The organism is Streptococcus raffinosi, from assembly GCF_030284685.1.
GTDB lineage: Bacteria > Bacillota > Bacilli > Lactobacillales > Streptococcaceae > Streptococcus > Streptococcus raffinosi.
This window is the reverse complement of record NZ_JASUZV010000013.1, coordinates 1-57504: the sequence shown is the minus strand read 5'-3', so window position 1 is coordinate 57504 and position 57504 is coordinate 1. Positions and strand designations below refer to the sequence as shown.

Below are 57504 nucleotides of genomic sequence, written 5' to 3'. Positions count from 1 at the left end.
AGCTCAGTTCTTCCCAGCGTCTCCGAAGGAAAAGACTTCCTTTCAAATTGCTGAACGATTGACTGAATGGCTTACAGAATTGGTTTGCATCATAACACAATAAAAAGATTCAACCAACCAAAGAACTACTTCAATACTTACTTACGCTTTTACTTATTTCTTTCATATGTGCCGATAAAAAATAAAACTTTACCTTTTCTCAAACTGATTTAGTTTTAAAAATGAGGCTTTGAGATGCTGTAAACTATTTACATGAGATTCTGACATAATTTTCTAAGCCTACGGATTAACCCAAAAATACAAATAATTATTCTACAAAAATAGAACTATGTCACTGGGTTATAAACTAGGTTCGAATAAGATAGAATCTTAGAGATCTGTATTCAACAGATCAAACAAACATGTCTAATAGTGCGCACTAAGTAGACGGATTGAAACTATAAACACATAGACAAGCATTATGTTTTTGTTTATGTAAAAGTTTCACCGTTTTCTTTGGTGTGCACTTTTTTCATGCCTTCATCGGTCAAACTTTCCATGTTTCTTTCCGTCTCAGACGAGAAAGAAGGAATAAATGACTTATTCAAAAGAAATAAAAAAACTTTACAGCCAACTTTTGGGCAAATCTCTCAAGACAAAAATGAACGAATTAGGAATCTATAATAATCAAATTGCTTACTACAACTCAGATAACAAACTTGTTTTTATTGCAGAGTCGTCTGTCGGTCAAATCATCAAAGGTAGAAGAAATCTAACCTTTGAAAGCTCACTAGCTTTTCAATCAACACTTAATTACAAGACACCTAGAGAGTTATTTTTCCCAAGCTCTGAATTTGAACTCCAACTCATTGAAACTATTATTTCGACTATTTTGACTGCATCATGCTTTAAACAAACTTTCTTTAGAGAAGCTATCTATAAAAAACTTGATGAAAAAATAAACCAACAAAATATATCAGATTTTGTAAATGCTCATCAAGAGATATTTTTAAACTCATTAGCTCAATTCTTTCCAGCATTTCTTACTGAAGAGACTTCTTTTCAGATTACGGAACGATTGACTGAATGGCTTACGGAATTGGTTTGCATCGTAACACAATAATTATCTTCAGACTGTCAAAAAATCTGACAGTCTGCTTTATTGAAATAGCGTAAAATAAACTTGTTCTTAGCTAAGACGAAATTTAAAAACGAGGTATTACACATGAAAACACGTAATCGCAAAAGTGGCTACTCAGCCAATACTGCAACTGAATATATCGACAACAAGCAAGCTATTTACTGCTTAAGCACTGAATTAGAACCACAGATTCGTTTTGAGGACAACCAGCCTACTGGGGAGATAATCGCTTATAAAGCTTGGTTTTCACAAAAAGGGCTTCCTCCATTTACTGTGAAATTTAACTTTGAGATAACTCTTCCACCTTATATGGCCATGGTTACATTTGATAACCTTCAAGCTTGTGAGGTTGGTTACAATGTTTATTTTAAGGCTGATGGGCTCAAGGAGATTAAATGATGACCAAACGAGAATTGGAACAGTACCTCCTTCAAAGCCTTAATATGGGTCTCGGTTCTCTCATGCAAGGTGAAACAAGCTATACTAATAGTTTTGACTGCAAGATTATGGATGATGGCTTCCTTTTTCTACCACGTTTACCAGCTGGTTACATCATCGATGACGACCTCTACCAAAAAATTTTCTTAATTGCTAACGCATCATTGTACCCACGATATACTTTGCTAAAGCAAAACTCTGCTTATTTTATGGCTCTTGACACTAATGATATTCATGTTCAACGTGGTCTCTTCTTTCCATGGAAATTAGGGGTCTCCGAACGACTTATCATCTCTGATTTAGACAGCTTCGCTAAGAGTCACGAGGAAGACATTATTCCAATCATGAAAAATCTTGTCCTAGATTATAATAACGTCACTTCTCTAGCCATTGCCGGAAATAGTGGCTCAGGAAAGTCATACACCCTGACCTACCTTCTTAGCCACCTCAAACAGATCTCTGACCTTATTATAATAGACCCAAAGTTTGATACCCCATCACGATGGGCAAGAGAAAATGGCATTGCCGTTATCCATCCTAAACGAAACCGCTCTAAATCAGATTTTGTGTCTGAAATCAATGAAAATCTTAGCGATAGCCTTAACCTTATCCAACAAAGGCAAGAAATTCTATATGACAATCCAGATCACCACTTTGACCATCTAACTATCGTTATTGATGAAGTTTTAGCTTTGTCAGAGGGTGTTAATAAGACAATCAAAGATTCCTTCTTTTCTCTCATGTCCCAAATTGCCCTTTTAGGTAGAGCGACAAAAGTTCACTTACTGCTAGTAAGTCAGCGTTTTGACCATAATACCATCCCTGTATCGGTTCGTGAACAGTTAAATGTACTCATTCAAATTGGAAATATCAATAAGAAAACTACGCAATTCCTATTTCCAGATCTTGACCCTGAGGGTATAGTCATCCCAATAGGAAAAGGAACTGGGTTGATTCAAATCATCGATAACGAACACCCTTATCAAGTCCTACCTTTGCTCTGCCCAACCTATTACACTAAGAAAGGTATCTTATAAATATGAAAAAATCATTCTTCCAAAAAACTTACAACCTTATCATAAATCTCACCATCATAGGTTTGATTTGTTTCTTAGCACAGTTCTGTTTAGGCTTATTTTATCAAGCTATCGAACTGAGTGGCCTATCTCAATATAATAACTCTTTTATCCTAATCAGTGATAGTCTAGCTAATATCAAACAAGTCATCTTAGTTTTTTCAATCTCTATCCTAGCTATCTCCTCAATTTTGGTAATCGGTCAACTACTTTATCGGATTGCTAAAGATTCCCTTTGGAATTACTTCAAGTCAGTCTATCAAACCATCCGAATGCGTCAATTTCTTAAACAAGTCGAAAACTCTGAACCTATCGTAACAATCGAAAACCAAACTATTACACGATTCAATCCTGTTTTGAGTGAATTTAACCAATCCGTTAGGAAATGCACTGTCGATATCCGTCAAGAAGAGGTTTCTATTTTCTTAAAGATGCCTAGAACTCAACAAGCTCAAAAACTTTTGAAAGATATGGAAGAACATATCAAAGAAGAAATCTCCAATTATAACCCCAACTACTATTTTTCCACACCTCTAAGGGTGGAAAATAAGCTCTGGTTCAAAGGAACTAAACGTTAATACTAGGGCAGTGCCTGGCTCACGTAGTGAAAGCCAAGTGTACTGCCTTTTCATATAACATTTTTACTGTGTAATGGGGCTACTACGACCCCCATTACACCAATAATCAATAATCATAGGAAGGATAATTCTATTGCCAAAAGAAAAACGGTCAAACAAATGGGCTTTCCTGATTTATAAAGAAAGTACACCCCATAATTACCTAGAAATCCTTGAAGAGTTACATATACCTTTTGTACTCAGTCCATGGCATGATAAAGATATCAATAAGGAAACTGGTGAGTTCAAAAAAGCACACAAGCATGGCGCCCTGTACTTTGAGTCCTTAAAGAGCTATTCTCAAGTATCAGCACTAATCAAAGAAAAATTAAATGGTCCATCCCATGTTGAACCCATATTGTCACCCAAAGGCATGTTTGACTATTTTACTCATGCTGAAAATCCAGAGAAGACACCCTATAACATCAATGATATCGAATCAGATTGTGGTTTTGAGCTTGATAAATTTTTAGTCAACAGTAATACAGATAATTTTTTATCCTTAGTTATTGATATTATAGAAGAACACAACTTTACAGAGTTTAATACACTCGTGAGGTATGCACGAACAGATAACCCTCATCTTTTGGGACTGTTAATGAACAAAACCTATTTTTTTGCTAAGTATTTAGACTCTCGACGACATCAGAAAGATAGAAAAGAGGATAAGTAAATGATTCAAATTGTAGATAAAATTGAACTAATGATCCTTACAGGATACACCGATGCACAGGCTAACAAGTTGATCAGAAAAGCCAAACAAAAGCTCCTACAAGATGGCTTTGAGTGGTATGGAAATAAAAAGGTGGGACGTGTCCCTTTAAAAACCATTGAAGACATTCTAGGTGTTGAGTTATCCGCTAAACATGATATAATTAATCCCGTACTGGAAGATACTGTTAATGAGTAAGGAGATTACACATGGCAGTAACTAGACAAAAAAATAAAAAATGGAAGGTGGATCTTAGTGATGGTTATGACGCTATAACAGGCGGTCAAAAGCGTCACAGAAAAACAAATTTCAAATCACGTAAAGAAGCTGAACGTTATGAAGCTGATTACCGTATCAATAAACTTCATCAAGTGGGACACAAAGACAAAGTCTCTGTATCTTACCTCTACTCTCTTGTCAAAGAAGAAGATGAGCTCCGAGGTAATAAAAGAGGGACTATCGACAGTCAAGAATCTTATTATCGGATGTACGTCTCTAAGTATTTTAAAAATGCTAATTTGAGAGAGGTCTCGCTTCAAGATATCAAGCAATATCGTGACTGGTTAAGAAAACAACCTAGCGTAAAAGGTGGCACACTAACCAATTCACACATTAATCAACAAATGATCTTTGTTCATAAACTGTTTGATATTGCTGTAACCAATGGCATTAGAACGAACAATCCTTGTGATGGTCTGCGTCGTTTGCCACATCAACACAAAGAAATGGCCTACTATACACCTGAACAATTTAAACGATTTGATTCACTTTTTGAGGAGTCAGAATATCAATACCAGCTTTTATATCGGTTATTGATGTATACTGGTGTTCGAATTGGTGAGGCACTAGCACTTACTTGGGAGCAGATCAACCTTGATGAAAAATACGTTGATGTAAAATTTTCAGCATACTACCGAAATAGTGAGGTCCATATTGGAACTGTTAAGACTACTCAATCTAACAGACGCATATACATTCACAATGCTTTTGTAGAAGAGCTAAAAATTTGGAAATCAAAGCAATTTGAACTACTCAAGGCTTTTACAGACAACACTGACTCTTTACAAATTTTCCAAAACTCACCAGAGGTCCTAACCAGTCCAGATATTTCTAATTTCAGGACGAAACTGAAAAAACGCATGCCTAAAAATTTAAAACTGATTCGTAATCATGATTTTAGACATTCTCATGTAGCCTTTCTCGTTTCACAAGGTCTTAGAAATGGAGAGGGGAAAGACTATATTTTCTTCACACTTATGAAACGTCTTGGACACAGCTCTATTAACACAACAATAAATGTATACTCACATTTATTCCCAACTCAACAAAAAGAGATCGCTTCTGCCTTTGATAATTTTTAAGAATAAGGCAAAATAAGGCATCAAAAAGTAACAAACAAGGGCTAAACCCTTGATATGAAAGGAATCTAGAAAATATTATGATGAACATGCAAAACATGATGAAGCAAGCACAAAAGCTTCAGAAACAAATGGAAAAAACCAGGCTGAGTTGGCTGCTACAACTTTCACTGGAAAATCAGCCCAAGACTTGGTCGTTGCTGAATTAACTGGTGACAAAAAAGTGGTTAACATCACTTTTGCTGATGCTGTTGTGGATCCTGATGATGTGGAAACACTTCAAGATATGACTGTTCAAGCACTCAACGATGCTCTTGGACAAATTGACGAAGCGACTAAAAAATCAATGGGTGCCTTTGCAGGTAAATTGCCATTCTAAAAAATAAAAAGGAATCTTGCGGTTCCTTTTTTCTATACACTCATTTAACAACTCAGTCATAAAACAAAAGTCTTGGACAAGTTGTCCAAGACTTTTTGTCGTCATTAATTAAAACTGTCACTCCTCAACCAGACCAAGGCCTGACTGAGCATCTTCTTCGTTTGCTTCTTTAGAACGATTCTTTTGACCTAAGTAAATACTAGCTGAATCTAATGAGCTCTCCAAAGTAGGATAATTCACATCATCATTTTCCGTTCTTGAAGGAACAGGTCCTGAGATTAATAGCTCATCATCATTCTTCACATAAATCTTATATTCACCGACTTCACTAGTCTGCGCCAAAATTTCATCCAATAAATTTGAGTCGCTAGATTGAGTTGCTCCTTCAACGACTTGATTTTCATCCTGCTTTTGCTCTGATGAATCCACTGCTTCTGTGATAACAATATAGTCAGGTGCTTCCTCACTAGATGGCTTATCAGCTTCCTTATCTTGATCTGGTTGGCTAGGAGAATCCTGACCCTTGTTATCTTGAGTAGAAGCTTCATGTTTGCTTTCTGCCTCATCACTAAGCAGTTTCGTCTTAGTCTGATTGGTGTCCGAATTAACCTGAGACGTCCCTTTTGCATCAGCCGATGCGACACCGGTACCCATGAATAGAACAAGAATCCCTAAAGTCGAGACCAATCCAATCATTAGTTTACGAAATAGACTATTATCTTTTTTCTTAATCATAACTCCCTCACTATGTTTTTGTTAGCTCCGATTAACTAACATGAGTCCTAGATGCTGCTGTTGATCAAATGAAGGTCATACTGAACTCATCTTATAAACCTTCATTATGCTATCTATCTTAACACTCAAAAGCTTTCGTTTCAAGCGATTCTTTAATTTTTAAGCATTTTAAATAAATAAAAAATTCATGTCCTAAAATTGATGAAAATCTATTATCAGATTAAGCTTTTAAGCCTAGACAAATGGTAAATTCTTTAAGCAATGCTCAGTAAACCAAAGATTTGTTGGCTAAAGTGCCAATAAAAGAGCTACTTTGCACCAAACGTTTATCGGATACCTTCATAGTGTCCAAACACTTCCAAAGCAACTATAAAAAAAATAGCCCTAAAAGAAAAAGCTAACCTTCTATTAATTAAACAAATGATTATAAAAAGATTAGTAATATACACCTCTTAAACTCTGTTTTAAAAGGTCTTAATAGATTCAATAAATACCTATCCTACAGAAAATCTCATATAGTTTACATCTAAAGTTTATTTATAGTTCTCTTTATTAGCATTTCTTTATTTAATAAAAACAAAGGAAACTACTAAAGATGATGCTAAGGATCAACTCTCTCATATACTACTCATCCCATAACATTTGTATCTTATCAGCTCTAACGTGCTAAATACACCGACCTTAACTCCTCTATTACGACAAATAACTGTTAAAATTGGAGAAAACACTTGGTAAAACACTAAAAATAGCCTAACTTTATAACCAAATGACCAAATCGGAGACTCACAAAAAGCTCATTTACTAAACTATTTTCTCATATGTAAACGCTTCACACACATCTCTATCACATGTAAGAAAAACTTGCTATGTTTTAGTATTTTTTTAGCATAAACGCTAGATATTTCAAGGAAAATCCGTTACAATGAGATAAGGAAAGATAGGTAATTAACAGCATCATTATTTCATATGAAAGGGAAATTCATGGCTTATATTCAAATGAAACATAGCTATAAACGCTATAAGACCGGTGATCTGGAAATTATCGCAAATAATGACGTAAGCTTTGAAATTGAAAAAGGGGAGCTTGTCGTCGTTCTCGGTGCCTCCGGTGCAGGGAAATCAACCGTTCTTAACATCTTAGGTGGTATGGACACCAATGACGAAGGCCGCGTCATTATTGATGGTAAGGATATCTCTGAATACTCAGCTAGGGAACTTACGACTTATCGTCGTGAAGACGTTGGTTTTGTATTCCAATTTTACAACTTAGTTTCAAACCTTACGGCCAGGGAGAACGTTGAGTTAGCATCTGAAATCGTTCCAAACGCTAAAGATGCCTCACAAACACTTGTCGAAGTCGGTTTAGGGGACCGCTTGGACAACTTCCCATCACAACTATCTGGTGGGGAACAACAACGTGTCGCTATTGCACGTGCCGTTGCCAAAAATCCAAAGATTCTTCTTTGTGATGAACCGACGGGGGCTCTGGATTATCAAACAGGGAAACAAATCCTGACCCTCCTTCAAGACATGGCGCGCAAACAGGGAACAACTGTTATTATTGTTACCCACAATGCTTCTCTAGCTCCAATTGCTGATCGTGTGATCCAAATGCACGATGCCAAGATTAAGAGTGTGGAAATTAATCCCAACCCACAAAAAATCGAGGACTTGGAGTACTAGAAAGGAGCACCGTCATGAAAAAAACAACTTATTGGAAAGATGTTTGGCGAACCTTTGTAGCTTCTAAAGGGCGTATGCTCTCTATTGCCTTGCTTATGGCACTCGGATCCTTTGCTTTGATTGGTCTTAAGGTCACTTCTCCTAATATGAAAACAACAGGAGAACACTTCTTCAAGGCCCATCAGACAGCTGACTTGAGCTTAATCAGTACTTACGGTATTAACAAAACCGATCAAGACCTTCTTAATACAGTCAAAAAGAAGAATGTTGACATTGAGTATGGTTATTTCAAAGATGCTGTTATCAAGGGCACAAATACGACATTTCGTATCTTCTCAAAACCTAAAAAAATCTCTACCTATGACCTTGTTGAGGGGAAGCTTCCTAATAAGGATGGGGAGATTGCTCTTTCTTCGACCTATAAAGAAGAATACAGTGTAGGAGATAAGATTAATTTTTCTGAGCCAGTAGATAGCTCTGGGCAAAAACAGTTAAAGGAACAAACATATACCATTACTGGTTTTGTCAATTCCTCTGAACTCCTCTCCAAGAATCGTCTTGGTAATGCCAGTGCAGGTACCGGAAAACTAGACGGCTATGCCGTTGTGCCGAAGACAGATTTCAACGCTAATAACTACATGATTGCTCGAATCCGTTACCAGGATTTGGCAAATGTGAGTCCTTTTAGTAAGAAATATGCGGATAAAATTTCAGAAAGAAAAGCTGAACTCAAGGACCTTTTTAAAGACGAGCCTGAGAAACGCTTAACTGAAATCAAGTCCCAAACTCAAGCTCAAATTACGCAAGGAAAACAAGAGCTTGAAGCAGCACGCACCCAGACTCAGCAGATGACAACAACCAACGCTGCTGAGGCAGCAAGTGTAAAAGAGGCTACTACCAAGATTGAAGCCAAGCAAAAAGAACTCGAAGAAAGTCAAGCAATGCTGGACAATATGCCAGCCCCTAGCTACAAGTTCTACTCTCGTCGAGAGATTCCGGGTTCAGAAGGGTATGTTGCTTACGAGAGTAACATCAACATCATCCATGATGTCAGCAACATCTTCCCTGTAGCCCTCTACTTTATGGCAGCCTTAGTTACCTTTGTAACCATGGGACGCTTTGTTGAAGAAGAACGAGGAAAAGCCGGTATTCTTAATGCACTAGGTTACAACAATTCACGTATTATCCACAAATTCGTCATTTATGGATTAATTACTAGTATTGCTGGCACAGCTGCAAGGGTTATTACAGGACATACTCTACTTCCAGTACTCATTCACAACACTTATAAGAATGATTTGCAACTACCTGCTTTTGAGTTGCACTTCTACTTAGGGCTTACCCTAATCGCCTTTCTTTTAGGCCTCCTATCCGCTGTACTTCCTGCCTATGCGGTTGCTAAGAAAGAACTCTGGGAAAAACCTTCCCAACTGCTCCTTCCAAAGCCACCTCGTGCAGGAGCTAAGATTGTCCTAGAGCGCATTACACCTCTCTGGAAACGTCTTAGCTTCAAAGAAAAAGTTACCATGCGTAATATTTTCCGCTATAAACAACGGATGTTTATGACCCTCTTTGGAGTCGCAGGCTCTATCGCTCTGCTCTTCGCAGGTTTAGGAATTCGTTCTTCCGTATCTAATCTTAACCAGCAACAGTTTGAAGACATCATTCACTATGATATGATTGTCGCTAAACAACCGAATACATCAAGTGCCTTTGATGAGCAACTCACAAAGCTTCTTGATAGCAAAGACGTCAAAGAATACTTGAATATTCATTTTGAAACCTTACAAAAAATTGCTGGTAATAATAAGGATACCCAAGAAATCTCGACGATTGTCTTTAACGACCATGATGAGAAAATCATTAATAGTTACGTTAGCTTGAGAGACCGGGCACATAACAAAACGCTTAAATTATCTAATGATGGAGCTATTATCTCTGAAAAAATGGCCAAACTCCTTAACCTCAAGGTTGGCGATACCATTACTGTACAAAACAGTCAGGAAGAATCCGTCAAGATTAAAATTGCTGGTATCACAGAAATGTACATGGGACATTTCCTCTTTATGAATGCTAGCTACTATCAAAAAGCCTTTGGTACACCTTCAGTGAATAATGCCAATCTCGTCAGTCTGGCTGAGCCTACCAAGCAAAATGTGGAAAACATGGCAGCTAAATTCATCAACTTGCCAAATGTTTACGGCGTTGTTCAAAACAACAACCTCAAGTTGCAAATCAGCACCATGGTCAATTCCTTAACGCAAGTTATTGGTATCTTGATTACTGTTTCCATTCTTCTTGCTGTGGTTGTCCTTTACAATCTGACCAACATCAATGTCTCTGAACGTATCCACGAGCTCTCAACCGTTAAGGTTCTTGGTTTCTACAATAATGAAGTATCCCTCTACATCTATCGTGAAACCATTTATCTATCTATTATTGGTATCTTCGTCGGATTTGGTCTTGGACAGGCACTTCACCAATATATGGTAAGCATTATCCCACCAGATCGTATCATGTTTGATCCATCTATTGGACTTGCTACCTACCTTTTACCAGCTGTTCTCATTGTCTTAATCCTTATTATCCTCGGCTTCGTTGTTAATAACCGCCTAGCCAAGCTTAATATGCTCGAAGCTCTAAGTTCAGTTGAATAAGCTAAAAACGCCTGAGAAGTCATTCTCAAGCGTTTTTTTATATTCGATAAATTTATTTCGTTTTAGTCTTAGCCAACTCCAAACAGTAGGTTTTCACATGACAATGAGGACAAGTCAGCCTACGAGTCCTAGGAGTATGCCCTGCAAGAGCAAACTCTTTAAAACTAGGGTCAAAAGCCTTATAACAATTAGGACAGAGGTATTCGAACTGCTTTCTATAGTGAAACACCACTAAATTTGTGGCTATGATAAATGCGGGGCAGACAACAAACAAACCTCTAGGATCCTTAAAATAATAAATGACTATCAGTAGGGCTATGAAATAAAGAAGACTCGTTAGAATGATGCTTCCAAACATTCTCAACTGCAAATTTCGCCATGATTTTTGATTTTCCATAAGACGTGAAATGTCTGACAAATCTTCCAACGAAAGTTGACGCCACTTAGCAGTTGCTTTTTGCAAGTGACGGGCACGTTTTAGTTTGACCTCTATTTCCTCTGAAGACTTTTCCAAGCTCTCGATTTGATCTGTCAACAAAAGCTCTAAAACCTGTTCCCTATTCTCCTCTTGCAAGAGTTTTTTGATTTGATTAATTGAGAAATCCAAATCTCTTAAGAAACAAATGACTTGTAGGCGTTCCAAGTCTGATTCGTGATAGATTCTCCGACCACCTTCTGTAACTTCAGACGGCGTCAAAATACCACGTTGATCATAGTACTGGACAGTCCTAACAGACACTTCTGCTGCCTTAGCCAACTCTCCTGTTGAAAACTGCGACATCTCAGTCACCTCCTTTTAAGATTTTCCATCAAAGGAGGACCTTGGCCACCCTTGATACCTAGATTCTACCTTATAACGCAAGGTGACGAGCAAGCCCTAACCCTAGAGGATTTTCACTTCTTACAGAAAAAGTTAGCCATCACTCTTTACAGCCTTTACAGCTCTTGTAAAGCTTTAGTCGAAGAGGCCACCTAAACCTAGTGCAGCAAAAGGATTGTTACTGACTTCTTCCTGTTGCTCCAGAAGTTTTGCATTCTCATCTAATTCGAGAAACTTCTCGTAAATCTGTGCGGTCATCCGAGCATCCTCCAAACTATTGTGACCATGTCCCTTAATTCCAAAGAAATCTGCGACACTGGTTAGCTTGAGGTTGACAATACCATTCAAATCCGAAGCACGACGGTCAAAGGCCTCATCGAAAACATCTAAAACATATTTCTCTTCCAAGTCTAAACCATTTTCAGCTAGAATGGGCAAATCCGACTTAAGGGCATTGTAACCGATAAGTGGTGTATCACCAACAAATGCCTTAAAATCCGCTAGAACGGACTCTAACTTCGGTGCCTTGGCAATCTTATCAGCTGTAATCCCCGTCAAACCATTGATAAAGGACTGCAAAGGAACATCCGAATAGACGAAAGAGTCAAACTGGCCCACTTCCTCATGCCGGTCCATCTTAACAGCTGACACCTGGATGATATGGCTAACGCCATCCACCGTGTTGAATTCCAAATCAAAGGCAATATAAGTTTCTACATTTTCCATCTTTATCTCCTACAATAGTTAAAGCTGAGACTGAGTCCCAGCTTCTTTTTTATTTTCCAAATAGTCGTCCAAAGAACCCTTTTTTAGAAGCTTCTTCTTGTTTGGTTTGGATCTCTTCCACTTGAGCTTTGGCTTCATCAACCTCTACCTTAGCCTCATCAAGCTCCAATTTAAGCTCTTCTTTGTCCTTCATAGCAGTCAAGGTCAATTGTTGCTGTTGATCGATTTGCTTGTCTTTCTCGGCGATTTGAACATCTTTGACACGCAATTGGTCATCCATGTTAGACAACTGCTCATCCTTTGCCTTCAACTGGGCATAGAGACGGGCAATCTCAGAGTTTTTCTCGTCTACAAGAATCTCTAACAGCTCACGTTGCTTAGTTTCTTCATCAATAGGCTCATCGTCAAAGATAGTCTTCTTGTAGATTTCCTCCAACTTAATCAAGCCACTACGCTTAACGACAGTAACCCCTTTTGCATTTTTTTCAGTATCTTCTTCTGGAAGTTGTTTGACACGATTATTGACTGCTTGACGACTAACGCCAAGGATTTCAGCAATCTCGCTGACGGTCTTTTCAATACTCATAATAGCCTCATTTTCTCTTGAAATGTCTTACTATGAGAATATCATAATCACACCTTTCTGTCAATTTGACAAGACAATTCCCCGTCCCTAATATGGGGTTTCAGAGCCATTATGTTAACCCTAAATTCCTGAGCATTTTGCTTGATAGGCCAAAAGTATTTTGATAGACTATTGCTCGGGTATAAATGTATTTTGAAGGATTTTTGCTTAAACAATCAGTACTTAAAGGCTTATCTTTATTAGTACCAGATCTGTTGTATCTAGGAATGGTGGAGTCCTATTTCGCAAGACTTTGGATTTTTATTCTCTCTCCAATTGTCTGTAGTGCTCTTGCAACTATCGTTGCGAAGAATTTGCTTGATACAAAAGCACAAGTCACATTATCTCCAACGATGGGTTTGTTGGGGATTTTTTGATGTTACGGCGTATTCCCATTACAAACTATTATGACTAAACCAGATTGAAAAAAGCCCTAAAGTATGACATAATAAACAAAAGTAAAATAGAAAGAAAAGGTCCTATGAAAAACTTCCGTGATGATATTAAAGTCAACGATTTAGTCCAACCTTATTTAGAACCTATCGTTGAACAAATGACCACTGTGTTTGATCCTGAGATTGAGCTAGACATCTATAACCTTGGCTTAATCTATGAAATCACCCTTGATGAAACTGGCCACTGCTACTTCCTTATGACCTTTACCGATACTGGCTGCGGTTGCGAAGAGACGATGCCTTACGAAATTGCTGAAAAACTCAAATCAATCGATGGTATCAAATCTGTCAAGGTCGAGACTACTTACTCGCCTGTCTGGAAGATGACCCGTATCAGTCGATATGGTCGCATTGCCCTTGGTATTTCACCTCGAGGTGGAAAATAATATTAAAACTGGTTGGATAGTTCCAACCAGTTTTTTGCTCTATTTTTGCTGAGGGAGCTCAACTGATAAATTTTCACCAAATCACAATGCTTTCAGCGACTACCTTCGACTTCCTAACTCAAAAAATCACACCGCACATATTCCGGTGTGATTTCTTTTATGTCAGTAAATTAGGCTTTACCTGATTTATCCATGTTCCAGAAGTCGGTAACAGCACCACGTGAGGCTGAAGAAACAATGTGAGCGTATTTACCGAGGACACCACGGCTATAAAGTGGTGGCAACTCAGTTTCAGCTTTACGTTTTGCCAACTCTTCGTCTGAAACGTGCATAGTGATTTCTTTGGTATCCTGGTCAACTGTAACCAAGTCCCCTGTGTGAAGGTAAGCAATTGGACCACCAACCTGAGCTTCAGGTGCAATGTGACCAACAACAAGGCCGTAAGTACCACCTGAGAAACGTCCATCTGTCAAAAGGGCAACCTTGTCCCCTTGACCCTTACCAACAATCATTGATGACAAGGACAACATTTCTGGCATACCAGGACCACCCTTAGGACCTACAAAACGAACAACAACAACGTCGCCGTCAACGATTTCGTCAGAAAGAACTGCTTCGATAGCATCTTCTTCTGAGTCAAAGACCTTAGCAGGACCCGTGATATTACGAACTTTAACCCCTGATACTTTGGCAACCGCACCTTCTGGAGCCAAGTTACCTTTCAAGATAATCAACGGACCATCGGCACGTTTAGGATGTTCAAGCGGCATGATAACTTTTTGACCTGGTGTCAAATCGTCGAAGGCTTCCAAGTTTTCCGCAACAGTCTTACCAGTACATGTGATACGGTCACCGTGAAGGAAGCCATTCTTCAACAAGTACTTCATAACAGCTGGCACACCACCAACATTGTAAAGGTCTTGGAAGACATATTGACCTGAAGGTTTCAAGTCAGCCAAGTGAGGCACGCGCTCTTGGAAGTCATTGAAATCTTCAAGCGTCAAATCAACGTTAGCTGCGTGAGCAATAGCGAGCAAGTGAAGAGTGGCATTTGTTGAACCACCAAGCGCCATTGTGACAGTGATAGCATCTTCAAAGGCTTCACGTGTCAAGATATCTGATGGTTTAAGACCAAGTTCAAGCATCTTAACAACCGCACGACCAGCTTCTTCGATATCTGCTTTCTTCTCAGCTGATTCAGCAGGGTGAGATGATGATCCTGGAAGACTCATCCCCATTACTTCAATCGCTGTTGCCATAGTATTGGCAGTATACATACCACCACAACCACCAGGGCCAGGGCAGGCATTACACTCAAGCTCTTTAACCTCTTCGGCTGTCATATCACCGTGGTTCCATTTCCCGATTCCTTCAAAAACAGAAACCAAGTCGATGTCCTTACCGTTAAGGTTACCCGGTGCAATGGTACCACCGTAGGCAAAAATCGCTGGAATATCCATGTTAGCAATGGCAATCATAGAACCTGGCATATTCTTATCACAGCCACCGATAGCTACAAAGGCATCCACGTTGTGACCACCCATAGCCGCTTCGATAGAGTCCGCAATGATATCACGAGACGTCAAAGAGAAACGCATCCCTGGTGTTCCCATAGCAATCCCGTCGGCAACAGTAATGGTCCCAAATTGAACAGGCCAAGCTCCCGCATCTTTCACCCCTTCTTTGGCAATTTGACCAAAACCGTGCAAGTGGATATTACATGGTGTATTTTCCGCCCAAGTTGAGATAACTCCAACAATTGGCTTTTCAAAACTTTCATCCGTCATTCCTGTCGCACGAAGCATGGCACGGTTAGGTGATTTAACCATACTATCGTAGACAGATGAACGGTGTTTCATGTGATTTTCAGACACGATATTCCCTCCTTAGTTAGTAATCATTTTAATCAAAATGTCTATTTCTATTCTAACATAATTTACCTAAAAATACTGGTCCTTTGACATCTCCCACTTTAAATTATGCTAAAATAAAGGCATGAAACATTTTGATACTATCGTTATTGGGGGTGGACCTGCTGGCATGATGGCGACCATTGCCTCAGCCTTTTATGGCCAACAAACCCTTCTGATTGAAAAAAATAAAAGACTTGGCAAGAAACTTGCTGGTACCGGAGGCGGACGTTGTAATGTCACTAACAATGGAAGTCTTGACGACCTCCTAGCAGGTATTCCAGGTAATGGGCGTTTCCTCTATAGCGTCTTTTCCCAATTTGATAACCATGACATCATTGCTTTTTTCGAGGACAATGGTGTCAAACTCAAGGTCGAGGATCACGGACGTGTCTTCCCTAAAACAGATAAATCACGTACTATTATCCAGGCTCTGGAGGATAAAATTCTGGAACTAGGTGCTACTATCCTCACCGATACAGAAGTTGTCTCCGTCAAAAAGGTCGATCAGCAATTCCAAGTTAAATCTTCAAACCAAATTTTTACCAGTGACAAACTCATCGTCACAACTGGTGGAAAATCCTACCCATCAACAGGTTCGACTGGTTTTGGACATGATATTGCCCGTCATTTCAAACTCCATGTTACTGACCTTGAAGCTGCAGAAAGTCCACTTCTAACCGACTTTCCACACAAGGCTTTACAGGGAATTTCTCTTGACGATGTCACTCTGTCCTATGGCAAGCACAAGATTACCCACGACCTGCTTTTCACCCATTTCGGCCTATCTGGACCAGCTGCCCTTCGCCTTTCTAGCTTTGTTAAGGGTGGTGAGATAGCACATCTAGACTTTCTTCCCAACCAAAACCAAGAAAATCTCAAGATCTACTTTGAAGAAAATCGCGAGAAATCAGTTAAAAACTCCCTCAAAGCCCTTGTACCTGAGCGTATCGCTGAATTCCTAGCAAAAGGTATGACCGATAATAAGGTCAAACAGCTACATCCCAAAGACTTGGAAAATCTTATCAGTCAGCTTAAGGACATGGAAATCCCGATCACGGGTAAAATGTCACTTGTCAAATCTTTCGTAACCAAAGGTGGCGTTGACCTTAAGGAAATCAATCCCAAAACCCTCGAAAGTAAAAAAGTCCCTCACCTACATTTTGCAGGAGAGGTCCTTGATATCAACGCCCATACCGGTGGCTTTAATATCACCAGCGCCCTCTGTACCGGTTGGGTAGCAGGTATTCAGAGCCCTTGGGACTAAAAGATGACATATTCTTTTGATTACTATACCTAAAAAATGTCCCTTTCAATTCAGAAGGGACATTTTCTCTATTTCCAAAAAGGAGAGGAGGGGATTCGAACCCCCGAGCCCCGTTAAGGACTACACGCTTTCCAAGCGTGCGCACTCGGCCTCTATGCGACCTCTCCATATTAAACGATTAGCCTATTTGTGGCTAATCGCTATTTTTTCATCCTATTTCCCAAAGAATTAGTCCTTAAACTGAGCCTCTACTCGATAGATGACTTGACCTTTTTCTGAGAATTTACGCTCGTACTCAGTCATAACATTACCTTCGTAATCACTTGCATGAAGGTCCAACCAAACTTTGTTAAGAACCATTCCATACTTTGAAAAGCTAGTCAAACTATACTCGAAAAGTCCACGGTTATCGGTCTTAAAGTGAATTTCTCCGTTTTCTGGCAGGATTTGTTTATAAGTATCTAGGAAAGTCTTGTAAGTCAAACGGCGTTTCTCGTGACGACTCTTAGGCCATGGATCTGAGAAGTTCAGATACATCATGTCCACTTCACCGTCCGCAAAATAATTAGTCAAGGCTGAGCCATCCACTCGCAAAAGCTTAACATTTTCAGCACCTGAGGCCAAGACCTTATCCAAGGCATAACTCAAGACAGATAACTGGATATCAATACCAATGTAGTTGATATCAGGGTTTTGTTGGGCCATTCCAGTGATAAAGGCTCCCTTACCAGATCCCACCTCAATATGGATAGGATTGTCATTACCAAAAAGCTCGTGCCACTTACCTTTAGCAGCCTCCGGCTCAAGGATAACGTATTGAGGATGATTCGCTAGGTGTTCCTCTGCACCCTTACGTTTTCTAACTCGCATGTTTACTTTCTAATACCTGTGCAGGGTTTCTCTGAACTTACGCAATTCATAAATTTCTCGGTTGGCGTGTTCCATATCACGGTTATCAAAGAATTTTGAAATTTGTGTTAAGTATGAGAATTGCCCATACCAATAAATCTTGTCCATCACAAGGTCATTATTCTTATAGCCATAATATGACAACCACTGAGGCCAATGTGCCAAAGGAATGTAATGGCTAAGAATCTGTGCGACATCATACATACGGTCTGTCAAACGTACAGAATCCCAATCAACCAAATAAATCAATCCTGAGGTTGTAATAACAAAGTTACTATGACGGGCATCCCCGTGGACAATTGTCGCAATATCTGCACGAAATTCTGGAAGATGACGTTTCAAATCTCTAACGACATCTTGAAGATAACCATTCTCACGTAATTGATAGGCAGCATTTTCCTCCCATTCGTGTAGAAGGTCAAAGGGATTTTCAATGTGATAATCCAACTGCAAGAGCTGATTTACCAAGTGTTTTGAACGGTGCAAATTACCAAGAATTTGGATAATCTGTTTGCTATTCATGTCATGTTTGGTCAAGATGCGACCATCAAGCCATTCCTGTGCACTCATCATATCACCATTTCCCAGACGCTTAGCCCACAAGAGCTGTGGTGCAATCTGTTCCTTGGCAAGAGCTGCCAAGATTGGTGTTGTATTCATCTTCACAAAGACGCGATCTCCATTTGGGTAGGTCCCCATATAGGCCTTACCACTGTTTCCTTTGAGAGGAGTCAGGCTCAAATCTTTATCTGTTGATGTCACCTAGGCATCTCCTTTTTCTTTAGTCTTTTGCTTCTATTTTAACTTATTTAATAGGTGTTAGTCAATCATCTTCTTAAGCTTGGCTGGTAGGTAGACAAGGCTCAAAACAAGCATCACTCCACCTAAAATGAGGCTAAACTTCAAATCCAAGAGACAAACAGCCTGAATCAGCGTCATCACAAGGATAATTTGGCTAATCAAACGTTTCAGATTGTCCACCTGCATGTCCTTACCTAATGGCATAAGATTAGCCATTCTTTGATAAGCAAAGTGGGATTTTAGTGCTGTCAGTTGGAAGAGCAAGAGGTAATCGAAAATAGCCACAAGTATCATAGCCAACCATTTTTCAGGAACTAAAAAGATAACCAGTAGAGATAAGGCAAAGAGACGACAACTCAAAGCAAAGTAATCTCCAGAGCGTAAGAAAGCCCTTAGGTAAAGATTGTACCAAGTATGGTTTTTGTCCTTCTTTGTACGTTTGAGAATACCATCCAAATAAGCACGGCGTTTTACACTCGACGTAATCCCCTTAACATTGGTAAAGAGGGAGAAGAACTTCAAAATTGATTGTTGCCGTTTATTTTCCGCTGCAATAGCTATAGCCCAATTAAGTCCAGATTGCTTATAAAAAGGTTGAGCCTTTTTCTGGAAAATAAAATACTTAAGAATAGCCATAGCCACCGCTACAAGGACAACGCCCCAAACTGGAAGCCCCAAGGCTAAAAAGAGTGGAACGACCAAGATAAAAATCAAAGTTTGAATGAGCACCCAAAATCTAAAAGCACGCCCTGTTGCCTTCTTAACATGGGCTCGTACCTCTTCTTCCTTCACCAAGAGATAGTGCTTGTCAGCAGGCTCTAAATAGGTGGCAATGTTTCCCCAGAAAGGAAGGAAGAGACACAGCACAAGCAAGCCCAGGACAATAGCCCATGGATTTTTTGGAAAATGTCGGAGCAACTGGCTATACTGAACCAAGACGAAGCCCAACAAAAAGAGAAGAACCAAGATAAAGTGGTCATTAAAGACGTAGCGACTATACTTAGCACAACGGGTATTGAATCGCTTGCTACGCTCCTTAAAAAGCTCAGCTATCATGACAATTCTCCCTTAGTTAACTGCATGTAAATATCGTTAAGACTGGCACTACTGTCGCCGAAGGTCTGACGAAGCTCATCAAGCGTTCCCTGTGCTAAGACTTGACCGTGATGCAAAATTACAAAGCGATCACACATCTTCTCAGCCGAATCCAAAACGTGAGTCGACATGAGAATAGCCTTACCATTCGCTTTTCCCTCAGCCAAAAGCTCAATCAAGTCCGAAATCGCCAAAGGATCCAAACCTAGGAAGGGCTCATCAACAATGAGAAGACTTGGGTCCACAATAAAGGCACAAATAATCATAACCTTCTGCTTCATTCCCTTTGAAAACTGAGTCGGGAACCAGTCCAATTTTTCATCTAAGCGAAAGAGCTTGAGGTATTTATCCGCACGTGCCATCCCCTCAGTCACATCAAGCCCATAGGCCATCAACACCGTTTCCAAATGTTCACGTAGTGTCAATTCCTCATACAAACTTGGTGTCTCAGGGATGTAACCAATCTTTTGACGATAACTAGCCGTATCTTGCTGAATGGTTAAACCATCAATTGCAATCTGTCCCCCATAGGGTGTTAAAAGACCAATAATCTCGTTAATTGTTGTTGATTTTCCAGCACCATTAAGACCAATTAGGCCAACTAATTCACCATCAGCCACCTCAAAAGTGACATCTTTTAGGACGGGAATATTGGCATAACCACCCGTCACCTTTTCTAATTTAAGCATTATCTTTTCTCTCTTTGGTATGATATAATCTATTATAACAAAAACTCATGGAAAGGTCGTTATTATGGATAATTGTATTTTCTGTAAAATTATATCTGGAGAAATCCCATCATCAAAAGTCTACGAGGACGACAAGGTTCTAGCCTTCCTCGATATTTCACAAGCTACAAAAGGACACACCTTGGTTATTCCTAAAGAGCACGTTCGCAACATCTTAGAAATGTCTGCTGAAACCGCAGAGACTGTCTTTAGCCGTGTCCCTAAAATTGCCCGTGCCGTCCAAAAAGCAACAAAAGCTATCGGAATGAATGTTCTTAACAACAACGAAGAAGTTGCTGGACAAACCGTCTTCCATGCTCATATTCATCTCGTTCCTCGTTACGGTGCAGACGATGGTATCCACATGGGCTTTGATGAACACGAACCAGACTTCGCTGCCTTGGCCGACCTTGCTGACAGCATTGCTAAAGAGGTAACAGAATGAAACTCGGACGCTTTCTAGCTCTTGGAACCCTTGCCTACGGTGCCTACTACGCCTATAAACGACGTGAAGACATCAAAGAGGAAATCCTAGACCTCAACCAATCACGAGAAAATATCTCTCACGATCTGGACAGAATAAAACGCAACCTTGACATCATCAAGGAACAAAACCTTGTGCTTGATGACATCAAACAAGACCTCAGCTATAAAACACGTGTCTTCCAAAAAGACCTAGAACCTCGACTCAGCATCATCCAAGAACATTTGAAAAAATATCAAAGTGACAATAAAGAATAAAGGTAAGTAGCCTGTGCTACTTACCTTTTTGTGTTGCTTTCCACCTTTTAAATTCTTGATATTCTCTAAAGCTCTCTTCATCAGACAACTCATGTTCTTCATCTGATTCATAAGATGGCGAGACAAACTCTTCAAAATCGTCTAAAAATCCGTTATTATGATTTTTTCTACTTTTCCTCCAAGTTCTACCTTGTTTTATAGCAGTGTCTGAATTGATTTTATTATTTATTACATTTCCTGCTATCGCTCCTAAACCGAGCCATTTTGCTATATTACCTAATTTATTGATTACTTCTGAAATTGTAGCAAAAATCATGATAATTACCACGAATGCCATAAAGAAAAACATTGGCCAAAATAAATCCATTTTACCCTCCTTGAAATGATTTTCTCATATTGAACTATTAAAATTTTTTCAGGCTCGCTAGATACAATGAACCACCGATTATTCCTAAGATTCCGCCAATCCATCCCAAGAAAGGAATAAGAGAAATCGCTCCTCCAACAATCAAAAGTACACTAGGAGCAGTTCCTACCGGAGTATCCCCTTTATAATATACAGCACCAACTATTCCAAGTACTAGTAGTGCTAGCTTTACAAGATATACAAACAAAGTCATTAATCCAGTCGCAACCTCTGATCCCGAAGATGCTACACCTAAAATAAACCAGATTGCAAAAAGAAGAAAGATTCCTCCGATTAGTCCTACTACTCCATTTGTCACAGCTAATGTTTTTGTTTTCATTTGTTCTCCTTAATTATATTATTGAATTTGGGTTGAAATATTATCTGTATATTCTTTCAACCCATTACGGTAATTTTTCAAGAATTCAACTAGACTATCTTTACCAACAATCTTAGTATTTCCCATCGGACCGTATTCTTTTTTCTGTTCTTCCAAAGACTTTAATGACTCTTGTTTCATTTGCTCAATTGTATTTGCGTCATCAAGTACTGTACCAGCAACAGCATTTTGATAATTCGTTAGATATTCATCAACAATTTTCGAATACATCGTTAGATAGTCGTTATAGGTTGAAATACTCTCAATTGTGGCATCAGATGTGTCCTGAGGGTTAAAATTACTTGAACTTACAGAACCTGAAGAGCTTGACGTTGTTGAAGAACTTGAAGATTTACTTGTAACTCTTCCTGAAACATTTTTTGCAGTATTTATTAAGTTCTTACTGACCGAACAACCTGTTAATGCTATAGATAGTAAAATCACAGCAAAAGTAATTAAACAATTTTTCTTTTTCATAAGGATTCCTCACCTAAATTTAATTTTCTGTAAACATTATATATATATATATACGTTGTCAACGTTTTCTTGAAAATAGAATATATTTTTAACTATTTATCAGATTATTATAATTTAAATAATTTTATCTCATTTTATATTTAAGAATAAATATACAAGACTTTCCGCTGTGCTACAGGTGATAGAAGCACTATTGCTTCTATCACTCGGAAGATTTGAGACTTAGGCTCAAATCTTAGGAATGGAATTCCGCTAGGAAGTCGCTTCCGTCCGTAGCACCCAAGGAAAGTCTTAAATAAAAAAGAAAAAAAACAGAGATGTCTACTAACATCTCTGCTTCATAATAGGATTAGGAGGTTTTATGCTTTTTATTTAGCATCTTTTTCTTTGATAACCAAGACACCATCTTCCATATCAGCTTCTAGGTGTTTAGCATCAAGGTTATCCAAGTGGAAGTCTGTGACTTTATCACGGATTTGTTGTTCAACCACACGACGGAGTGGACGAACACCCATGACTTCATCGTAGCCTTCTTCAGTCATGTATTCTTTGGCAGCTTCGCTAACTGCCAAGTCGATTTCTTTCTTAGAAAGGGTCTTATTGACATCTACCAACATCAAATCAACAATCTTAGAAAGGTTTTCCTTGCTCAAGTGTGAGAATTCAATCACAGCATTGAAACGGTTTAAGAATTCAGGACGGAAGTAAAGTTTCAAACGATCCAAGAGTTCTGGTTTTTCCGCATCTTCTGTCAAGTTAGCTTCATAACCAAAGCCAGCGTTTGAAGTTGCGATAATGACAGTGTTCTTGAAGTTTACAGTGTTACCTTGACCATCAGTCAAACGACCATCATCCAGAACTTGGAGGAGAAGGGTGATGACTTGAGGGTCTGCCTTTTCAATTTCATCAAGAAGGATGATTGAATAAGGGTTACGGCGAACACGTTCTGTCAAGGTATTGCTATTGTCATCATAACCAACATAACCAGCTGTTGTACCAATCAATTTAGAAACGGCTGTGCGGTCACTGTATTCTGACATGTCCAAACGGATGATAGCATCTTTTGTACCGAACATATCAAGGGCCAATTGTTTAGCCAACTCAGTTTTACCAACACCAGTTGGTCCCACAAAGAGGAAGCTACCAATTGGACGGTTACCTTCGTCGAATCCTGCACGGTTACGACGGATGGCACGCGCTACTGCTTCAACGGCCTTATCTTGACCGATAACCTTAGTTTGCAAACGGTTACCCATATCTTTCAAACGTTCGATATCAGTTGCACCCATTTGAGATACTGGAATACCAGTCATACGTTCTACAGATTCAGCCACATCGTTTACCGTAGCAGTCACCTTGTGATCTTCTGCATGGTTAGCAATTTTCTTTTCAAGTTTTTCAATACGAACCTTAGCATTTAGGGCTGCTTCGTAATCTTCTTTAGCAGCTGCAGCTTCTTGTTTAGCTTTTTCTTCTTCGATTTCACGTTCAACAGCATTGACATCAGTTACTGGATGTTGTGCTGCCAAGTGAGCTGCTGTCACGTCTACAAGGTCAATAGCCTTATCTGGCAAGCTACGTTGTGGAATGTATTGTACTGAGAAATCAACCGCTGCTTTCAAGACATCATCTGGCAAGATAACATTGTGGTGTTTTTCATAAAGATCACGGATACCTTGGAGAATCTTGAAGGTATCTTCAGCAGAAGGAGCATTGACCTTAACTTCGTTGAATCGACGAGCAAGGGCAGCATTCTTCAAGATAGTGTTACGGTATTCATCTTGAGTTGTTGCACCAATCACTGTCAATTCACCACGTGAAAGGGCTGGTTTCAAGATATCAGCAAGACCTTTAGATCCTTGACCATCGCCAGTGCTTCCGGCACCAAGAATTTGATGGATTTCATCGAAGAAGAGGATAATGTTTCCAGCTTCTTTGACTTCGTTTACCAAGTTTTGAATGTTTTCTTCAAAGCTACCACGGTATTGAGTACCAGCTTCAAGTCCAGAAATATCAATTGAAATGATTTCTTTGTTCTTGATGGCAGCTGGGACATCACCATTAACGATGGCTTGTGCCAAACCTTCAACTACAGCTGTTTTACCAACACCAGCATCCCCGACAAGGACTGGGTTATTCTTGGTACGACGAGCCAAGATTTCGCAAGCTTCTTGGATTTCTTTGTTACGTCCAATAACAGGATCCAATTTACCTTCACGAGCTTCTTCAGTCAAGTTACGACCAAGCTTAGCAAGGATACCATCTTGTTTAGGTCCTTTGGCTTGTTGTTGAGTTGGGTTTACTGCTTCACCTTCATTACCAGGCAATTGACCTGTTTGACGGTAAATCGCAAATTCTTCAGGTGTCACTTCACGACCGTTAATCATGTAGCGACGGTTTTCTGAACGGTAACCACCCATGTTACCCATCAATTGATTGAAAAGATCATCCATATTATTAAAGTTGTTGTTCATATAATTACCTCATACTGTGTTTTCTTGTGATTTTTTAAGTGTTATTTTTTAGTTCATGTGTAAATTTTGACTTTTACTGACCAAAACCCTAAAAATTTTTAGTAGCCTCAACTACTCTTCTAATAATTTCAGGTTTTGCTCTTGGCAGAAGACTGAGAACTTTCACAGTCTTGAATAAATTAACATTTAGCATAAGAGCCACCTTCTTTCTGTGAATCTCTCAAAATAGCTAACTTCCAAGCTTCTTTCAGAAAGAAACCTGTAGATTAAGGAAACCTTTTTCCCTATAGCTTTATCATATACCTTTCATCTGCTTGGGTCAAGAATTTAGTTTTGACTTTTACTGACCTTTTTAATGAAAATTTAAGCAGACAAGCTGCAATCTTTTCATATCGGTATATGGACTGTTTTGACAGCCTTCATAAGGATTTCATTTCCTTATGTTTATATTGTACAACATTAGTCAGTATTAGTCAATATCTTTTTTGACTTTTTTTGACCTTTATTGTAAATATTTTTGCAGGCAAGCTATAATTACCTTTTTACAAGGATTTAGGCTAGTCCTGCAAGATTTATAAGGAAGCAATTCTTTATGAGACTACAATACACTATTAGTCAGTAAAGGTCAATAGTTTTGTTTGATCTTTTTGAGAAAAGTTTACAAAAAGTAAAAAAGCCTACCATAGGTAGACCTAATAATGATCTTTAAAAGATAGAAAGGCGACGCTCTTACCATCAACCATATAAATTAAACGATTTTCAGCATCAATTCTTCGGGACCAAGCTCCTTGAAAGTCATACTTCAAGGGTTCTGGCTTACCAATACCTGAAAAAGGATCCCGTTGAATATCTTTAATTAGTTTATTAATTCGCTTAAGTGTCTTTCTATCCTGATTTTGCCAATAACAATAATCTGTCCATGCGTCTTCAGTAAAAGTGAGTAACATTTTCTACTCCTTTAGTGCATGTTCTTGAGTCTCTCCAGCACGTACCTGAGCCATTCCTCTTAAAACCTTGTCTGAAAGTCCTTTATTTTGAACAATCCGCAATGTTTCTTGAATGCTATCCCACTCACTCTTTGAGACCACTACAATATCTTCATCGGGATTTTTATTGACTACAGCTAAAGGTTCAAATTCATCATTAACCTTTTTCATATAATCCTTCAAATGATTTCGAAACGTTGAATAGACGACTGCTTCCATTAGCATACCTCATTTTCCTCTTTTCTTTTATTATATACCAAAAGAATAAACTTGTCAGGAACTTGTACAACTTCATTCTTTCTATTACATTTATTCGAAAAAAGATTAAAAAAGCCTACCAGGGGTAGACCTTTTATAAAACTATTTTACTCTAATTGGTACGCGTCCCCAGTTTTGTTGAGAAAGCTCGGGATTACCTAATTGATAAACATTATCTGCTTGCTGTGTAAGCATATCCCAAGGCTCCCTTCCAATCCGAGCCACTATATCCACAGATTTTTTCACAGATTTAAGGTGAGACTGCCCTTTTTGAGAAAAACCAAGCACATGAATAGATTCAGCTAGAGGGTTATCCACAGCTCCGACCAGGATATAAGTCAAAATACGACGTACACGAGCCTTCGTATAGCGTTTAGTTGCTACCTTATCCACTAGCTCCTCAACAGAAGAAACCTCACGAATAGCAGCTTTTAAACGACTGGCAATCTCTTCATTCACCTGGAAAACACTGGTCAAATCAGGGTTTGTAAGAATCTGATAAACCAGCAATTGGAAATAATTATCCCAAGAGACCTGTGGAGAAGTCTGAAAAAGTTTGCTATTGGGCATGAACTTATCCACAAAATCACTATCTTGCTTGTGGAGACGAAGACTGGTTGCTGAGGCGAAAGATACTTCCTTGTTTGAGGAATGATAGCCAGCCCCTTGTCTCTGGATAGGATTCAACTTAATGCCCTTACCAGCACAAGCTTTGGCATAGGCTAAGCCTAGGATATGATTGGGTGTATTGCCAGTAAAGGCTACACCAGCAAACTTTTCCCACATTTTTTGCGTCTTCTGTGGATAAGACAAATCACTCGGCAAACTCTCCACAAAGGCTTCCATTTCCTCAGACTTTTCAGCATAGACATCTGCTATTGCCTGATAGTCTAGGACTTCTTCCGTGCCAAAAGTAAGACTATCAATCCCCAGTCGAGATAAGATATCGACGGCCCCAGCAGCAAAATAATCGGCAGACTGAACTGCCGTCAAGAAGGGCAACTCAACCACAAGATCTGCCCCATTTTCCAAAGCCATCTGAGCCCTAGTCCACTTATCCACAATAGCTGGCTCACCTCGCTGGACAAAATTCCCGGACATGGCAACGATTTTCACGCCTTCAGCCTGATCAAAGAGATACTTGTGACCGTTATGAAAAGGATTGAACTCAGCAATAATACCTGTAACTGTCATAGGCTCTTATTTTTGGGCCACAAAGAACCAACGTGCACTAGTTTCAGTCGGTTCCTTGTCCTCAAAATCGGCGTAAAGCTTGAAGGATTTGAAGCCAGCCTGCTCCAACAAGATATCATAAGTCAAGACCTCGTAGGTACGCTCCTCATGAACCTCATCATGACGACTAAAGCTTCCATCTTCCTCTTGGACAAAGAAGGTCAATTCATGGACGATAGAATGCGGTGCCGCATCCTCATAAGTGTCCCAAAGCATAGCAAAATCTTCAGCATTTTCATGGTAAGAATAGCCAGGGAAAACCTCATCCGTTTGATAGGTTGAGTGCACATCAAAGATAAAGACACCATCCTCATTGAGGGCATTGTAGACCTCTTTGAAGACGTCCCCAACCTCTACTTCATCCTGCATATAGCAGATTGAATCTGAGTAGCAGGTCACAAAATCATACTTGCCAGCTTGCGATAAATCCAACATGTTGCCTTCAATAAAGTAAATTTTCTGTTTGGCGGAAGACGCACGCTTCTCCGCAATCTTCAACATATCAGCACTCAAATCGAGTCCAGTTACATCAAAACCAGCTTGAGAAAAACGTACAGATTGAATCCCAGTTCCACAAGCCAATTCGAGCAATTTCTTTTTGTCCTTAGTCTTTGGCAAATGACGGAGGGAGAAATCCGTCCACAAATCGTAAAGACTATCATCCATAACAGCGTCGTAGACCGCCGCAAAAGTTTCATAAGTAGCCATAATCATGATACCAAGTCCGTCCGTAATCGGAATGAAAATTAGAAGCTTTGACTTGGAATCCTGATCCAAGCCAAAGCTATCTATTTTCCGACGATTACAGGACGGGTTCAAATCCTTTCAAGATACAAAGAGCGTCAAAAGCACAGAGAAAATAGGAAAATTTCTGCCGTATCGCTAGATACAAAGAAAATTTATCTTTTTCTCACAGCTTTTAGCTCGTGTTCAGTTAACAAAACAACCAAACACAAGGCTCCATCCTTCCTATTAAATCTTTAGTTTAAGCAACAAAACCCAGTTGTCACCAACTGAGTTCAATTTTTATGCCAAATAAGCTGACACATCCACCATTGGTGCTTCATGCCAGAGTTTTTCAAGGTTATAGTGAGCACGCTCATCTTCTGTAAAGATGTGAACAACGACGTCGTTCAGGTCCAAAAGAATCCAGCCGCCCTTATTGTCACCTTCCATGTGACTAGCGTCCACACCAGCTTCTTTAACTTTCTCACGGATGTTGTCAGCAATAGCTTCCAACTGACGGCTATTCATGGCGCTCAAAATAACAAAGTAGTCTGTTAGGCTTGTGAGACCATACAAATCAAGGGCAACGATATCTTCAGCTCGCTTTTCATCAGCAGCTTTGACAACCAATTCAAGTAATTCTTCTTTCATTTAATCCTCTTTCATTAAAAAATCGTTTTGTAATCTAAGACATCTGCAAAACGTTCATCCCAAATGTTCTCGTAAAATTCATTAATCGTTTCTGCTGGAATGTCGTCTCCATCAAAGGTTGTAACAGTACCTTCGGGAACAACTAGCTTGTAGCCATGTTCGAAAGCAACTTTAACGGATGTATCAACACAATACTCCGTCTGCATACCGCATAAGACTAGTTTCTCAATTCCTTGTTGATCCAAGTATTCCTTTAATCCAGTCTCTTTAAACATGCTATTGTATCGCTTCTGAAAAACCTTTTCATCAGACTGTCTGTTTAATAGTGGCGATAATTTCCAATCTTCCGAGGTTAGAGCCTCTTCCGTTTCAATATGCTGAATATAGATAATTTCGATATTCTTGCTTCTAGCTTGGTTTTGTAAATAAGAAATTTTTTCCAATAGGCTTTTTGTATTAAAACCTGTTCCCACTAAAATATTTTGTACATCAATAATGATAAAAGCCGTCTTCATTTAGTTCTCTTTCAAATATTTCACAAAAGCATTATAGGTTTCCAAGGTTTGTGGGAAAATCGGCAAGGCCTGGTGAGCCAAGTGTTCGACCGTATGGACGGTTTCAAAGGCAACTGCCTTGTCCAAGGATTGCTCTGCTACTTGTCTAGCTTCCTCTACCAAAGGGAAATTACGGTTATGCTCAATATAATCAGCTACATAGACAATCTTGTCTAGGGTTGACATGTTATGGCTTCCGACGGTATGGATCTCGATACTACGCAGAATATCACCATCTGTCAAACCCAGGTCTTCTTGAATTTTGTAAATCCCGACCATACCATGCCAGACATTATTTCCCCATTTTTTCAATTCAGGGTCAAGCTCGTACCTATCAATAAGATTCAAGAATTCTTGATCTGGAAGCTCTTTGGCATAGTCGTGTAAAAGACCAGCCAAACCAGCTTTTTCAGTATCGTAGCCATTCTTTTCAGCAAGATGAATAGCAGCTCGCTCGACACCCAAAACATGATTGAAGCGTTTAGGACTCATCACGGCTTGCACTTTTTCAAGAAGTGTTTGACGAGAATAGCCCAAGTATTTTTCATAGGTCATTTATAAAGTCCTACTTTCTTGATATAGGCGAGTACAGATTGAGGCACCATAAAGTTAGGTGTACGATCTTTCTTGATATAATCACGAACAGCGCTTGAACTGATATCCATCAAAGGAACATCAACCCAGATGACTGGATAAGACGTTCCTGCCTTATACTTAGGACGTTGAACACCCACAAATTGCACCATCTCAATAAGTTCGTCAATGCGATGCCATTTAGGCAGGTATTCGACCATATCAGCACCGATAATGAAGTAATAATCCGTATCAGGATTGGCCTCTGTCAAGAGTTTCATGGTGTCATAAGTATAACTGATTCCCTTGCGTTCCAACTCGATGGTTTCAATATCCAAACCCTCGATACCGTTAATAGCCAACATGAGCATATTTAGGCGATGTTGTTCATCAATAGTCTCTTTTTTATCGACATGAGGTGGCTCAAACTCAGGCATGAGAAGAACTTCGTCAAGTCCTAACTGCTGACGCACCTGGTCCGCAACAACCAAGTGAGCATTGTGAACAGGGTTGAAATTTCCACCTAAAATCCCCACCTGCTTACGGCCAGTATCTTTGATTTCTTCTTCTAGTTGAACCTTTGTAAATGGGGTTACGAGATCCAGTGCCATGTACGCCTCCTCTTACTCAAACATCATTTAAATAACTTTTCTTTTGCCTTTAAGGTTTCAAAAGTCATCAACTATTTTTGGATGGCTTTAACCTTTGGTGATAACTTACGATTTTCTTTTTTAGCTGATTCTTTGTAGATAATCAAGATACGTCCAATCTTAAGGACTGTATCACAGCCAATTTCTTCTTCCAAAATTTCAGCCACTTCATGGATGTCTTCCATGGTATTTTGAAGTAGGGTTACCTTAATCAACTCACGAGCATCAAGAGCGTTGCGAACGCTCGTTTTGATATGGTCGTTAAGACCGTTTTTCCCGATTTGTACAATAGGTTTGAGAGTGTGTGCTTCTGATTTGAGGAAAGCACGTTGTTTTGATGTTAATGACATGTTTATTCCTTTTATTTTATTTGCTGTTTTTCTTAGGTGATACGGACGCTAGCAAACCACCGGTTTCATAGCTAATTTTTGAGCCTAAGGTCTCAAAAATTCTGAATCCAAGTAACATAAAATGTTACTTGGATTACTATCACAGTGAAAAACACATCGTTTGCTCATGACGTAAATCTAGGCAAACTTCATGTTCATTGAAAAGACTTTTTTATGCCTTTCCTTTCTTATACTTTTAATTACTTTATTAAGTTTAAATAATAGCTTTTCGTACGACGACGCCAACGCCTTCTGGTGCCCAGGCGGCAACGATGGTTGGTTGGTCGGCCTTTCCTTGAACACGAATCCAGCCTAGTCCCGAGAAGACAATGTCTGTCTTATCTTTGACAGTGAACTCGTGGCGGACAAGTTTTGGAAAATCGGTAAGATCCTTTGGCCCAGGCGGCATGAGGAGACTGCCAACATGCTTGTCATAAAAGGCATCTGCACCTTCAAGTTTGGTACGATGAAGCTTTAGATTATTGTCAAAGAAGGCTGTAAAACCTTGTTTATCACCATCAATAAAGTCAAAACGTCCTAATCCACCTAGGAATAGGGTTTGACTTGCATTTAACTGATAAGTTTTTGGCTTAATTTCCTTCTTAGGACTAACGTATTTGAGGTCCTTAGCTGACAGGTAATGAGCCATTTGGTGGCGATGAATAATTCCTGGAGTGTCGAAAATGTAAGTACCATCATCCAGCGGAATCTCAATCTTATCAAGGGTCGTGCCTGGGAAACGAGAGGTAGTAATGACATCTTTATCACCAGTAATTTCCTTGATAATGGCATTGATAAGGGTCGATTTACCAACATTTGTCACACCGACAACATAGACATCACGACCCTTACGGAGTTTTTCAATACGTTGAATCAACTCTTTAATAGCATGATGATTTTGAGCAGACGTCAACATGACATCCACCGGACGCATACCTTCTTCGTAGGCACGTTCTGTCAACCACTGGGTTACCTTACCATCTTTAACGGATTTAGGTAGAATATCCTTTTTATTGCCAACCAAGAGCACATCATTACCAGAAACAAAGCGTGACAAGCCCGGAATGACTGACCCATTAAAATCGAAAATATCAACGACATTGACAACGAGGGCATCGCTATCACCAACTTCGTGAAGCAATTTTAAAAATTCATCATCTGTGATATGGACATCCACAATTTCATTGTAATGACGAAGACGGAAACAGCGTTGACAGTACAAGTCTCCCGTTTCTTCAGCCTTTTTGATAGAGCTAGCAGGTGTGTAGCCAGCTTTTTCTTTATCTTCTGTTTGAATTTGGGCTCCACACCCAATACAAAATAATTCTTCCATTAAATTCCTTTGTCGAAGGTCATAGGACCATACGCTTTTTCAATCTTTTTCCACATGCGACGTTCACGCCAACGGTTAAACTTGGTCACCCAAGAATCAGACTTCACCAAAGGCTTAACCAAAATCGAGCGGATACCTGCTCGGTGGCTGGCCCTAATGTCAGTCATGAGCTGGTCGCCCACCATTACAACCTCTTCACGGTTAAAGTGATAGCGCTCAATCGCTTCATTAATCCCCTTAGTAAAAGGTTTCATGGCGCGGCTCACAAAGTCCACATGAAAATTAGCAACCGCACGTTCGACACGGTCGTGTTTGTTATTAGAGACCACAACCACTGGGATGTCAGCCTCCGTCATCTCATCCAACCAAGCACGTAGCTCAAGCGTTCCATCAGGATTGTTCCAAGCAATCAAGGTATTATCCAAATCAACCAAGACGGCACGAATACCGTGTTCACGTAGCTGGTCAGGTTTCAAATCATAAACAGCCTCCACCATAAAATGGGGCCTGTAATCGTCTATACTCATTTTTTCTCCAAAATGTTAGTTTACCTCTTATTCTACCATATTTTTAAGGTTTATGTGTGGGACTTAAGTCCTATTTTTAAGAACAGCCCATACAATAAAGAAAGAGAGCCAGCAATCACTGAACTCTCTCCTTATCTTTGAATTTTTTCTTGTTTTTTAAGGGCAACTAAATTCTTAAGCGATATGATGATAACAGCAAGAACAATTAAAAACATTCCAAGCACATCAATGGCAAAGAAGCGGTCCCCCATAATTAATACGGTTAAAATGACCGACGCTACAGGTTCTACCGAAGCCAAGAGACTCCCTTTGACAGCTCCAACCATAGTTGTCCCCTTAAGGAAAACGGTGTAAGCAAAGACTGTCCCAATGAAGACCAATCCAAAAAGTGCTAAGAGATTTCCACCATTCAAAGAAAGCTTATACTTCCAGGCTTGGATAGCAATCGGAAAGATTAAACCACCGATCAACAGACCTAAACCAATGACAATCAAACTTCCCCATTTTTCAATAGCCTTAGCAGGCAGTAAGATATAAAGTGCGTAGGTCACCGCCGAAAAGAGACCCCAGAACAAGCCCAGAGGTGTAATCGCCAGCTCCCTTATCTGACCATGCGTTGCGATGGTAAAGGTTCCCACAATAGCCAGGATAATCGCCACTAGCTCTGCTGCTGTTGGGAACCTACAATATTTTGCACATACAAAAGCCAGGATGATAACTGGGGTGACATACTGCAAGACCGTCGCTGTCCCAGCATTAGTGTATTGAATAGCACTGAGATAGGCGTACTGATTTAGTACCAGACCAAAGAGAGCAAATAAGGCGATACTTACTAAGGTTTTTCTATCTTTAATAGCTTGTACTAATTTGTCTCGCTGCCTAAAAAAGACTGAAGCCGTTAGTAAAATACCAGACAGAAGCAAACGTAAACTCGTCAAAAGATTGACATTAACACCATGAGCCATTAGGTATTGACCAGAAACTCCTGAAAATCCCCAGGCAATTCCTGCTGTCACTACCATTAAGCTCCCTTTTAGTTGTTTAGACATGTGTTTTCCTCGATTATAATAATGCTTAATTATTATATCACAGAGTGGATAAGGAAAGCGGTTACCCCATAAAACTTAAGCAGTTTTTCTTGAGGAATTTTCAAGCCACCAACCGACAACCCAGCCAAGGACTAAAAGATAATTTTCAAGAGCACCTATGGCATTGACTGAGTGATGATGTTGAAAATAGCTAAGGAAATGATTGGTCCCAATTCCAAGGCCTCCAATAATCAAAGCTATCAGTACAGCTCTCAGATAAAACCAATCGTACTTGAGATTCACGGCAAGAAGAATGATCAGAACTGCCACATTCCAGATACCAATCTCCCTCTGCCAACCAACTGAAATGCCATACCCCGAGTGACTTCCCATATAGGTTGGGAAAAATAGCTGAAAAATAATGGCACCAGTCATGGCCAGGATGACGAGGATAAATAGGACTCTTAAAAATTTGTTCATTGGGTTGCTCCTGTTTAAAAGATACTTAAATGAATATCACTAGTATAACAAAAAAAAGACCTAAGTATAACCTAGGTCTTTGAAGTTGATTATAGTCTCTCGAAAAAATACTTTACTTTATATTCGTTCGTTAATCATTAGGACAATAGTTTCCAACATAACTCAATATTTTGGATTTCCAAGGTTTACTAATCGCTTTTTCGAAATCCTTCCTTTTAACCCCCATAGAACTTGAAATGTACTCAATATATTCTTCTTTAGATCCTCTAGTCTTATCAAATAAATTTGGAGTAATTTCTTCATCCATAAATGGTTTAAAGATCAACCAATTTTCCTGATTGAAAGTTTCTAATTTAGAATCCCATTTTTTGGTGCTATTATTTATCAACTTATTATGATATACAATTCCTTGAAACTGAATACTTCCTTTAGACTTATCTAAATCAAATATAAAATCGTAATCAGTAAGATTTTCGTTCGTCTTGATTATATATTTATTGAAATTCTTCGTAACAAATACTATTTCATAAAAAAGTTGCATTCCAAAAAACAAAACAATTGATATTCCAAATGCAATTAAAGAAGGAGTAATAAATTCTGGAAATGTTTTAGGATGATCTAATTTAAACATAAAATCTTTATCCAAAAGCTTAAATTCAAAAGGACCGTCCTTAGATAATAAAATATAATAGACTCTAATTGCTATTAGGTAGATAAACCATATTATTTTAAAACATGTTTCAAAATAATTATAAACTGGTGTTGTTTCTATTTTAGATCCATAAAGAAATTGGTTTTGAGTTACAACAAATTCTTTTAAATATGGCAAAAGTAATGGAAGAAACCAAACTAGTATGGTTATTGCACTCTCTGAAATTTTTCCAGTAGTTGAATCAAAAGAAATGTAAAAAACAAATAAATCAAAAACTAAGAAGGTCGTTACAAAAAATACCAGCCCTAAAATAAAACCATCCAACACAAATTTGGATAATTGATTATCGATTTTTTGGGAAATTGTTTTTTTCTTATAGAGAGAACTAAATACAAACATAGTTCCTAAAAACAAAACTAACGATATAATTCCACTGAGACTGCTTTTACAAAAATGAAAGAGAACTAAAAAAATAATAGCAAAAACTTCGAAGAAAAACAAAATCTCAATAAATAAAAATAAGGCCCTAAATAAACCTATAAAAAATTTTTCTATTATATTTTTATCAGCTAGAAACAGTGATTTGCTATGACGAATCTGATGAATTAATGACATCAAAAGACTTAGAATAATCCACAGATATAAAATACAATTAAAATTTATTTCAAAATAATAAACTCCAACACTTGAAATAAGTAAGATAGTGACCAACACAATTTCGAGGTCTAAATTTTCTACAAACTTTTTCATATACTTTTTCATATAAAAACCCTCCATTCCCAAGTATACCAAAAAAACTAGCCTACATTCTATGTTCAACAAAGAATGTAGGCTAGTTTTTATATTAGAAAAAATTTATTACTCTTCTTTCAACTTCGCCAATTCTTGGGCAAGTAACTTGAGGGCTACTTGTGGGTTGGCTTGGCCTTTGGTTGCTTTCATGAGGAAACCTGTGAAGGCCTTGTCCGCATTCCGTTTCCCTGACTTGAAGTCGGCTACGGCTGCTTCATTGTCTGCAAAGACTTGGTGGATGATTGGAATCAAGACTTCAGGGTCTGAAATCTGTACCAACCCAGCTTTTTCGACGTATTCACGCGCACCGCCACCGTTTTTCGCCAAATGAACGAAGACTTTCTTGGCAATCTTAGAAGAAATCGTTCCATCTTCGATGATGGCAATCATTTCTACCAAGTTTTCTGGTGTCAATTGGATTTCTTCAAGCGTCTTGCCTTCTGCATTCAAGAATTGCGCCACTTCCCCTTGAAGCCAGTTAGACACTTGTTTGGCATCTCCACCAAGGGCTACTGCTGCTTCAAAGAAGTCAGAAGTGACTTTCGTCGCTGTCAATTGGTTGGCATCATAGTCAGACAAGCCAAGCTCCGCCACGTAGCGAGCACGACGGTCTTTTGGAAACTCTGGCAACTCTGTGCGCATTTCCTCAATCCACTCATCTGAGATTTCAAACAAGGGAAGGTCTGGTTCTGGGAAGTAACGGTAATCCGCTGCCCCTTCTTTGACCCGCATAAGAATCGTGCTCTTGTGGGCTTCATCGTAACGGCGTGTTTCTTGACGAATGATACCACCTGAACGCAAGATTTTCGCTTGGCGTTGCACCTCGTATTCAAGACCTTTACGGACGTTTGAGAAAGAGTTCAAGTTTTTCAACTCAGTCTTGGTACCAAATTCCTCTTGACCGTATGGACGAAGGGAAATGTTGGCATCCACACGCATAGAGCCTTCTTCCATCTTGACATCAGAAATGCCTGTGTATTGGATGACTTCTTTGAGAGCTGTCAAATAAGCATAGGCTTCTTCAGGAGAACGCATATCTGCTTCAGATACGATTTCAATCAATGGCACCCCTTGACGGTTAAGGTCCACATAAGAGAAACCGTCTGGGCTGTGGGTATTCTTACCGGCATCTTCTTCCAAGTGGGCACGTTCAATCCCGATTTTCTTAGTTGAGCCGTCTTCCAATTGCACTTCAATCCAACCCTTGTAGCCGATAGGCTCATCAAATTGCGAAATTTGGTAAGCCTTTGGATTATCAGGGTAGAAATAGTTCTTACGGTCAAAGTGCATGTGTTGGTGGATATCCATATTCAAGGCCAAAGCAGCCTTGATACCAGCGTCCACAACACCCTTATTCAAGACAGGAAGCACCCCTGGGAAAGACCAGTCAATCACATTGGTATTGGCATTTTGCTCGTTCCCAAAGTGAGCAGAGGTTGGTGAGAAAATTTTTGAATTTGTATTCAATTCAACGTGGACTTCAAGTCCGATGACTGTTTCAAAGTTCATTAATTGTCACCTCCAAAAATCACGGGTTGTTGCTTGTGGTAATCTGTCGTTGCTTCAAAGGCAGCTGCAGCTTGGTAGATAGTCTCTTCAGAATACTTAGGACCGATTAATTGCAGACCGACTGGGAGTCCTTGCGCAAAACCTGCAGGAATCGAAATTCCTGGAAGACCTGCCAAGTTGACTGGGATGGTCAAGAGGTCTGCCAAGTACATGGCAACAGGATCATGATTGAGTGAATCCAAATCAAAGGCCACGCTTGGAGCTGTTGGACCAAGGATGAGGTCGTAATCCGCAAAGACTTTTTCGAAATCTTGGATAATAAGGGTACGAACTTGACCAGCTTTCTTGTAGTAGGCATCGTAGTAACCAGATGACAAGCTAAAGGTACCCAGCATGATACGGCGCTTCACTTCATCACCAAAGCCTTGACTACGAGTGTTCACATAGATGTCATCCAAGTTCTTGGCATCTTCCGCACGGAAACCATAGCGAATCCCGTCAAAACGTTGCAAGTTTGAAGAGGCTTCAGATGAAGCAATGATGTAGTAAACGGCAACCCCGTATTTAGAATGAGGCAGGCTAACTTCTTCGACAGTTGCTCCCAATTTTTCAAAATGTTTGGCCGCATTAAGAATGGTTTCTTTGACTTCTGGGTCAATTCCTTCCCCAAGGTATTCCTTAGGAAGGGCAATCTTCATGCCTTTGATGTCTTGACCAATCTTAGAAGTAAAGTCAGCTACACGAACAGGCGCAGAAGTTGAATCCTTGGCATCTTCACTGGCAATGACATTAAGCAATTGGGCATTTTCCTTAACGGTTTGTGAGAAGGTACCAATTTGGTCCAATGAGCTACCAAAAGCAATAAGACCGAAACGAGAAACCGTTCCGTAAGTTGGCTTAAGACCAACAATCCCGTTAAAAGCTGCTGGTTGGCGAATAGAACCACCTGTATCTGAACCAAGAGACAAGCGGACTTGTCCTGAGGCTACAGAAGCTGCTGAACCACTTGATGATCCACCAGGAACCTTGCTGTGGTCCCAAGCATTTTTGGCTGGTCCATAATATGAAGTTTCACCAGATCCACCCATGGCAAATTCATCCATGTTGGTCTTTCCAATGACAATCATATCTTTGGCTTTCGCATTGGCAACCGCTGTCGCATCAAAGATTGGCTCGTAGTTATAAAGCATTTTTGAAGCTGCAGTCGTCAAGATACCATCAGTAGAGATGTTATCTTTGACAGCTAGCGGAATTCCTGACATGAGGTTGTCAGCATCGATTCCTTTTTCATCAATGGCCTTGGCTTGTGCAAGGGCAGCTTCTTCTGCCACCGTCACAAAAGCATTGACTGCTTCTTCACGCGCCTTGATATCGTCAAGCGTCGCTTGGGTCAATTCGGTTGCTGAAATTTCCTTAGAGACAAGGAGGTCGTGCAACTCTTCAATGGTTTTATGGTTGAATGACATTAGGCATCTCCTCCATCTTCTAGGATAGCTGGTACCTTGATGTAGTAATTGTCTTTTTCAGGTACATTTTTAAACAAACGGTCACGGTCCGTCCCTTTTTCAGCAACATCCGGACGCAATACAGTCTTGCGGTCAGCCATGGTCGTTGTTGGAGCAACACCCGTTGTGTCCACTTCTTCCAACAATTCCACCATGTCAACAATTTTAGACAAGGTTGTCGCAAACTCAGCTGTCTCTTCTGGAGAGAATTTTAATTTTGAAAGATTGGCAACGTGGGTTACCTCTTCTTGCGTAATTTTCATCTTGATTCCTTTCGTGAAATGATGATTTTTCAATACCTTCTATTTTATCATAATTTCAGCTATTTTGCTTGGAGGATAAAAAATCTGTAGCAACTTTTTCGTCACTACAGATACCATAGGTTCAACTTAAACCACGATATTTGAAAGATAGTTAGTCTATGGCTACCAAGAGCTTTCTCCAAGCTTCTAGGATTTCTGGCTTCAGGTATTTTTTCGCCAAATCATACGAAGCTTGATGCATAGACTCAAGATTGCCTTCTAAGACTGCTACAATCTTACCCGCCATATCAGAAACAAGTAAATCTTCATCCATGGTCTCATCATAGGAAACCAGATAACCGTTCTTCCCGTCTTTGATAAAGGTCGGATTGCCATAGCGAGCATCAAAACCGACCAAGGCAAGACCTGCTCCTACCGCTTCCATCAAAGTCAAACCAAAGGTCTCCCACTGAGAGGTAGTCACATAAAGTTCATATTGTGGGTAAATCTTCTGCAAGTTCGCATGACCTCTTAGATGGATATAACTACCTGCTCCAAGGTCATCAATCAGTTGTTCTAGATTTTCTTGTTCGACACCCTTACCATAGATATCAAAGTTGAGATTAGGCTCTTTATCATGGGCCAAAGCAACCGCTCTTATGGCTAGATCCAGCCGTTTACGTGGGTCTAATCGCGAAGCTGTTATCAAACTAAGGGGCTTTCTCTGACCATCTGGGTAACTAAGATTATCCAAATGGCCTACAGGTAGGGCATAGATAGTAGCATTGTCTAGCCCTTGTTTGTGAAAGGTAGTCTCTAGTACTGCTTTTTGTGCTTCAGTCGCTGTGATAAAGAAATCAAACCGCTGGGCATACTTAAAGATATAGTAATACTCATAGTAGAGTCCACCATTTTCAAACTCATGCTCTGAATGGAAAACAAAACCTAATTTTGCAGGTGATTGAAGCTCTAAAATTGGTCGTGCAAATGCAATCAAGGCAGCCCTATCTAATAATAGGGTATCTTCTTGTGTCAAGGAAAGGCGAGCCAAAAAGCGACGCATGACTTCCGTTTGTGACACTAAAATCTCATTCTCCAGCCTGTACAACCAAGTAGCTCCCTGCTTGAGTTCTTCAAAAGCAATATGTCCATCTTGGTTATGGAAACTTCTTCTGATGAGGATACCCTTTTCAAAGTATTCTGTAACCAGTTTACGGGTTCCATACCACTCACGCTTCAACAAAATACCATTCGTAAGGTAATCGACATAGCGGACACACCCCTTTTTACAGGGGTCCATTGTAAAGATGAGTCTACTTCCATCTGAAAACTCATAAAGGAATTCTGTTTCATCTTGCTTCTTCAAATCCAGTCGCGTTAACTGGAACTGCTGTTGCAAGGCTCCCACTGTCAATGACGGAATATAACCATCTTGGTCGGTAAAACAGACATAGGCATGCAGGAGTTCTTCATAGCGATGTCCCAGAGAAAGATAATAATCCAATTTATAGGGTTGAGGCCAAGTTGTGAAAACAAATTTAGCAGACGCATTTAATTCACGTAGCATTAAGGCTCTGGATGCTTGGGCTACATCAACACCATTAGGCTCATAGCCCACCAGTAGGTTAAAGGTGTAAATCGTCATCTTTCTCCCCCTTCCAATTGATTAAAGAAAGCCATGATTTCTGCCCTATCAGCCAGTTTTAAAGCCTCTTTTTGAGCCTTAAGCGCTCTAGGATAGCAATCTTGTTCCTGCAAAAGTTGGCGGATACTTTGCCCCATTTCCTCCACCGAAGCAAAAACAGTTGGTAGGGCCTTATAGTATTGACGGTGGACCGTTGAAGCCAAACCATACAATAGTTGCTCATTTGCAATAGCCTCAAGCGTCACATCAGAAACCTCACTGCCATAATTCAAATCAAGATAAATGGAAGATTTCCTTAGCAGCTCTCGATATTTCTTACGACTAATCCCAGGATAAAGATGGACATTCGTCTTTTCCTCCAAGCAAGTCAATTTAGGTCCCATACTAGTTAAGGCTGCAATGTGAAAAGCAATATCCGAAAACTTATCAACCAAACCAGCCAATCCCTCAATATTTTCCGAAGCAGTCATCACCATGGCTTGAGGAGTAAACGTTTTAGCCTCTTCTTGTTCTGCACCAGCGAGATAAATCAATCCCGGCCTACGCTCCTCCTGAGGATAATAATTAGCAATCAACGTATGACTTACCTGATTTTGAATGTGCTCAAGACCATCGTGACTAGCAGAACAATAGACCAGTCGTTCAGCTTGTAACAGTGGAAGCAAATTAGGATCCATACAAATGATAGTTTCGTCTGACTTCAGGATCTGCCCAAGAACAAACTTGATTACATCATCCTTACCTGAGAAAATCCTATCTCTTCCCACAGAACCCTGATGAATCAAGTAATCTTCTTGGATATAATGCAATAAGACTTCCTCTTGCGCACGATTAAAGTAAATATCCATGAGGGCTCGCCCCTCATCATCTAAAAGACGTTGCTTGGTCCGCCATCCATAACGGTTATAGTCATCAATAGCGACAACCTTTTCTCCTTGGCCGAACCACTCAACCTGCTTGACCGTGCGCTCTCTAACATTTTCACGAAAAATAATATTAGCTCGACGATCTTTGCCATCAAAAAGATAAGTCGTAATTCCCAAAGTCCAAAGCTCCCAATAAAGAGGAACTGACAAATCGTTAAAAAAGAGAGGTTTGCCTTGGTAATCATCCTCAGAGGAATAAATAAATGACGATGCCAAACTAATAGTATTCTCATCTACATCCGTTTCAAAATTAGTGTAGAACACTCGTGATCTTATTCCAAAAGAGTCTAGCAATCTTCTCAGTTTATCCATCGCTTGACTGGGTTCTTGTGCAATAATGAGCATAGTTATCCTTTCTAACTATTTCAAGCAATAAATAGCTTAAGCCTATACTTTTATTGCTCCAAAAATCTCAAGTTGACCTTTGCTGTCTGATAGGTCTCCGTATCTTGAAGGTTGGCTTCTTCCAATTTTTCAATGGCACGCTTTAAACGTGTCTTATAAATGTAACGATGCCATGTTAAATCATAGCCCAACATCCCTAGCAGTGCTAGTTTTTCATTTTTAGCTTCCATCTCATCTAAGACACGCTTTTCCGTCCAGACCTGAGATAGGGTATCCTTGCGCCCCACTCGATACCAGTAGATACATTTTTCAGTATGAATCACACGATTGGCCTTTAACAAAAGTTTATACATAAGGAAGTTGTCTTCGACATTCTTTCCAACAGGAAAACGCAGGTCCTCAAATAAGGAGATTTTGTAGAGCTTCATCATGGCACATGCCCAAGCCATATCTCTTGTCTCTTGGATAGCATCATGATCGATAATATCTCTTCCCTCATAAAGGGTTTCAGAATAATCATCCTCTGTCAGCTTAATCAAAAACTTACTCGTACTATCATTAAACAAATTATAATTGCCAGTAGAAACATCTGCCTCATACTTTTTCAGCTGATGATACAAGGTCTCCACATAATCTTCTGTCACCCAATCGTCTGGGTCTACAAAAGTAATGTAATCACCTGTAGCCAAGTCAATCCCCGTATTTCGAGCTGCAGATAAGCCACCATTAACTTGTCGGACATAGCGAATACGTGAATCTTGCTTGAAGAATTCCTTGCAAATGGCTTCTGAATGATCAGGAGAACCATCATTAACAAGAATGATTTCAAGATGAGGATAGGTCTGGTTGACTATCGTTTCCAAACACTTCCGTAAATAAGCTTCCACATTATAAATGGGAATAACAATACTAACTACTTCTTTATTTTCCATTGATTATCTCTCAATCGTATCTATATAGTCTCGAACAGCCTCTACCATTTGGTCTACTTGGTCATTCTTAAACACTTGATTCTTCCCAGTTTGGTCATGATTGGTCCCTTCAAAAGAGAAAACAGGAAGCCCCAACTGATGAATCGTTTCTGTAATATGATCAACCTCGTCAAATGGATTAATATCCAAATAAAAATCTATTTTTTCCAAAACCTTGCGACTTGTTAGAGGATCAAATGAGGGATAGAGGATAAGATTTGGATACTGCTCTAATTTCACCAAATTAAAACCAAAATGAGAGTGAGCCAAGACATGAAAAGCCACATCTGGAAAGGCCTGTAACAAGCCTTCCAACTCAAAAATATCTGCCGTATTGGTATAAATAGCCGTATGATAAGAAAAATCTCCCACCACATCACTAAAGTTGAGCTTTACGGCTGGTTTTCTCAATAAGATATCTTCCCAAGCTAGGGCGTAATAGAACCACCAAATATCCCTGAAACGATTAAAACGTTTAGCAGTCCAAGGCTTATTGTAAGAGGTGTAATGGATAACTGCAGGTACCCCTTCAAACGCATCATACCAATCCAGATCCCCGTATATATACTGGTCCTTATCAGAACCTACCTGAAGATTATAAGTCCAAGGAAGTCTGAGCCAAGCATCCTTAAAATACAAATTCAAGATTCCCTGATCACCATAGACTTCTTGGTGATGTTTCTGTGTTAAATCAAAAAGAGATTCGGTCACCTTATGTTGGCGCCACCAAGCAGTGTCAATAACCATCAAACCAGCATTGAATCCTTCTGTCGTCGTTGGACAATCCACTACCGCTCCAATACCAAGACCATTCAAATCTACCTCAAAAAGTGGTGACAAATCCTGCGTGAAAATCATATCGCAGTCTAAATAGAGAACGCGATCTTCTTGAACAAAGTCCGGAATCGCATAACGGAAGAAAGTCGCATAATGAATATGTGCACTCGGAAGCGAAAATGCTTTAAAACTTTCTGCAGATACTCGACAATTGACAACTTCCGATGCAATGGTTTCTAAACGACGATTCATAAGCGCAAACCATTCTGTTGGTAAATTCTCATTTAAGACATAGATTTTCCAATGTCCCTGATGAGCACATAGAGACTTAAGAGCCACCTCTAACTTTTCCATGTAAGATAGGTCGGCTACAAATACAACTGACTTTTTATCCATGTTTTCTCCCTCTCAAACTCTAATAAGAATATCATTTTTTAGAAAACATTACAATTTCTATACTTTAAAAAATCAGCCTAACGGCTGAGTTAGATAGAAGACAAAGTCTTCTTAATTTAAGAGACATTAAAATCATTAATCTAGGTTCTCAACATTGAACCCAGATAATTACATGACTCAAAGACCAAACATCGCTTGAATAGGAGACAGCTTTGATAAATAGTCAAAAATTCTATTCTACAGAGGCACCGTTACTTGCGATAACTTCCTTATACCAGTTAAAGGATTTCTTCTTAGAGCGTTTAAGGCTACCATTCCCATCATTATCACGGTCCACATAGATGAAACCATAACGTTTCTTCATTTCACCCGTTCCGGCAGAAACGAGGTCAATACAGCCCCATGTTGTGTAGCCCCAGAGCACTACACCATCTTCATTGATAGCATCACGCATGGCCTTAATGTGGGCTGCCAAGTAATTGATACGATAATCGTCCTCAACATAGCCGTTTTCATCTGGCCTATCCACAGCTCCAAGACCATTTTCAACGATAAACATTGGTTTTTGGTAACGATCCCAGATAGCATTGAGGGTAATCCGAAGACCTAGTGGGTCAATTTGCCAGCCCCATTCTGAAGCTTCCAAATAAGGATTTTTAATAGAGGCAAAAATATTTCCCGCAGTCTTTTCATTAACTTTTGGATCACCTGAAGCCACACGACTAGCATAGTAAGAGAAGGAAATGAAATCAACAGTATGCTCTTTAAGAAGGGCCAAGTCTTCTTCCGTCATTTCAATCTCAATACCATCACGTTCCCACTGTTTCTTAGCATAATTTGGATACTCTCCACGAGCCTGAACATCAATAAAGAAATAGCTACTGCGGTCTTCTTGCATGGCTGCCCAGTAGTCACGTGGGTGGGCTGTATTTGGATAATACTGACCAGCTGCCAACATACAACCAACCTTATTGTCAGGGTCAATCTCGTGAGCCAATTTCGTCGCCATAGCTGAAGCTACCAACTCATGGTGGGCCGCCTGGTATTTCACCTGCTCCTCATTCTCACCCTCTTCAAAGCAGAGTCCTGCTCCCATAAATGGGGCATGGAGAATCATATTTATTTCATTAAAAGTGAGCCAGTACTTAACCAAACCTTTATAACGTGTGAAAAGGGTACGACAAAGATTTTCATAGAAACCAAGCATCTTACGATTACGCCATCCCCCATACTCGGTAATCAAGTGCATGGGACAATCAAAGTGTGTGATGGTCACTAAGGGTTCAATACCATGCTTGTGACATTCCTTGAAGAGGTCCTCGTAAAAGGCAAGACCAGCTTCATTTGGCTCAGCCTCATCCCCCTTAGGAAAAATACGTGACCAAGCAATAGAGAGACGGTAGGTCTTAAAGCCCATTTCACCAAAGAGAGCAATATCTTCCTTGTAACGGTGGTACATATCAATACTTTCCTTGGCAGGATAAAAATACCCGTCCTCAAAATCAAACATCTTACGATGACCCGTGATAATGGACAGGCGGTCCTTACCAATCGGCACCACATCAACATTGGCTAAGCCACGCCCATCGGCATCATAGGCACCCTCACATTGGTTGGCTGCCGTCGCTCCACCCCACAAAAATCCGTCAGGAAATGTTAATTTTTTAGTCATCCTTCTACCTCTTCTGTATGTCAACTTTATTTAGTAATAGTATACAATACTTTGCAATCGTTTTCCTATAGTTCACAACAAAAAATCGAGAATAGGATAACTTCCTACTCTCGATGATGACTCATTTCCAATTGTCTTCTAAAAATTGGTGACGAATAGCGCTACTTTGCGCATAACGTTCGGGATTAGTCTTATAAAATCCCTGATGGTAAGCTTCGGCTTCGTAGAAAGTCTCCGCAGGTTCAATCTTTGTCACGATTGGACGGTCAAAACGTCCTGAGGCCTGAAGATTAGCCTTAGATTGTTCAGCAATTTCCTTTTGACGCTCATCAAAATAATAAATCACAGGACGGTAGTTATCACCACGATCCTCAAATTGTCCAAAAGCATCTGTCGGATCGGTCTGTGCCCAATAAATTTCGACTAAATCAGCAAAAGAAATGATTTCTGGGTCAAAGATAATCTCCACAGCCTCGGTGTGGCCAGTCGTTTTACGACAAACCTCCTCGTAAGTTGGATTTGGCACATGTCCTCCAGTATAACCAGAGCGAACAGATAGAATACCTTCTTGCTCCTCAAAAGGTTGCACCATGCACCAGAAGCACCCTCCGGCAAAAATAGCTCTTTCCATAGCGTCCTCTCTTACCAAACTGGTTCATCCAAACCTTGAGATGATTTCTTGATGACCTCTTTGACTTCGTCAGTATGATAAGCCTTGATAACTTTCTTGATAGCATCAGCCTTATCTGATTTTTCCCAACCTTTTTGAGCTACAAGTAGATTGTACCATTGCTTAGTATTTTTACTAGCAGGTTCTACGTAGATAGCTGTCTTAGGATCAATACCAGCCTCTGTAACGAAGTCATTATTAATAATAGCTGCATCAACAGAATCAAGGTTAGCAGCTGTCTGAGCAGCATCAACTTCTCTGATATTTAAATTCTTGCTATTTTCACTAACATCAGTCAACTTAGCCTTGTCATTTGCACCTACACTAAGCTTAATCAAGCCAGCAGACTGCAAGAGATTAAGGGCACGACTTTCATTAACGGCATCATTTGGAATGGCAATCGTAGCACCTTCTGGCAATTCTTTAATATCCTTATACTTGTTCTTACCACCCTCTGTTCCAGAATAAACACGGAAGGCTGTGAAATAAGTCTCAGCAATTGGTACCAAGTCAGTCTTATGATCCGCATTCCAGTTATCCAGGAAATTGTAGTGTTGGAAAGCATTAATATCAATGTCACCATTATTAAGGGCTACGTTTGGTTGAGAATAGTCCGTAAACTCGCTGAATTTAAGCGTAACTCCCTCTTTTTTCAAGATTTCTTCAACCTTATCCCAGCGTGCTTGTTCAGACTCACTCTTAGCCATGGTCCCTACTCGAACCACTGTCTTATCCTTAGCAGCATCCTTACCACAAGCTGCCAAAATACCTACAGAAGCAACAGCAATAGCTACAAAACCTAATAATCGTTTTATTTTCATCATTTTTCTCCTCTCAGATGAACCAATACCTTTAGTCTAACACGAATACAGCCGCTTGACTAATTCATATTCTTAATTAGTTGATAGAGAGGGATTATCAAAAAAAGAGTAAGAACTCAATCTTACTCTACAATTGTTGCTCCAAGAACATTTTTAAAATGCCCAATCGCAAAATCATGTGCTTCAGGCGTCAAGGATGCTGTTGCACTTGCTACAACCTCGATATCATAACCTAGATTATAAGCATCAATAGCCGTATGTAGCACGCAAATATCTGTTAAAACTCCCGTCAAAACGACTGTTGTCACACGACGTTCACGCAAACGAATATCTAAATCCGTTCCCGAAAAGGCTGAATAATGTCGCTTGTCCATCCAAAAGACACGATTATCATCCTTGATGGCATCATATACTTCAGCTAACTTGCCATAAAGTTCTCGTCCAGATGTCCCTGCAATATTGTGAGGTGGAAAGAGCTTGGTTTCAGGATGGAAGGTATCCCCTTCATCATGTCGGTCCATAGCGACAAAGATATAATCTCCATTATCATAGGCTTCCTGTGTCACCTGAGCAATGCGGTCTTCAATGGCCTGAGCTGGCTTTCCAGCCGTCAACTTCCCGTCATCCGCTACAAAGTCATAAGAGTAATCAATTGAAATCAATGCTTTTGTCATGTTACTTTCTCCTTTTTAAAAAAGTGGGGCAGTTACCACCTACCTCACTTTTATGTCAAAATTTTTCTTATTCGTATTCTTTCAATTTGTCGTAAATACCTTCGTTAAGAACTTTAAGGTAAGTCCCTTTCATACCAAGTGAACGGCTTTCAATAATACCAGCTGATTCCAACTTACGAAGGGCATTAACGATAACTGAACGGGTGATACCAATACGGTCAGCGATAACAGAAGCTGTCAAACGACCTTCCAAACCGTCCAACTCATTCAAGATAGCTGAAACCGCCTTGATTTCTGAGTAAGACAAGGTATTAATAGCCATGTTAATAGCTGTTTGTTTACGAATGGTTTCTTCCAAGTTTTCTGTTTGAAGGTTCAACAATTGCAAACCAACTACTGTAGAGGCAATCTCAACCAAGATAAGATCTTCATCCACAAAGTCATGATCATTACGCCAGATGATGAAAGATCCAAGACGCATACCACCACCATAAATAGGCGCAATAGTCGTCAAACCATCTGGAAAGTCATCCTTTGATTCCACTGGGAAAATAGTCAAGTCACTATCAATACCAATATTTTCTTGAGTGTCATAGACACGACTGATACCACGTGTGTATTCTTCTGGGAGTTGTTTGGCTTCAAAAAACTCTTCTACACGATCGTTATTGGTTTTGTATTTCATGGCATAACCAAGGAGGGCCCCACCACCATTAACGATAGCAGCGTTACAATCGATGATGTCTGCCAACTGAGCAGCCATGTTATTGTATGGAAGATCTCCTTCCAAGCTATCTACTGAGCGTTGCAAGATAGATGTAATTTTACGAGTTTTAGCCAGCAAATTTGCCATATTTATTGTCTTCACTTTCTATTTGTAATCTTAATAATCTCAGGTCCTGTACCAAACATATCCGTCAAGACCCACTAGCCCTATCATTATAGCACACTTAACCTATAAATTGCAAACAATTGTCTGAAAATTATTTATTATTCTACTATTCATTATATTAAGTCAATTATGTCTTTTTCAGCTAAAATGTTCGGATTTTAGCTGAAACGTCTGCTTTTTAAGCATCAAGAAAACTGGACAAATCCTTTTGCCCAGTTGTTGACATATTAGCGCTTGTAATATGACAAGACACGTTCAATTTTATTTCCCAGATCAGCCAACTCTTCCACACGAGGAAGGTAAACGATACGGAAGTGGTCTGGTTCATTCCAGTTAAAGCCTTTACCCGGAACCAAGAGAACCTTCTCCTTCTTCAAGAGACGAAGGCAGAACTCTTCATCATCGTCAATATCATACATATTACGATCAATTTTAGGGAAGATATAAAGCCCTGCATCTGGCTTCACAGCTGTAAGCCCTGGAATAGCATTAACGGTATTCGTGATGAATTCACGTTGTTCATAGATGCGACCACCAGGAATCAAGAGCTCATCTACAGACTGGTAGCCCCCAAGTGAGGTTTGGATAACGTGTTGAGAAAGCACGTTGGCACAAAGACGCATGTTAGCCAGCATGTTAAGACCTTCAATATAGCCTTTGACATTTCTCTTTGGTCCAGAAAGAACCATCCATCCCACACGGAAACCACAGATACGGTGTGACTTAGAAAGACCGTTCATAGAGACACAGAAAACGTCTGGTGCAAGACTAGCAATAGCAGTGTGCTTCTTACCATCCATCACCAGGCGGTCATAAATTTCATCCGCAAAGATAATCAAATCATTTTGGCGTGCAATATCGACAATCTGTTCAAGAATATCTTTAGGGTAAAGAGCACCTGTCGGATTATTCGGATTAATGACGACAATTGCCTTGGTATTTGAAGTAATCTTAGACTTGATGTCATCAATATCTGGATACCAGTTTGATTTTTCATCACAGACATAGTGCACAGCGTTACCGCCAGCTAGACTGACACAGGCTGTCCAAAGAGGATAATCTGGCATTGGCACCAATACTTCGTCTCCATCATCAAGCAAGGCCTGCATAGACATAGAAATCATCTCTGAAACACCGTTACCAATATAGATATCGTCAATATCCACATTTGGGAAGCCCTTAAGCTGGCAATACTGCATAATAGCCTTACGAGCTGAGAAAATCCCCTTACTATCTGAATACCCTTCACTGTTACGAACATTCATAATCAAGTCACGAATGACTTCATCTGGTGCTGTAAAGCCAAATTCCGCAGGATTTCCCGTATTAAGACGAAGAATCTTTTCACCGTTAGCAATCAAGCGGTTGGCCTCATCCAAAACCGGTCCACGAATATCATAGGCAACGTGTTCCAACTTTGATGATTTATCAAATGTTTTCATAAGTTAATCCTTTCAAAAAATACTAAAAGTAGATACATCTAGTAGAAAATAAAAAATTCAACACCTGATGGGGAACCCTACTTTTATTGACACCATCTAAGGCTTAACCCATGGCATCAGTTAAGAAGATTCATTCTCTTCTCAATTATCACGTTTCTTACGAAGCTAATAACAGATTGTATTATACCTCTTTTTCAAGTAATCTTCAATTTTGGACAATATCAAAATCCCTTCACTGCGTAAAAGGCTCTTTTTAGGTAAAGATTTAAAAAAAGATTTCAGAAAACATATAATAACGCTTTCACTTTTTAAATTAAAAGAGTATAATAGGGCTAAAGATAGGAGGTAGAGCTTATGTCTCAACAATATGAACGTATTATGGTAGCTATCGATGGTTCTTACGAATCCGAACTAGCCTTTATCAAAGGTGTGCATGTTGCAAAACGTAACGATGCACAGTTACTTTTAGTACACGTTATCGATACACGCGCCCTTCAAAGCGTTGCGACTTTCGACTCTTACATCTATGAAAAACTAGAAGACGAAGCTAAAGCTGTTTTGGCCGATTTTGAACGTCAAGCCAAGGAAGCTGGATTAACCAAGATTCGTAAAGTCATTGAGTTCGGTAATCCTAAGAGTCTTTTGGCTGTTGACATTCCTGAAAAGGAAAACGTTGACCTCATCATGGTTGGTGCAACTGGTCTTAATACTTTCGAACGCTTGCTTATCGGTTCATCTTCTGAATACATTCTCCGTCACGCGAAAGTTGACTTGCTCATTGTTCGTGACTCAGAAAAAACACTTTAGTCGCCTCTCACAAGCACCTACGGTGCTTTTTTTCATACGAAAAAGAACTGGGACCCTTTTGTCCCAGTTCTTTTGTTTATTCTATTTTTCAGACTTAGCCGATTCAGATACCTCTTCAGACTCTGAACTTGCTTGACTTTTTTCTTTTGACTCTTCACTAGCAGATTGGCTTGAAACACCTGCTTGCTCTAAAGCAAGGCTAGTTGAAAGGCTCGCATGCTCAGCTTCCTGACTAAGGCTAGCTTCAACAATCATCAATTCTTTTTGACGCTCAGTCTCACGCTGGTATTCACGTTCTTCCAGTTCGTCCTGACGTCGTCTTTCTTGCTCAAGTCTTTGAGCTCTTCGACGCTCACGTTTAGCATGGCGTTTTTGCGTTTCATCAATCAAAACCTTCGTGTTGTCCTTGATACGCATCAACTTAACAAGACGAACCAAAAGTCTCCAAAGGAAGACGACAATAGACTCTGCAAAAAGTAGAATCTCTACTATAATGACTCCCAACAAACTCCAAGCCATGAAGAGTGTAATCAACAACTGCGTGAAAATCTTCTTCAAATCACCTAAGTGATTATTGTGGATATTAAGGGTCTCAAGGAAAAGATCCAAAATACCTTGCAAAAGATTAGACTTAACAGACTTATCTCCGTCAAGACTCAAGTCTGTTTGGACTTCTGCCGGAGTAACCACGGTCAATTCGCCATCTTGGTAGACTTCTACACGGTCTCCCAAATTGATAGCAAAATCAAATAGGGCTTTATCTATTTTCTTTAAGCGCCCATCAGGATGACTAAGATAGACAAAATCATCATCAATTTTTAATATACGAAACATAATTTACCTGCTTTTTAGTACTTCATAAATAATAGCAAAGTTAAAAAGCTCTTGTCAAGAGCTTGTCGAATGGATACAAACAATTTTAAATACGTCATAGACTAAGAACTTCTGCAAAAAACGTGAAATAAGGACTTATTTCACAAGCAAAGTGAACATCGGTCTAGAATTTTTCTTATGATAAAAATGCTTAAAACAGTCTGTTTCAAGCACTCCATAATATTTAAAACCGTTAGGAAAACTGTTTTAGGCTGATCCTAAATCTCAAACAGTTATCATTTTAGTCCAAAGTTTTGACACCAACACGGTTCTTGTATTCTTGATAGGTTTCAGTATGCATGAGGGCCTTAGCATTTTTAACACGGTCCATAGTTGGTGGTTTGACCCCTTCCAAAGGATATGGAATACCAAGCTCACGCCACTTGAATTCGCCCATAGTATGATAAGGAAGAATCTCAAACTTATCAACATTCTTCAAGGTTTTAACAAATTCACCCAGCTTAATCAAGTGATCATCGAAGTCAGTCAATCCAGGTACCAAGACGTGACGAATCCAGACTGGCACTTGTTTATCAGACAGATATTTTGCAAAGGCCAAGATATTCGTATTAGGTTGGCGAGTTACAAACTTATGTTGCTCTGGGTCAATTTCTTTGATGTCAAGCAGAACCAAATCAGTCACAGCCAAGAGTTTGTCAACGACTTCATGATACTCAGGAGTATTACGGTAGGCAAAACCACAGGTATCAAGTGTACAGTGAATGCCTAACTTTTTAGCCTCTGTAAAGAGAGCCGTAACAAACTCAATCTGAAGCATGGCCTCACCACCGGATACAGTGATACCACCTTGCTCTCCCCAGAAATGACGGAAACGAAGAGCTTCTTCTAAGACATCCTCGACAGTACGCTCAACAGCCTTATTTGACTCCATAGCCCATGTATCTGGGTTATGGCAATATTGGCAACGCATCTTACAGCCTTGCATAAAAACAATAAAACGGATACCCGGACCATCTACGGATCCAAAACTTTCAGTCGAATGAACCAGTCCAGTCACCTGACTGTAATCAATTTCTGCCATGGCAGCCTCCTTGAAAACGCTTTTTACATAAACTCATTATACCTTTTTTACGAAAAACATGCTTCTTATCTGCCCAAATTAAAGCAAAGGTTATACTATAATACATCTCAAGTAAGGTGTAAACTATACTATACCAGAAAGAAAAATCGGAAATAAACCAGTCTTAGAACACAGATAAACGCATCTAAATATCCCATAAATAAGCATTTCTGTAAAGTCTTTAGTGTAGGCACAAAAAATATAAATTGAGACTCTCCGCTACGATAAAAACGCCTGAAACTTTTTAGTTTCAAGCGTTCATAATGTTGAGACTTAAAGCTTAAAAATGAGGCATGGAACTTCGAGAAAGTTCGACTACGTCCATTATCACCTCAGGAAAATCTCAAAATAAGAGTTTATGTTAAATCTAAAACTAGAAGATATCCAGTCTTTTTTTATAGGTTAAGCACGTTTTTTGAAGCCCAAAAAGGCTGCTACTGCAAGGAAGAAAGTCCCTGCGATTGTCAAGAAGGTTGCTGATTCTTCACCAGTCTTAGGAAGGGTTACTTCTTTCCCTTTAGCATCTTTACCTGTCAATGTTCCATCAGTGTTAACCTTAAATCCTACCGCTTCAGGAGCAACGACACTTGTTGTACCATCAGTATTTGCAATAACGACTTGGCTATTTTGTGTAGAAACAATTGTTTGGCCAGCTGCTGTCACAACTGGAGCTGCAGGTGTAACAGTCACAACAGGTTGTCCATTGACATTCACTGAAGGAACCTCAGGTGTTTGAGGGTTCTCTTTTGTTTCAGTATTAGCCGCTGGTGCTGCTGTATCAGGCTTATCAGCTGGTTTTGCAGCAGGTTTATCTGACGACTCAGTTGTTGGAGCTAGTGTTGCTGGCGTTTCTGGAGTCGTTGGCGCTGTTGGCGTCGTAGGAGTCTCAGGCGTCGCTGGTACTTCAGGGACAGCAGGAGCAGTTGGCGTTGTTGCTCCTGTATTTGAATCATTACTGCGAGCCAAATCGCCATCACTTGGCGCTGTAGAAGAGCCTGTTGTTCCACGCTCTGCTGTTGGTTGCGTGATCAAAGCATCATTTGTAGCAATGCCATCATCCGCAAAAGAAGTTACTGGTACTAAAGCTCCTAGGGTAAGGAAAAGCAATCCACTATAAATAGATTTTTTAGAAGCCATTAAAATTCTCCTTTTTTCATTTGTCAGTTAATTTATATTTTACCATAAAAAAGGTATAAAAGACTATTTTAATCAAAATCTTATCATTTTTTATTCTAAGCCTATCAAAAGAGCTAAATGTGTTTAAAATTCTTTAAACAAAAATGACAAGTCTGATAAAGATGTTTCTCCTCAAGTAAGTAAAAATGGTTTAATATCATGATCTAAGGCAGTTTTCTCATTTTATCATTTAGCTAAATAAAATTTAAAAAGAAGATAAGAAAAAAGCACCCTCTCATAAAGAGATGGAACGCTCAATTATCATTTTCTGTTCTAATAGCTCTAGGGTTTTCTAATCAAAATACTCTTAATGCTATTCTTCTACTTCCTCTGGAGCTTCTGTGATGATGACTTTCAGCTTGGTTACTCGACCATCCTTAACCTTGTCATTGATGAATTCAAGGTGTTTATCTTTATTAATCACTTCATAGTGTTCTTTGACTTCTTGAGTAGGGATAGCTCCTACACCAGTCAAATAGTAACCTGCGATAGTGTCAACATCATCACTCTCAAGTTCAGTGTCAAAGTATTCATTGAAGTCGTTAAGGGTCATAACTCCCTCAACAATATAGGTATTTTCTCCAATTTCACGAACTTCTACACTAGCTTTATCTGTTTCGTCATCAATCTCGCCGACGATTTCTTCCAACAAATCCTCGAAGGTCACTAGACCAGCCACACCGCCATATTCATCAAGCAAGATAGCCATTTGATTGTTGGTATTACGAAATGCCGTCAAAAGGTCGTTAACAAAGATTGTTTCTGGAACAAAGAGGGGGTCGTTCATGATGCGACGAAGCTTAACATTCTCAAAACCGAGCTCATAACCTGCTTGAAGGAGGTTTTTGGTATGGATAACACCAATAATCTTATCCTTATCATCTTCGTAGACAGGGATACGAGAGAAGCTTTGCTTAAGAATGGCTTGGATATTTTCCTGAGTGTTGTCTTCAATATCAATCATGAAGGCATCTGTACGAGGAACCATAACTTCACGCGCCATCAATTCATCAAGAGAGAAGACACCTTGAAGCATTTCGATTTCCTCAGCTTCAAGTGTTTCATCACTCTTGGTCAACATGTACTCAATCTCGTCACGTGTCATCTGCTCATCTGCATCATCAAAAGTCATAGGTGTCAAACGAGACAAAAGGTTGGTTGATGCCGAAAGAATCCATACAAAAGGACTGACAATCTTACCAGTTACGATAATGACAGGTGCTGAGTAGATGGCCAGATTCTCCTTAAGGTTCATGGCAATACGCTTAGGATAAAGCTCACCAAAAACGATAGAAATGTAGGTCAAGACTACCAAAGATACCACGCTACCAGCTGTTTTAGCCCAGGCTACGTGACCAAACCAAGTTGCTATAACTGCTCCTAGTGAAGCAGAGAGACTGGCCCCTTGCAAAAGACTGATAAAAGTAATACCAACCTGAATAGTTGATAAGAAGTTATTGGGATTTTCAAGAACCTTGAGTAGGCGAATAAATTTCTTATCTCCCTCTTCTGCCTTTTGCTCGACACGAGAGCGATTGAGTGACACTAGGGCCATCTCAGACGCTGAGAAAAAGGCTGTAAGCAGGGTTAAAATGACTAGTAAAATAAATTGAAATAATAAGGACTGACCACTAGAGTCTTCCATTTTTTTCTTCTCCTCTAAAAAAATTCTGACTTTCATTATACCACAGTTTTCCAATAAAAGCCCTTATTTTATGCTATAATTAGAGTAATTTACCATCAAAGGAGAGACTTATGTCACTTATACGATTAGAAAATGTCAGTTTGACTCGCCAAGGAAAAACACTCTTGTCCAACTTAAACTGGACAGTGGAGAAAGGGCAAACCTGGGCCATTCTAGGTCTTAATGGTGCTGGAAAATCCACCCTCCTACGTCTTTTGACCGCTGATTTTTTCCCAAGTGAAGGTCAAGCTGAGATCCTTGGCTATAGCTTTGGTAATGGCGATATCACAGGCCTCCGCAAACAGATTGGTATTGTTAGTTCCTTTATCACCGAGCGTCTGCCCAAGCATATGACCGCTGAAAAGATCGTACTTACCGGTAAGTACAAGAGTTCAATCCTCTATAAGGCATACGGCGACAAAGAATTACAAGAAGCTAAGGACATGCTGATATCACTTGGAGCTGAGGAACTGATTGGCCGCCAATACCACGGCCTGTCTCAAGGGGAAAAACAAATTTGTTTGATTGCTCGTAGCCTTATGGAAGATCCTGACATCATTATCCTAGACGAAGCGACTGTTGGCTTGGACCTCTTTGCTCGTGAAAAACTCTTGCGTCAGATTGATCGTATCACTTCACTTCCTCATGCTCCACTGGTCCTTTATGTCACCCACCACGCAGAGGAAATCACTGAAAATATGGACCACATCCTTCTGCTCCGCCAAGGAAAGATTGTGGCTCAAGGGACTAAAAATGACATCATCACACCGGAAGTCTTGGCTGATTTCTACCAAAATCCTGTTCAAATTATCCCAATTGACGACCACCGTTTTTACATTAACCCACTTCTCTAAGAATTAATCACTATTTATGAACAACATCAAAGAAACAAGTCCCCCAGTCTATGGTCTGAGGGACTTGTTCTTTTATCACCACTACTCTTTTATTTGAGATACGCCATACAAAATTAAGGCTGGAACGATGAGCTGTTCTATAGACGACTTTTGTCAAAAGATTTCACCATGTGATAAAATCTTTTGACTTTTACCGATTCGGTCAAAACTGTCATTTTTGACCGAATAGATTCTAGAATGAACCACATAGACAAATAATATTGTCCACAAGCTAGCCTTTTGATAACTTAGTAGGTGTTAAAGCAAAATATCTTTCAGACAAAGAAAACGAGGTAAAAACATGACTAAAGTAATAGGTATTGGATTAATCGGTACAGCAGTAACAGTTATCACTTACAGTATTCTCGGCTTCCCCAAAATGGAGGTGTCCCTTTGGCCACTCTTTCCAGTCGCTCTTTTTGCTTTCTTTGCAATAGAAAATCTTATCAAAAAAGATTATAAATCTAGTCTCATGAGTTCTTTGATTGGTTTAATGATTGCTAATGCAATCTATGGCGTGCTCCCTATCTCAAACAGTATCCTGATTGTTGCAGGAATCCTAACATGCCTAGGACTGGGCTTCCTTTTTCCAAACCACGATAATGAAAAAGAGAAACATTAAAAACATACTAAGATTAGTAGTGAAGAAATCTCCGACGGGAGAGAGTACTCACTACTTTTTCTTTGTGTTAAAGTA

At 39.6% G+C, this 57504-nt stretch carries 61 protein-coding genes, 1 tRNA gene and 1 pseudogene (1 of these 63 only partly in view); 18 read left to right on the top strand and 45 right to left on the bottom strand.

What is annotated here, in order from left to right:
- The 9 genes and pseudogenes from QRD39_RS08790 to QRD39_RS08750 form a co-directional block, all read left to right on the top strand.
- Positions 1-103, top strand: partial view of a hypothetical protein gene (locus QRD39_RS08790; protein WP_285956258.1) — the 3' portion only. 425 nt of this gene lie to the left of the window's left edge; only the last 103 of its 528 coding nucleotides appear in the window; the start codon falls outside the window, past its left edge; the stop codon is at positions 101-103.
- Between the two features lie 471 nt (positions 104-574).
- Entirely contained in the window at positions 575-1102 is a 528-nt protein-coding gene (locus QRD39_RS08785) for a hypothetical protein (protein ID WP_285956257.1), read from the top strand.
- Positions 1103-1204: 102 nt separating this feature from the next.
- Positions 1205-1519 carry a hypothetical protein gene (locus tag QRD39_RS08780; RefSeq protein ID WP_285956256.1) on the top strand — a complete coding sequence of 105 codons (315 nt, stop codon included), beginning with the start codon at positions 1205-1207 and terminating at the stop codon, positions 1517-1519.
- A complete protein-coding gene (locus tag QRD39_RS08775; RefSeq protein WP_285956267.1) occupies positions 1519-2595 on the top strand; it encodes an AAA family ATPase in 1077 nt (358 codons plus the stop codon). The genes QRD39_RS08780 and QRD39_RS08775 overlap by 1 nt, the downstream gene beginning before the upstream one ends.
- Before the next feature lie 2 nt (positions 2596-2597).
- Positions 2598-3212: a hypothetical protein gene (locus QRD39_RS08770; RefSeq protein WP_285956255.1), complete on the top strand. Its 615-nt coding sequence runs from the start codon at positions 2598-2600 to the stop codon at positions 3210-3212.
- A 133-nt stretch (positions 3213-3345) separates the two neighbouring features.
- Positions 3346-3924 (top strand): replication protein, encoded by a 579-nt coding sequence (locus QRD39_RS08765; RefSeq protein ID WP_285956254.1) that lies wholly within the window; start codon positions 3346-3348, stop codon positions 3922-3924.
- The gene (locus QRD39_RS08760; RefSeq protein ID WP_285956253.1) at positions 3925-4161 is read left to right on the top strand and encodes a DUF3173 family protein; all 237 of its coding nucleotides are present in this window, start codon (positions 3925-3927) and stop codon (positions 4159-4161) included.
- Positions 4162-4172: 11 nt separating this feature from the next.
- On the top strand, positions 4173-5324 hold the full coding sequence (locus tag QRD39_RS08755) for a site-specific integrase (RefSeq protein ID WP_285956252.1): 1152 nt from the start codon (positions 4173-4175) through the stop codon (positions 5322-5324).
- 77 nt (positions 5325-5401) lie between these two features.
- Positions 5402-5700 (top strand): annotated as a pseudogene (locus QRD39_RS08750) (YbaB/EbfC family nucleoid-associated protein).
- 117 nt (positions 5701-5817) lie between these two features.
- On the opposite strand, the gene QRD39_RS08745 reads toward QRD39_RS08750, so the two are convergent.
- A complete protein-coding gene (locus QRD39_RS08745) occupies positions 5818-6435 on the bottom strand; it encodes a signal peptide protein (protein ID WP_285956251.1) in 618 nt (205 codons plus the stop codon).
- A 981-nt stretch (positions 6436-7416) separates the two neighbouring features.
- Between QRD39_RS08745 and QRD39_RS08740 the strand changes: the two genes are divergently transcribed.
- The gene (locus QRD39_RS08740; RefSeq protein WP_002889513.1) at positions 7417-8118 is read left to right on the top strand and encodes an ABC transporter ATP-binding protein; all 702 of its coding nucleotides are present in this window, start codon (positions 7417-7419) and stop codon (positions 8116-8118) included.
- Positions 8119-8132: 14 nt separating this feature from the next.
- A complete protein-coding gene (locus tag QRD39_RS08735; protein WP_285956250.1) occupies positions 8133-10775 on the top strand; it encodes an FtsX-like permease family protein in 2643 nt (880 codons plus the stop codon).
- A 52-nt stretch (positions 10776-10827) separates the two neighbouring features.
- Here QRD39_RS08735 and QRD39_RS08730 read toward each other — a convergent pair whose 3' ends face one another.
- The 3 genes from QRD39_RS08730 to QRD39_RS08720 all read right to left on the bottom strand — a co-directional run bounded on the left by QRD39_RS08730 (position 10828) and on the right by QRD39_RS08720 (position 12907).
- Complete coding sequence (locus QRD39_RS08730) at positions 10828-11556, bottom strand: MerR family transcriptional regulator (protein WP_285956249.1); 729 nt, start codon at positions 11554-11556, stop codon at positions 10828-10830.
- 174 nt (positions 11557-11730) lie between these two features.
- Positions 11731-12321 carry a 3'-5' exonuclease gene (locus QRD39_RS08725; RefSeq protein ID WP_155213471.1) on the bottom strand — a complete coding sequence of 197 codons (591 nt, stop codon included), beginning with the start codon at positions 12319-12321 and terminating at the stop codon, positions 11731-11733.
- Positions 12322-12370: 49 nt separating this feature from the next.
- Positions 12371-12907, bottom strand: a complete 537-nt coding sequence (locus tag QRD39_RS08720; RefSeq protein ID WP_002889519.1) for a DUF536 domain-containing protein — start codon at positions 12905-12907, stop codon at positions 12371-12373.
- A 520-nt stretch (positions 12908-13427) separates the two neighbouring features.
- Here QRD39_RS08720 and QRD39_RS08715 point away from each other — a divergent pair.
- The gene (locus QRD39_RS08715; protein ID WP_008535380.1) at positions 13428-13787 is read left to right on the top strand and encodes a metal-sulfur cluster assembly factor; all 360 of its coding nucleotides are present in this window, start codon (positions 13428-13430) and stop codon (positions 13785-13787) included.
- 170 nt (positions 13788-13957) lie between these two features.
- Here QRD39_RS08715 and ilvD read toward each other — a convergent pair whose 3' ends face one another.
- Positions 13958-15646, bottom strand: a complete 1689-nt coding sequence (ilvD, locus tag QRD39_RS08710) for a dihydroxy-acid dehydratase (protein WP_434556765.1) — start codon at positions 15644-15646, stop codon at positions 13958-13960.
- A gap of 136 nt (positions 15647-15782) precedes the next feature.
- Between ilvD and aao the strand changes: the two genes are divergently transcribed.
- Positions 15783-16964, top strand: a complete 1182-nt coding sequence (aao, locus tag QRD39_RS08705) for an aminoacetone oxidase (protein WP_285956247.1) — start codon at positions 15783-15785, stop codon at positions 16962-16964.
- Positions 16965-17044: 80 nt separating this feature from the next.
- Here the strand turns inward: aao and QRD39_RS08700 are convergent.
- The 5 genes from QRD39_RS08700 to QRD39_RS08680 form a co-directional block, all read right to left on the bottom strand.
- Positions 17045-17131 (bottom strand) — tRNA-Ser (locus QRD39_RS08700).
- A 61-nt stretch (positions 17132-17192) separates the two neighbouring features.
- A complete protein-coding gene (trmB, locus tag QRD39_RS08695) occupies positions 17193-17834 on the bottom strand; it encodes a tRNA (guanosine(46)-N7)-methyltransferase TrmB (RefSeq protein WP_285956246.1) in 642 nt (213 codons plus the stop codon).
- Positions 17835-17843: 9 nt separating this feature from the next.
- Positions 17844-18635 (bottom strand): cell cycle regulator CcrZ, encoded by a 792-nt coding sequence (gene ccrZ / locus QRD39_RS08690; protein ID WP_002889525.1) that lies wholly within the window; start codon positions 18633-18635, stop codon positions 17844-17846.
- 57 nt (positions 18636-18692) lie between these two features.
- Entirely contained in the window at positions 18693-19727 is a 1035-nt protein-coding gene (locus QRD39_RS08685) for an ABC transporter permease (protein WP_434556764.1), read from the bottom strand.
- Positions 19727-20458: an ABC transporter ATP-binding protein gene (locus QRD39_RS08680; protein WP_285956244.1), complete on the bottom strand. Its 732-nt coding sequence runs from the start codon at positions 20456-20458 to the stop codon at positions 19727-19729. The genes QRD39_RS08685 and QRD39_RS08680 overlap by 1 nt, the downstream gene beginning before the upstream one ends.
- Before the next feature lie 64 nt (positions 20459-20522).
- On the opposite strand from QRD39_RS08680, the gene QRD39_RS08675 reads away from it, so the two are divergent.
- Complete coding sequence (locus QRD39_RS08675) at positions 20523-20942, top strand: HIT family protein (protein WP_021152466.1); 420 nt, start codon at positions 20523-20525, stop codon at positions 20940-20942.
- Positions 20939-21238, top strand: a complete 300-nt coding sequence (locus tag QRD39_RS08670) for a hypothetical protein (RefSeq protein WP_285956243.1) — start codon at positions 20939-20941, stop codon at positions 21236-21238. Before QRD39_RS08675 ends, QRD39_RS08670 begins: the two co-directional genes overlap by 4 nt.
- Positions 21239-21254: 16 nt before the next feature.
- Here QRD39_RS08670 and QRD39_RS08665 read toward each other — a convergent pair whose 3' ends face one another.
- The 31 genes from QRD39_RS08665 to QRD39_RS08515 all read right to left on the bottom strand — a co-directional run bounded on the left by QRD39_RS08665 (position 21255) and on the right by QRD39_RS08515 (position 50293).
- Positions 21255-21605 carry a hypothetical protein gene (locus QRD39_RS08665; protein ID WP_008535389.1) on the bottom strand — a complete coding sequence of 117 codons (351 nt, stop codon included), beginning with the start codon at positions 21603-21605 and terminating at the stop codon, positions 21255-21257.
- Between the two features lie 37 nt (positions 21606-21642).
- Complete coding sequence (locus QRD39_RS08660) at positions 21643-21984, bottom strand: hypothetical protein (protein ID WP_285956242.1); 342 nt, start codon at positions 21982-21984, stop codon at positions 21643-21645.
- An 18-nt stretch (positions 21985-22002) separates the two neighbouring features.
- Positions 22003-22500: a hypothetical protein gene (locus tag QRD39_RS08655; RefSeq protein ID WP_285956241.1), complete on the bottom strand. Its 498-nt coding sequence runs from the start codon at positions 22498-22500 to the stop codon at positions 22003-22005.
- Positions 22501-22868: 368 nt separating this feature from the next.
- Positions 22869-24974 carry an AAA family ATPase gene (locus QRD39_RS08650; RefSeq protein WP_285956240.1) on the bottom strand — a complete coding sequence of 702 codons (2106 nt, stop codon included), beginning with the start codon at positions 24972-24974 and terminating at the stop codon, positions 22869-22871.
- A gap of 692 nt (positions 24975-25666) precedes the next feature.
- Positions 25667-25921 (bottom strand): Txe/YoeB family addiction module toxin, encoded by a 255-nt coding sequence (locus QRD39_RS08645; RefSeq protein ID WP_008535398.1) that lies wholly within the window; start codon positions 25919-25921, stop codon positions 25667-25669.
- Between the two features lie 3 nt (positions 25922-25924).
- Positions 25925-26179 (bottom strand): type II toxin-antitoxin system Phd/YefM family antitoxin, encoded by a 255-nt coding sequence (locus tag QRD39_RS08640; RefSeq protein ID WP_285956239.1) that lies wholly within the window; start codon positions 26177-26179, stop codon positions 25925-25927.
- Between the two features lie 141 nt (positions 26180-26320).
- The gene (locus tag QRD39_RS08635) at positions 26321-27412 is read right to left on the bottom strand and encodes a nucleotidyltransferase (RefSeq protein WP_285956238.1); all 1092 of its coding nucleotides are present in this window, start codon (positions 27410-27412) and stop codon (positions 26321-26323) included.
- Positions 27413-27418: 6 nt separating this feature from the next.
- A complete protein-coding gene (locus tag QRD39_RS08630; RefSeq protein WP_285956266.1) occupies positions 27419-28159 on the bottom strand; it encodes a class I SAM-dependent DNA methyltransferase in 741 nt (246 codons plus the stop codon).
- Positions 28160-28477: 318 nt separating this feature from the next.
- Positions 28478-28828 carry a ribosome silencing factor gene (rsfS, locus tag QRD39_RS08625; protein WP_080610813.1) on the bottom strand — a complete coding sequence of 117 codons (351 nt, stop codon included), beginning with the start codon at positions 28826-28828 and terminating at the stop codon, positions 28478-28480.
- A gap of 14 nt (positions 28829-28842) precedes the next feature.
- Positions 28843-29343 carry a cysteine hydrolase family protein gene (locus QRD39_RS08620; protein WP_285956237.1) on the bottom strand — a complete coding sequence of 167 codons (501 nt, stop codon included), beginning with the start codon at positions 29341-29343 and terminating at the stop codon, positions 28843-28845.
- Positions 29344-29937, bottom strand: coding sequence for a bis(5'-nucleosyl)-tetraphosphatase (symmetrical) YqeK (gene yqeK, locus QRD39_RS08615; protein ID WP_285956236.1), 594 nt, complete (start codon positions 29935-29937; stop codon positions 29344-29346).
- Positions 29934-30566: a nicotinate-nucleotide adenylyltransferase gene (locus QRD39_RS08610; RefSeq protein ID WP_008535404.1), complete on the bottom strand. Its 633-nt coding sequence runs from the start codon at positions 30564-30566 to the stop codon at positions 29934-29936. The genes yqeK and QRD39_RS08610 overlap by 4 nt, the downstream gene beginning before the upstream one ends.
- A 71-nt stretch (positions 30567-30637) precedes the next feature.
- On the bottom strand, positions 30638-30955 hold the full coding sequence (yhbY, locus tag QRD39_RS08605) for a ribosome assembly RNA-binding protein YhbY (RefSeq protein ID WP_008535405.1): 318 nt from the start codon (positions 30953-30955) through the stop codon (positions 30638-30640).
- A gap of 253 nt (positions 30956-31208) precedes the next feature.
- Positions 31209-32327, bottom strand: coding sequence for a ribosome biogenesis GTPase YqeH (gene yqeH, locus QRD39_RS08600; protein ID WP_285956235.1), 1119 nt, complete (start codon positions 32325-32327; stop codon positions 31209-31211).
- Complete coding sequence (locus tag QRD39_RS08595; RefSeq protein WP_002887385.1) at positions 32327-32854, bottom strand: YqeG family HAD IIIA-type phosphatase; 528 nt, start codon at positions 32852-32854, stop codon at positions 32327-32329. Before QRD39_RS08595 ends, yqeH begins: the two co-directional genes overlap by 1 nt.
- A 131-nt stretch (positions 32855-32985) precedes the next feature.
- Entirely contained in the window at positions 32986-33903 is a 918-nt protein-coding gene (locus QRD39_RS08590) for a DMT family transporter (protein ID WP_285956234.1), read from the bottom strand.
- Between the two features lie 75 nt (positions 33904-33978).
- Complete coding sequence (locus QRD39_RS08585) at positions 33979-34362, bottom strand: hypothetical protein (protein ID WP_118058324.1); 384 nt, start codon at positions 34360-34362, stop codon at positions 33979-33981.
- A 130-nt stretch (positions 34363-34492) separates the two neighbouring features.
- A complete protein-coding gene (locus QRD39_RS08580) occupies positions 34493-35776 on the bottom strand; it encodes a hypothetical protein (RefSeq protein ID WP_285956233.1) in 1284 nt (427 codons plus the stop codon).
- Positions 35777-35872: 96 nt separating this feature from the next.
- A complete protein-coding gene (gene gatB / locus QRD39_RS08575) occupies positions 35873-37315 on the bottom strand; it encodes an Asp-tRNA(Asn)/Glu-tRNA(Gln) amidotransferase subunit GatB (protein ID WP_285956232.1) in 1443 nt (480 codons plus the stop codon).
- Positions 37315-38781, bottom strand: a complete 1467-nt coding sequence (gene gatA / locus QRD39_RS08570) for an Asp-tRNA(Asn)/Glu-tRNA(Gln) amidotransferase subunit GatA (protein ID WP_285956231.1) — start codon at positions 38779-38781, stop codon at positions 37315-37317. The genes gatB and gatA overlap by 1 nt, the downstream gene beginning before the upstream one ends.
- On the bottom strand, positions 38781-39083 hold the full coding sequence (gatC, locus tag QRD39_RS08565; protein ID WP_002884769.1) for an Asp-tRNA(Asn)/Glu-tRNA(Gln) amidotransferase subunit GatC: 303 nt from the start codon (positions 39081-39083) through the stop codon (positions 38781-38783). The genes gatA and gatC overlap by 1 nt, the downstream gene beginning before the upstream one ends.
- A 151-nt stretch (positions 39084-39234) precedes the next feature.
- A complete protein-coding gene (locus tag QRD39_RS08560) occupies positions 39235-40707 on the bottom strand; it encodes a glycosyltransferase (protein ID WP_285956230.1) in 1473 nt (490 codons plus the stop codon).
- Complete coding sequence (locus QRD39_RS08555) at positions 40704-41897, bottom strand: glycosyltransferase family protein (protein ID WP_285956229.1); 1194 nt, start codon at positions 41895-41897, stop codon at positions 40704-40706. Before QRD39_RS08555 ends, QRD39_RS08560 begins: the two co-directional genes overlap by 4 nt.
- Before the next feature lie 131 nt (positions 41898-42028).
- Positions 42029-42910, bottom strand: a complete 882-nt coding sequence (locus QRD39_RS08550) for a glycosyltransferase family 2 protein (RefSeq protein ID WP_285956228.1) — start codon at positions 42908-42910, stop codon at positions 42029-42031.
- A 3-nt stretch (positions 42911-42913) separates the two neighbouring features.
- Positions 42914-44122, bottom strand: coding sequence for a glycosyltransferase (locus QRD39_RS08545; RefSeq protein ID WP_285956227.1), 1209 nt, complete (start codon positions 44120-44122; stop codon positions 42914-42916).
- 232 nt (positions 44123-44354) lie between these two features.
- Positions 44355-45794 carry a 6-phospho-beta-glucosidase gene (locus QRD39_RS08540; protein WP_285956226.1) on the bottom strand — a complete coding sequence of 480 codons (1440 nt, stop codon included), beginning with the start codon at positions 45792-45794 and terminating at the stop codon, positions 44355-44357.
- Between the two features lie 121 nt (positions 45795-45915).
- Positions 45916-46425: a peptide-methionine (S)-S-oxide reductase MsrA gene (gene msrA / locus QRD39_RS08535; RefSeq protein ID WP_285956225.1), complete on the bottom strand. Its 510-nt coding sequence runs from the start codon at positions 46423-46425 to the stop codon at positions 45916-45918.
- Between the two features lie 11 nt (positions 46426-46436).
- Positions 46437-47285, bottom strand: coding sequence for a MetQ/NlpA family ABC transporter substrate-binding protein (locus QRD39_RS08530; RefSeq protein ID WP_037612152.1), 849 nt, complete (start codon positions 47283-47285; stop codon positions 46437-46439).
- 122 nt (positions 47286-47407) lie between these two features.
- On the bottom strand, positions 47408-47959 hold the full coding sequence (locus QRD39_RS08525) for a cysteine hydrolase family protein (RefSeq protein WP_070437872.1): 552 nt from the start codon (positions 47957-47959) through the stop codon (positions 47408-47410).
- Between the two features lie 67 nt (positions 47960-48026).
- The gene (codY, locus tag QRD39_RS08520; RefSeq protein ID WP_002887402.1) at positions 48027-48812 is read right to left on the bottom strand and encodes a GTP-sensing pleiotropic transcriptional regulator CodY; all 786 of its coding nucleotides are present in this window, start codon (positions 48810-48812) and stop codon (positions 48027-48029) included.
- A gap of 266 nt (positions 48813-49078) precedes the next feature.
- Positions 49079-50293, bottom strand: coding sequence for a pyridoxal phosphate-dependent aminotransferase (locus QRD39_RS08515; RefSeq protein WP_008535427.1), 1215 nt, complete (start codon positions 50291-50293; stop codon positions 49079-49081).
- 354 nt (positions 50294-50647) lie between these two features.
- On the opposite strand from QRD39_RS08515, the gene QRD39_RS08510 reads away from it, so the two are divergent.
- On the top strand, positions 50648-51100 hold the full coding sequence (locus tag QRD39_RS08510; RefSeq protein ID WP_002887404.1) for a universal stress protein: 453 nt from the start codon (positions 50648-50650) through the stop codon (positions 51098-51100).
- A gap of 81 nt (positions 51101-51181) precedes the next feature.
- On the opposite strand, the gene QRD39_RS08505 is transcribed toward QRD39_RS08510, so the two are convergent.
- The 4 genes from QRD39_RS08505 to QRD39_RS08490 form a co-directional block, all read right to left on the bottom strand.
- A complete protein-coding gene (locus tag QRD39_RS08505; protein ID WP_285956224.1) occupies positions 51182-51934 on the bottom strand; it encodes a hypothetical protein in 753 nt (250 codons plus the stop codon).
- 280 nt (positions 51935-52214) lie between these two features.
- Complete coding sequence (gene pflA, locus QRD39_RS08500) at positions 52215-53015, bottom strand: pyruvate formate-lyase-activating protein (protein ID WP_060933866.1); 801 nt, start codon at positions 53013-53015, stop codon at positions 52215-52217.
- A 441-nt stretch (positions 53016-53456) separates the two neighbouring features.
- Positions 53457-54191, bottom strand: coding sequence for an LPXTG cell wall anchor domain-containing protein (locus QRD39_RS08495; protein ID WP_037612156.1), 735 nt, complete (start codon positions 54189-54191; stop codon positions 53457-53459).
- A 352-nt stretch (positions 54192-54543) separates the two neighbouring features.
- Complete coding sequence (locus QRD39_RS08490) at positions 54544-55875, bottom strand: hemolysin family protein (RefSeq protein WP_008535434.1); 1332 nt, start codon at positions 55873-55875, stop codon at positions 54544-54546.
- 110 nt (positions 55876-55985) lie between these two features.
- On the opposite strand from QRD39_RS08490, the gene QRD39_RS08485 reads away from it, so the two are divergent.
- Entirely contained in the window at positions 55986-56768 is a 783-nt protein-coding gene (locus QRD39_RS08485) for an ABC transporter ATP-binding protein (protein WP_008535435.1), read from the top strand.
- Positions 56769-57108: 340 nt separating this feature from the next.
- A complete protein-coding gene (locus QRD39_RS08480; protein ID WP_008535437.1) occupies positions 57109-57429 on the top strand; it encodes a hypothetical protein in 321 nt (106 codons plus the stop codon).
- The last annotated feature ends 75 nt before the right edge of the window (positions 57430-57504 follow it).

What these genes read in the sequence shown, in the direction of transcription:
- QRD39_RS08785 (WP_285956257.1), top strand. Translation starts at nt 575, where the DNA reads ATGACTTATTCAAAAGAAATAAAAAAACTTTACAGCCAACTTTTGGGC.
- QRD39_RS08780 (WP_285956256.1), top strand. Translation starts at nt 1,205, where the DNA reads ATGAAAACACGTAATCGCAAAAGTGGCTACTCAGCCAATACTGCAACT.
- QRD39_RS08775 (WP_285956267.1), top strand. Translation starts at nt 1,519, where the DNA reads ATGACCAAACGAGAATTGGAACAGTACCTCCTTCAAAGCCTTAATATG.
- QRD39_RS08770 (WP_285956255.1), top strand. Translation starts at nt 2,598, where the DNA reads ATGAAAAAATCATTCTTCCAAAAAACTTACAACCTTATCATAAATCTC.
- QRD39_RS08760 (WP_285956253.1), top strand. Translation starts at nt 3,925, where the DNA reads ATGATTCAAATTGTAGATAAAATTGAACTAATGATCCTTACAGGATAC.
- QRD39_RS08755 (WP_285956252.1), top strand. Translation starts at nt 4,173, where the DNA reads ATGGCAGTAACTAGACAAAAAAATAAAAAATGGAAGGTGGATCTTAGT.
- QRD39_RS08745 (WP_285956251.1), bottom strand. Translation starts at nt 6,435, where the DNA reads ATGATTAAGAAAAAAGATAATAGTCTATTTCGTAAACTAATGATTGGA.
- QRD39_RS08740 (WP_002889513.1), top strand. Translation starts at nt 7,417, where the DNA reads ATGGCTTATATTCAAATGAAACATAGCTATAAACGCTATAAGACCGGT.
- QRD39_RS08735 (WP_285956250.1), top strand. Translation starts at nt 8,133, where the DNA reads ATGAAAAAAACAACTTATTGGAAAGATGTTTGGCGAACCTTTGTAGCT.
- QRD39_RS08730 (WP_285956249.1), bottom strand. Translation starts at nt 11,556, where the DNA reads ATGTCGCAGTTTTCAACAGGAGAGTTGGCTAAGGCAGCAGAAGTGTCT.
- QRD39_RS08725 (WP_155213471.1), bottom strand. Translation starts at nt 12,321, where the DNA reads ATGGAAAATGTAGAAACTTATATTGCCTTTGATTTGGAATTCAACACG.
- QRD39_RS08720 (WP_002889519.1), bottom strand. Translation starts at nt 12,907, where the DNA reads ATGAGTATTGAAAAGACCGTCAGCGAGATTGCTGAAATCCTTGGCGTT.
- QRD39_RS08715 (WP_008535380.1), top strand. Translation starts at nt 13,428, where the DNA reads ATGAAAAACTTCCGTGATGATATTAAAGTCAACGATTTAGTCCAACCT.
- ilvD (WP_434556765.1), bottom strand. Translation starts at nt 15,646, where the DNA reads ATGAAACACCGTTCATCTGTCTACGATAGTATGGTTAAATCACCTAAC.
- aao (WP_285956247.1), top strand. Translation starts at nt 15,783, where the DNA reads ATGAAACATTTTGATACTATCGTTATTGGGGGTGGACCTGCTGGCATG.
- trmB (WP_285956246.1), bottom strand. Translation starts at nt 17,834, where the DNA reads ATGCGAGTTAGAAAACGTAAGGGTGCAGAGGAACACCTAGCGAATCAT.
- QRD39_RS08680 (WP_285956244.1), bottom strand. Translation starts at nt 20,458, where the DNA reads ATGCTTAAATTAGAAAAGGTGACGGGTGGTTATGCCAATATTCCCGTC.
- QRD39_RS08675 (WP_021152466.1), top strand. Translation starts at nt 20,523, where the DNA reads ATGGATAATTGTATTTTCTGTAAAATTATATCTGGAGAAATCCCATCA.
- QRD39_RS08670 (WP_285956243.1), top strand. Translation starts at nt 20,939, where the DNA reads ATGAAACTCGGACGCTTTCTAGCTCTTGGAACCCTTGCCTACGGTGCC.
- QRD39_RS08665 (WP_008535389.1), bottom strand. Translation starts at nt 21,605, where the DNA reads ATGGATTTATTTTGGCCAATGTTTTTCTTTATGGCATTCGTGGTAATT.
- QRD39_RS08660 (WP_285956242.1), bottom strand. Translation starts at nt 21,984, where the DNA reads ATGAAAACAAAAACATTAGCTGTGACAAATGGAGTAGTAGGACTAATC.
- QRD39_RS08655 (WP_285956241.1), bottom strand. Translation starts at nt 22,500, where the DNA reads ATGAAAAAGAAAAATTGTTTAATTACTTTTGCTGTGATTTTACTATCT.
- QRD39_RS08650 (WP_285956240.1), bottom strand. Translation starts at nt 24,974, where the DNA reads ATGAACAACAACTTTAATAATATGGATGATCTTTTCAATCAATTGATG.
- QRD39_RS08645 (WP_008535398.1), bottom strand. Translation starts at nt 25,921, where the DNA reads ATGTTACTCACTTTTACTGAAGACGCATGGACAGATTATTGTTATTGG.
- QRD39_RS08640 (WP_285956239.1), bottom strand. Translation starts at nt 26,179, where the DNA reads ATGGAAGCAGTCGTCTATTCAACGTTTCGAAATCATTTGAAGGATTAT.
- QRD39_RS08635 (WP_285956238.1), bottom strand. Translation starts at nt 27,412, where the DNA reads ATGACAGTTACAGGTATTATTGCTGAGTTCAATCCTTTTCATAACGGT.
- QRD39_RS08630 (WP_285956266.1), bottom strand. Translation starts at nt 28,159, where the DNA reads ATGGCTACTTATGAAACTTTTGCGGCGGTCTACGACGCTGTTATGGAT.
- rsfS (WP_080610813.1), bottom strand. Translation starts at nt 28,828, where the DNA reads ATGAAAGAAGAATTACTTGAATTGGTTGTCAAAGCTGCTGATGAAAAG.
- QRD39_RS08620 (WP_285956237.1), bottom strand. Translation starts at nt 29,343, where the DNA reads ATGAAGACGGCTTTTATCATTATTGATGTACAAAATATTTTAGTGGGA.
- yqeK (WP_285956236.1), bottom strand. Translation starts at nt 29,937, where the DNA reads ATGACCTATGAAAAATACTTGGGCTATTCTCGTCAAACACTTCTTGAA.
- QRD39_RS08610 (WP_008535404.1), bottom strand. Translation starts at nt 30,566, where the DNA reads ATGGCACTGGATCTCGTAACCCCATTTACAAAGGTTCAACTAGAAGAA.
- yhbY (WP_008535405.1), bottom strand. Translation starts at nt 30,955, where the DNA reads ATGTCATTAACATCAAAACAACGTGCTTTCCTCAAATCAGAAGCACAC.
- yqeH (WP_285956235.1), bottom strand. Translation starts at nt 32,327, where the DNA reads ATGGAAGAATTATTTTGTATTGGGTGTGGAGCCCAAATTCAAACAGAA.
- QRD39_RS08595 (WP_002887385.1), bottom strand. Translation starts at nt 32,854, where the DNA reads ATGAGTATAGACGATTACAGGCCCCATTTTATGGTGGAGGCTGTTTAT.
- QRD39_RS08590 (WP_285956234.1), bottom strand. Translation starts at nt 33,903, where the DNA reads ATGTCTAAACAACTAAAAGGGAGCTTAATGGTAGTGACAGCAGGAATT.
- QRD39_RS08585 (WP_118058324.1), bottom strand. Translation starts at nt 34,362, where the DNA reads ATGAACAAATTTTTAAGAGTCCTATTTATCCTCGTCATCCTGGCCATG.
- QRD39_RS08580 (WP_285956233.1), bottom strand. Translation starts at nt 35,776, where the DNA reads ATGAAAAAGTATATGAAAAAGTTTGTAGAAAATTTAGACCTCGAAATT.
- gatB (WP_285956232.1), bottom strand. Translation starts at nt 37,315, where the DNA reads ATGAACTTTGAAACAGTCATCGGACTTGAAGTCCACGTTGAATTGAAT.
- gatA (WP_285956231.1), bottom strand. Translation starts at nt 38,781, where the DNA reads ATGTCATTCAACCATAAAACCATTGAAGAGTTGCACGACCTCCTTGTC.
- gatC (WP_002884769.1), bottom strand. Translation starts at nt 39,083, where the DNA reads ATGAAAATTACGCAAGAAGAGGTAACCCACGTTGCCAATCTTTCAAAA.
- QRD39_RS08560 (WP_285956230.1), bottom strand. Translation starts at nt 40,707, where the DNA reads ATGACGATTTACACCTTTAACCTACTGGTGGGCTATGAGCCTAATGGT.
- QRD39_RS08550 (WP_285956228.1), bottom strand. Translation starts at nt 42,910, where the DNA reads ATGGAAAATAAAGAAGTAGTTAGTATTGTTATTCCCATTTATAATGTG.
- QRD39_RS08545 (WP_285956227.1), bottom strand. Translation starts at nt 44,122, where the DNA reads ATGGATAAAAAGTCAGTTGTATTTGTAGCCGACCTATCTTACATGGAA.
- QRD39_RS08540 (WP_285956226.1), bottom strand. Translation starts at nt 45,794, where the DNA reads ATGACTAAAAAATTAACATTTCCTGACGGATTTTTGTGGGGTGGAGCG.
- msrA (WP_285956225.1), bottom strand. Translation starts at nt 46,425, where the DNA reads ATGGAAAGAGCTATTTTTGCCGGAGGGTGCTTCTGGTGCATGGTGCAA.
- QRD39_RS08530 (WP_037612152.1), bottom strand. Translation starts at nt 47,285, where the DNA reads ATGAAAATAAAACGATTATTAGGTTTTGTAGCTATTGCTGTTGCTTCT.
- QRD39_RS08525 (WP_070437872.1), bottom strand. Translation starts at nt 47,959, where the DNA reads ATGACAAAAGCATTGATTTCAATTGATTACTCTTATGACTTTGTAGCG.
- codY (WP_002887402.1), bottom strand. Translation starts at nt 48,812, where the DNA reads ATGGCAAATTTGCTGGCTAAAACTCGTAAAATTACATCTATCTTGCAA.
- QRD39_RS08515 (WP_008535427.1), bottom strand. Translation starts at nt 50,293, where the DNA reads ATGAAAACATTTGATAAATCATCAAAGTTGGAACACGTTGCCTATGAT.
- QRD39_RS08510 (WP_002887404.1), top strand. Translation starts at nt 50,648, where the DNA reads ATGTCTCAACAATATGAACGTATTATGGTAGCTATCGATGGTTCTTAC.
- QRD39_RS08505 (WP_285956224.1), bottom strand. Translation starts at nt 51,934, where the DNA reads ATGTTTCGTATATTAAAAATTGATGATGATTTTGTCTATCTTAGTCAT.
- pflA (WP_060933866.1), bottom strand. Translation starts at nt 53,015, where the DNA reads ATGGCAGAAATTGATTACAGTCAGGTGACTGGACTGGTTCATTCGACT.
- QRD39_RS08495 (WP_037612156.1), bottom strand. Translation starts at nt 54,191, where the DNA reads ATGGCTTCTAAAAAATCTATTTATAGTGGATTGCTTTTCCTTACCCTA.
- QRD39_RS08490 (WP_008535434.1), bottom strand. Translation starts at nt 55,875, where the DNA reads ATGGAAGACTCTAGTGGTCAGTCCTTATTATTTCAATTTATTTTACTA.
- QRD39_RS08485 (WP_008535435.1), top strand. Translation starts at nt 55,986, where the DNA reads ATGTCACTTATACGATTAGAAAATGTCAGTTTGACTCGCCAAGGAAAA.
- QRD39_RS08480 (WP_008535437.1), top strand. Translation starts at nt 57,109, where the DNA reads ATGACTAAAGTAATAGGTATTGGATTAATCGGTACAGCAGTAACAGTT.